Annotated in this window: 54 protein-coding genes, 1 tRNA gene, 1 other RNA gene and 2 pseudogenes (1 of these 58 only partly in view); 40 read left to right on the top strand and 18 right to left on the bottom strand. The window is 34.1% G+C overall.

Going from position 1 to position 57,671, the window contains the following annotated elements; translation table 11 throughout:
• Positions 1-553, bottom strand: partial view of an AAA family ATPase gene (locus AB3210_RS04540; RefSeq protein ID WP_052264738.1) — the 5' end (the start) only. It extends 1,526 nt beyond the left edge of the window; 553 of the gene's 2,079 nt are visible here — the first part of the coding sequence; the start codon lies at positions 551-553; its stop codon lies off the left edge, out of view.
• 286 nt (positions 554-839) lie between these two features.
• Here AB3210_RS04540 and AB3210_RS04535 point away from each other — a divergent pair, with 286 nt between their 5' ends.
• Together AB3210_RS04535 and gatC are read left to right on the top strand one after the other, a co-directional pair.
• Positions 840-1,760 (top strand): ribose-phosphate diphosphokinase, encoded by a 921-nt coding sequence (locus AB3210_RS04535; RefSeq protein ID WP_052264737.1) that lies wholly within the window; start codon positions 840-842, stop codon positions 1,758-1,760.
• On the top strand, positions 1,750-2,103 hold the full coding sequence (gene gatC, locus AB3210_RS04530) for an Asp-tRNA(Asn)/Glu-tRNA(Gln) amidotransferase subunit GatC (RefSeq protein WP_052264736.1): 354 nt from the start codon (positions 1,750-1,752) through the stop codon (positions 2,101-2,103). Before AB3210_RS04535 ends, gatC begins: the two co-directional genes overlap by 11 nt.
• Positions 2,104-2,141: 38 nt before the next feature.
• On the opposite strand, the gene AB3210_RS04525 is transcribed toward gatC, so the two are convergent.
• The 6 genes from AB3210_RS04525 to AB3210_RS04500 form a co-directional block, all read right to left on the bottom strand.
• Positions 2,142-3,398, bottom strand: coding sequence for a Tol-Pal system protein TolB (locus AB3210_RS04525; protein ID WP_012481764.1), 1,257 nt, complete (start codon positions 3,396-3,398; stop codon positions 2,142-2,144).
• 446 nt (positions 3,399-3,844) lie between these two features.
• Positions 3,845-5,479 carry a ribonuclease J gene (locus tag AB3210_RS04520; RefSeq protein WP_052264735.1) on the bottom strand — a complete coding sequence of 545 codons (1,635 nt, stop codon included), beginning with the start codon at positions 5,477-5,479 and terminating at the stop codon, positions 3,845-3,847.
• A gap of 169 nt (positions 5,480-5,648) precedes the next feature.
• A complete protein-coding gene (gene dnaJ, locus AB3210_RS04515; RefSeq protein ID WP_012481762.1) occupies positions 5,649-6,767 on the bottom strand; it encodes a molecular chaperone DnaJ in 1,119 nt (372 codons plus the stop codon).
• 82 nt (positions 6,768-6,849) lie between these two features.
• Positions 6,850-6,927, bottom strand: a tRNA-Arg gene (locus AB3210_RS04510).
• A gap of 262 nt (positions 6,928-7,189) precedes the next feature.
• Positions 7,190-7,702 (bottom strand): hypothetical protein, encoded by a 513-nt coding sequence (locus AB3210_RS04505; protein ID WP_007302651.1) that lies wholly within the window; start codon positions 7,700-7,702, stop codon positions 7,190-7,192.
• 77 nt (positions 7,703-7,779) lie between these two features.
• Positions 7,780-10,839: a phosphoribosylformylglycinamidine synthase subunit PurL gene (locus AB3210_RS04500; protein ID WP_007302652.1), complete on the bottom strand. Its 3,060-nt coding sequence runs from the start codon at positions 10,837-10,839 to the stop codon at positions 7,780-7,782.
• Between the two features lie 108 nt (positions 10,840-10,947).
• Here AB3210_RS04500 and AB3210_RS04495 point away from each other — a divergent pair, with 108 nt between their 5' ends.
• The 3 genes from AB3210_RS04495 (at position 10,948) to fumC (ending at position 16,948) form a co-directional block, all read left to right on the top strand.
• Positions 10,948-13,746 (top strand): PD-(D/E)XK nuclease family protein, encoded by a 2,799-nt coding sequence (locus tag AB3210_RS04495; RefSeq protein WP_179943890.1) that lies wholly within the window; start codon positions 10,948-10,950, stop codon positions 13,744-13,746.
• Between the two features lie 214 nt (positions 13,747-13,960).
• Positions 13,961-15,367 (top strand): ankyrin repeat domain-containing protein, encoded by a 1,407-nt coding sequence (locus tag AB3210_RS04490; protein ID WP_052264743.1) that lies wholly within the window; start codon positions 13,961-13,963, stop codon positions 15,365-15,367.
• A 192-nt stretch (positions 15,368-15,559) separates the two neighbouring features.
• Positions 15,560-16,948: a class II fumarate hydratase gene (gene fumC, locus AB3210_RS04485; protein ID WP_007302656.1), complete on the top strand. Its 1,389-nt coding sequence runs from the start codon at positions 15,560-15,562 to the stop codon at positions 16,946-16,948.
• 24 nt (positions 16,949-16,972) lie between these two features.
• Here the strand turns inward: fumC and AB3210_RS04480 are convergent, their stop codons facing one another.
• On the bottom strand, positions 16,973-17,734 hold the full coding sequence (locus AB3210_RS04480; protein ID WP_019236381.1) for a hypothetical protein: 762 nt from the start codon (positions 17,732-17,734) through the stop codon (positions 16,973-16,975).
• A gap of 462 nt (positions 17,735-18,196) precedes the next feature.
• On the opposite strand from AB3210_RS04480, the gene AB3210_RS04475 reads away from it, so the two are divergent.
• From AB3210_RS04475 to AB3210_RS04465, 3 genes are read left to right on the top strand one after another with little or no spacing between them, the layout of a single operon-like run.
• Positions 18,197-18,673: a transposase gene (locus tag AB3210_RS04475; protein WP_019236989.1), complete on the top strand. Its 477-nt coding sequence runs from the start codon at positions 18,197-18,199 to the stop codon at positions 18,671-18,673.
• On the top strand, positions 18,639-18,821 hold the full coding sequence (locus AB3210_RS04470; RefSeq protein WP_038227351.1) for a hypothetical protein: 183 nt from the start codon (positions 18,639-18,641) through the stop codon (positions 18,819-18,821). Before AB3210_RS04475 ends, AB3210_RS04470 begins: the two co-directional genes overlap by 35 nt.
• Positions 18,781-19,137: a transposase gene (locus AB3210_RS04465; RefSeq protein ID WP_007301972.1), complete on the top strand. Its 357-nt coding sequence runs from the start codon at positions 18,781-18,783 to the stop codon at positions 19,135-19,137. The genes AB3210_RS04470 and AB3210_RS04465 overlap by 41 nt, the downstream gene beginning before the upstream one ends.
• 128 nt (positions 19,138-19,265) lie before the next feature.
• Here the strand turns inward: AB3210_RS04465 and AB3210_RS04460 are convergent, their stop codons facing one another.
• On the bottom strand, positions 19,266-20,450 hold the full coding sequence (locus AB3210_RS04460; RefSeq protein WP_019236380.1) for a hypothetical protein: 1,185 nt from the start codon (positions 20,448-20,450) through the stop codon (positions 19,266-19,268).
• 143 nt (positions 20,451-20,593) lie between these two features.
• Here AB3210_RS04460 and AB3210_RS04455 point away from each other — a divergent pair, with 143 nt between their 5' ends.
• The 10 genes from AB3210_RS04455 to AB3210_RS04410 all read left to right on the top strand — a co-directional run bounded on the left by AB3210_RS04455 (position 20,594) and on the right by AB3210_RS04410 (position 27,686).
• The gene (locus AB3210_RS04455) at positions 20,594-21,235 is read left to right on the top strand and encodes an HAD family hydrolase (RefSeq protein ID WP_007302658.1); all 642 of its coding nucleotides are present in this window, start codon (positions 20,594-20,596) and stop codon (positions 21,233-21,235) included.
• Complete coding sequence (locus tag AB3210_RS04450; protein ID WP_052264982.1) at positions 21,235-21,708, top strand: RDD family protein; 474 nt, start codon at positions 21,235-21,237, stop codon at positions 21,706-21,708. Before AB3210_RS04455 ends, AB3210_RS04450 begins: the two co-directional genes overlap by 1 nt.
• A gap of 53 nt (positions 21,709-21,761) precedes the next feature.
• On the top strand, positions 21,762-22,238 hold the full coding sequence (gene bfr / locus AB3210_RS04445; RefSeq protein WP_007302660.1) for a bacterioferritin: 477 nt from the start codon (positions 21,762-21,764) through the stop codon (positions 22,236-22,238).
• A gap of 1 nt (position 22,239) precedes the next feature.
• Positions 22,240-22,851 carry an SURF1 family protein gene (locus AB3210_RS04440; protein ID WP_052264983.1) on the top strand — a complete coding sequence of 204 codons (612 nt, stop codon included), beginning with the start codon at positions 22,240-22,242 and terminating at the stop codon, positions 22,849-22,851.
• A 9-nt stretch (positions 22,852-22,860) separates the two neighbouring features.
• A complete protein-coding gene (locus AB3210_RS04435) occupies positions 22,861-23,859 on the top strand; it encodes a recombinase zinc beta ribbon domain-containing protein (protein ID WP_179943897.1) in 999 nt (332 codons plus the stop codon).
• An 87-nt stretch (positions 23,860-23,946) separates the two neighbouring features.
• Positions 23,947-24,183: a WPE palindromic element domain-containing protein gene (locus AB3210_RS04430; RefSeq protein ID WP_230440369.1), complete on the top strand. Its 237-nt coding sequence runs from the start codon at positions 23,947-23,949 to the stop codon at positions 24,181-24,183.
• The gene (eno, locus tag AB3210_RS04425; RefSeq protein WP_052264984.1) at positions 24,180-25,454 is read left to right on the top strand and encodes a phosphopyruvate hydratase; all 1,275 of its coding nucleotides are present in this window, start codon (positions 24,180-24,182) and stop codon (positions 25,452-25,454) included. Before AB3210_RS04430 ends, eno begins: the two co-directional genes overlap by 4 nt.
• Positions 25,442-26,455 carry an Obg family GTPase CgtA gene (cgtA, locus tag AB3210_RS04420; protein ID WP_052264985.1) on the top strand — a complete coding sequence of 338 codons (1,014 nt, stop codon included), beginning with the start codon at positions 25,442-25,444 and terminating at the stop codon, positions 26,453-26,455. Before eno ends, cgtA begins: the two co-directional genes overlap by 13 nt.
• Positions 26,456-26,903: 448 nt before the next feature.
• Positions 26,904-27,243: a transfer-messenger RNA gene (gene ssrA, locus AB3210_RS04415) on the top strand.
• 14 nt (positions 27,244-27,257) lie between these two features.
• Positions 27,258-27,686: a ClpXP protease specificity-enhancing factor SspB gene (locus tag AB3210_RS04410; protein WP_007302665.1), complete on the top strand. Its 429-nt coding sequence runs from the start codon at positions 27,258-27,260 to the stop codon at positions 27,684-27,686.
• Positions 27,687-27,909: 223 nt separating this feature from the next.
• Here the strand turns inward: AB3210_RS04410 and AB3210_RS04405 are convergent, their stop codons facing one another.
• Genes AB3210_RS04405 through AB3210_RS04395 form a run of 3 tightly spaced genes read right to left on the bottom strand, consistent with a single transcriptional unit; the run spans position 27,910 to position 28,850 of the window.
• A complete protein-coding gene (locus AB3210_RS04405; protein WP_007301972.1) occupies positions 27,910-28,266 on the bottom strand; it encodes a transposase in 357 nt (118 codons plus the stop codon).
• Positions 28,226-28,408, bottom strand: coding sequence for a hypothetical protein (locus AB3210_RS04400; protein WP_038227351.1), 183 nt, complete (start codon positions 28,406-28,408; stop codon positions 28,226-28,228). The genes AB3210_RS04405 and AB3210_RS04400 overlap by 41 nt, the downstream gene beginning before the upstream one ends.
• A complete protein-coding gene (locus AB3210_RS04395; RefSeq protein ID WP_019236989.1) occupies positions 28,374-28,850 on the bottom strand; it encodes a transposase in 477 nt (158 codons plus the stop codon). The genes AB3210_RS04400 and AB3210_RS04395 overlap by 35 nt, the downstream gene beginning before the upstream one ends.
• 408 nt (positions 28,851-29,258) lie before the next feature.
• Between AB3210_RS04395 and AB3210_RS04390 the strand changes: the two genes are divergently transcribed.
• From AB3210_RS04390 to AB3210_RS04360, 7 genes and pseudogenes are all read left to right on the top strand, one after another.
• A complete protein-coding gene (locus AB3210_RS04390) occupies positions 29,259-29,537 on the top strand; it encodes a YggT family protein (RefSeq protein ID WP_082241856.1) in 279 nt (92 codons plus the stop codon).
• Positions 29,538-31,649, top strand: a complete 2,112-nt coding sequence (locus tag AB3210_RS04385) for a DNA translocase FtsK (RefSeq protein WP_012481755.1) — start codon at positions 29,538-29,540, stop codon at positions 31,647-31,649.
• A gap of 181 nt (positions 31,650-31,830) precedes the next feature.
• The gene (locus AB3210_RS04380; protein WP_007302667.1) at positions 31,831-32,388 is read left to right on the top strand and encodes a hypothetical protein; all 558 of its coding nucleotides are present in this window, start codon (positions 31,831-31,833) and stop codon (positions 32,386-32,388) included.
• Positions 32,389-32,564: 176 nt separating this feature from the next.
• On the top strand, positions 32,565-33,191 hold the full coding sequence (locus AB3210_RS04375; protein ID WP_052264768.1) for a TRP75-related protein: 627 nt from the start codon (positions 32,565-32,567) through the stop codon (positions 33,189-33,191).
• A gap of 16 nt (positions 33,192-33,207) precedes the next feature.
• Positions 33,208-34,488, top strand: a complete 1,281-nt coding sequence (gene ispG / locus AB3210_RS04370; RefSeq protein WP_007302669.1) for a flavodoxin-dependent (E)-4-hydroxy-3-methylbut-2-enyl-diphosphate synthase — start codon at positions 33,208-33,210, stop codon at positions 34,486-34,488.
• Positions 34,489-34,787: 299 nt separating this feature from the next.
• Positions 34,788-35,954 (top strand): ankyrin repeat domain-containing protein, encoded by a 1,167-nt coding sequence (locus tag AB3210_RS04365; RefSeq protein WP_373051521.1) that lies wholly within the window; start codon positions 34,788-34,790, stop codon positions 35,952-35,954.
• A 27-nt stretch (positions 35,955-35,981) separates the two neighbouring features.
• Positions 35,982-36,459 (top strand): annotated as a pseudogene (locus AB3210_RS04360) (hypothetical protein).
• On the opposite strand, the gene AB3210_RS04355 reads toward AB3210_RS04360, so the two are convergent.
• The gene (locus tag AB3210_RS04355; protein ID WP_007302671.1) at positions 36,449-36,826 is read right to left on the bottom strand and encodes a TraR/DksA family transcriptional regulator; all 378 of its coding nucleotides are present in this window, start codon (positions 36,824-36,826) and stop codon (positions 36,449-36,451) included. The pseudogene AB3210_RS04360 and the gene AB3210_RS04355 overlap by 11 nt on opposite strands.
• A gap of 108 nt (positions 36,827-36,934) precedes the next feature.
• Here AB3210_RS04355 and AB3210_RS04350 point away from each other — a divergent pair, with 108 nt between their 5' ends.
• Together AB3210_RS04350 and AB3210_RS04345 are read left to right on the top strand one after the other, a co-directional pair.
• The gene (locus AB3210_RS04350) at positions 36,935-37,582 is read left to right on the top strand and encodes a heme exporter protein CcmB (RefSeq protein WP_007302672.1); all 648 of its coding nucleotides are present in this window, start codon (positions 36,935-36,937) and stop codon (positions 37,580-37,582) included.
• A 77-nt stretch (positions 37,583-37,659) separates the two neighbouring features.
• Positions 37,660-38,488 (top strand): annotated as a pseudogene (locus tag AB3210_RS04345) (IS630 family transposase).
• Positions 38,489-38,670: 182 nt separating this feature from the next.
• On the opposite strand, the gene AB3210_RS04340 reads toward AB3210_RS04345, so the two are convergent.
• Positions 38,671-39,381, bottom strand: a complete 711-nt coding sequence (locus AB3210_RS04340; protein WP_007302673.1) for a class II aldolase/adducin family protein — start codon at positions 39,379-39,381, stop codon at positions 38,671-38,673.
• A gap of 235 nt (positions 39,382-39,616) precedes the next feature.
• Between AB3210_RS04340 and AB3210_RS04335 the strand changes: the two genes are divergently transcribed.
• Positions 39,617-40,201, top strand: a complete 585-nt coding sequence (locus tag AB3210_RS04335; RefSeq protein WP_179943889.1) for a hypothetical protein — start codon at positions 39,617-39,619, stop codon at positions 40,199-40,201.
• Here AB3210_RS04335 and tsaB read toward each other — a convergent pair.
• The 3 genes from tsaB to ubiG all read right to left on the bottom strand — a co-directional run bounded on the left by tsaB (position 40,171) and on the right by ubiG (position 43,180).
• Positions 40,171-40,776 carry a tRNA (adenosine(37)-N6)-threonylcarbamoyltransferase complex dimerization subunit type 1 TsaB gene (gene tsaB / locus AB3210_RS04330; RefSeq protein WP_007302675.1) on the bottom strand — a complete coding sequence of 202 codons (606 nt, stop codon included), beginning with the start codon at positions 40,774-40,776 and terminating at the stop codon, positions 40,171-40,173. The two genes, AB3210_RS04335 and tsaB, sit on opposite strands and share 31 nt — an antisense overlap.
• Complete coding sequence (locus AB3210_RS04325) at positions 40,776-41,906, bottom strand: cation:dicarboxylate symporter family transporter (protein ID WP_007302676.1); 1,131 nt, start codon at positions 41,904-41,906, stop codon at positions 40,776-40,778. Before AB3210_RS04325 ends, tsaB begins: the two co-directional genes overlap by 1 nt.
• A gap of 107 nt (positions 41,907-42,013) precedes the next feature.
• Positions 42,014-43,180, bottom strand: a complete 1,167-nt coding sequence (ubiG, locus tag AB3210_RS04320; RefSeq protein WP_052264730.1) for a bifunctional 2-polyprenyl-6-hydroxyphenol methylase/3-demethylubiquinol 3-O-methyltransferase UbiG — start codon at positions 43,178-43,180, stop codon at positions 42,014-42,016.
• Between the two features lie 145 nt (positions 43,181-43,325).
• On the opposite strand from ubiG, the gene dnaG reads away from it, so the two are divergent.
• The 6 genes from dnaG (at position 43,326) to AB3210_RS04290 (ending at position 50,351) form a co-directional block, all read left to right on the top strand.
• On the top strand, positions 43,326-45,059 hold the full coding sequence (gene dnaG, locus AB3210_RS04315) for a DNA primase (RefSeq protein WP_019236374.1): 1,734 nt from the start codon (positions 43,326-43,328) through the stop codon (positions 45,057-45,059).
• Between the two features lie 98 nt (positions 45,060-45,157).
• Positions 45,158-46,456, top strand: a complete 1,299-nt coding sequence (locus AB3210_RS04310; protein ID WP_007302679.1) for a Na+/H+ antiporter NhaC family protein — start codon at positions 45,158-45,160, stop codon at positions 46,454-46,456.
• A 143-nt stretch (positions 46,457-46,599) separates the two neighbouring features.
• The gene (locus AB3210_RS04305) at positions 46,600-48,360 is read left to right on the top strand and encodes a DnaJ domain-containing protein (RefSeq protein ID WP_319606735.1); all 1,761 of its coding nucleotides are present in this window, start codon (positions 46,600-46,602) and stop codon (positions 48,358-48,360) included.
• Positions 48,361-48,597: 237 nt separating this feature from the next.
• Positions 48,598-48,945, top strand: coding sequence for a ferredoxin family 2Fe-2S iron-sulfur cluster binding protein (locus AB3210_RS04300; RefSeq protein WP_007302681.1), 348 nt, complete (start codon positions 48,598-48,600; stop codon positions 48,943-48,945).
• A 7-nt stretch (positions 48,946-48,952) separates the two neighbouring features.
• Positions 48,953-49,966 (top strand): hypothetical protein, encoded by a 1,014-nt coding sequence (locus AB3210_RS04295; protein WP_007302682.1) that lies wholly within the window; start codon positions 48,953-48,955, stop codon positions 49,964-49,966.
• The gene (locus AB3210_RS04290) at positions 49,950-50,351 is read left to right on the top strand and encodes a cytochrome c-type biogenesis protein CcmH (RefSeq protein WP_012481753.1); all 402 of its coding nucleotides are present in this window, start codon (positions 49,950-49,952) and stop codon (positions 50,349-50,351) included. The genes AB3210_RS04295 and AB3210_RS04290 overlap by 17 nt, the downstream gene beginning before the upstream one ends.
• A 59-nt stretch (positions 50,352-50,410) precedes the next feature.
• Here the strand turns inward: AB3210_RS04290 and AB3210_RS04285 are convergent, their stop codons facing one another.
• Positions 50,411-53,680, bottom strand: coding sequence for a UvrD-helicase domain-containing protein (locus tag AB3210_RS04285; RefSeq protein WP_052264731.1), 3,270 nt, complete (start codon positions 53,678-53,680; stop codon positions 50,411-50,413).
• Between the two features lie 74 nt (positions 53,681-53,754).
• Between AB3210_RS04285 and AB3210_RS04280 the strand changes: the two genes are divergently transcribed.
• The 6 genes from AB3210_RS04280 to AB3210_RS04255 all read left to right on the top strand — a co-directional run bounded on the left by AB3210_RS04280 (position 53,755) and on the right by AB3210_RS04255 (position 57,623).
• Positions 53,755-54,621 (top strand): 4-(cytidine 5'-diphospho)-2-C-methyl-D-erythritol kinase, encoded by an 867-nt coding sequence (locus tag AB3210_RS04280; RefSeq protein WP_007302685.1) that lies wholly within the window; start codon positions 53,755-53,757, stop codon positions 54,619-54,621.
• 3 nt (positions 54,622-54,624) lie between these two features.
• Positions 54,625-54,972 (top strand): Mth938-like domain-containing protein, encoded by a 348-nt coding sequence (locus AB3210_RS04275; RefSeq protein WP_007302686.1) that lies wholly within the window; start codon positions 54,625-54,627, stop codon positions 54,970-54,972.
• A complete protein-coding gene (locus AB3210_RS04270) occupies positions 54,966-55,775 on the top strand; it encodes a metal ABC transporter permease (protein ID WP_052264732.1) in 810 nt (269 codons plus the stop codon). The genes AB3210_RS04275 and AB3210_RS04270 overlap by 7 nt, the downstream gene beginning before the upstream one ends.
• Before the next feature lie 114 nt (positions 55,776-55,889).
• Positions 55,890-56,072, top strand: coding sequence for a hypothetical protein (locus AB3210_RS04265; protein ID WP_007302688.1), 183 nt, complete (start codon positions 55,890-55,892; stop codon positions 56,070-56,072).
• 5 nt (positions 56,073-56,077) lie between these two features.
• A complete protein-coding gene (holA, locus tag AB3210_RS04260; RefSeq protein WP_007302689.1) occupies positions 56,078-57,097 on the top strand; it encodes a DNA polymerase III subunit delta in 1,020 nt (339 codons plus the stop codon).
• 142 nt (positions 57,098-57,239) lie between these two features.
• Entirely contained in the window at positions 57,240-57,623 is a 384-nt protein-coding gene (locus AB3210_RS04255; RefSeq protein ID WP_012481752.1) for a transposase, read from the top strand.
• The last annotated feature ends 48 nt before the right edge of the window (positions 57,624-57,671 follow it).

Here is a 57,671-nt window from a genome sequence, read left to right as displayed (position 1 = left end):
AGTTACTTTGTGTGAGTTTATTTATCAAACTATCTATTGTTCCAAAATTTTTTATACCTTTAACATTAAATTTTTTAAGATCAGCTAAAGCTTTTTCTCCTTTATCACCAATGTTGTTCAAAGCTACATCAAGTGAAGTAAGGTTTGTAAGATTACCATTAGCTAAAGCTTTTGCTCCTTCATCACCAATACTGTTCGAACTTAAATCAAGTTGAGTAAGGTTTGCAAGATTACCATTAGCTAAAGCTTTTGCTCCTTCATCACCAATACTGTTCGAACTTAAATCAAGTTGAGTAAGGTTTGCAAGATTACCATTAGCTAAAGCTTTTGCTCCTTCATCACCAATACTGTTCGAACTTAAATCAAGTTGAGTAAGGTTTGCAAGATTACCATTAGCTAAAGCTTTTGCTCCTTCATCACCAATATAACAGCTTTTTAAACTAAGCTTTGTAATATGAGAATTAATCTCTAAAAAGCTTACTAATTCACTTACGGTTATTATTTTAAAGTCCAATTTTAGACAGCCGTTTTTAACAAGTTCATTAAAATTCATTTCGTTTCTCCATTAAATATATAAATATTTTAGTCTATATTTTAATAATTGTCAAATTTTTAATAAATCAAATGAAAAATTATAGAAGATGCTCAGTATCATAAAAAATTTACTTTATTTTTAAGTAGAAAAACAGTACGTACCTTTGTGAGAACAAGTTGCATGATAAGGAAACTGGTGAAATGTTTCGAGTAACTTTTCCGTTTCTATGAGCTACTTGGCAGCAAGAATAAAGTTTTAATCATTCCATGGTTTCTGTATAATTTTCAAAACTTAATTGGTATATATGAAGGTAATAATAGGTAGCGCTAGTAAACAATTAGGAGATTCAATAGCAAGTGGGCTAAATGCTCAGCTATTCCCCAATCAGGTGTCAAGATTTGCCGATGGTGAGGTAAATGTAGAAGTAGCAAATGATCTACGTAATCAAGAAGTATATATAGTACAATCTCTTTCTTCCCCTGTAAATGATAACCTTATGGAGCTTCTGCTTACAATTGATGCAGCAAAGAGATCTGGAGCCAAGAGAATAACAGCTATTATTCCTTATTACGGATACAGTAGGCAGGACAGGGTTATTAAAAACAATAATATGCAATCTGCTTTAAGTGCTAAATTAACTGCAAATCTTATTCAAACAGCTGGTGCAAACAGTGTTGCTGCTATTGATTTGCATTCAAGTCAAATTGAAGGTTTTTTTGATATACCAGTTACTAATCTAAGCTGTTTTGAAGTATTTGTTAACTCTATATACAAGGAAAACTTGGCAATAGTTGCGCCTGATGTTGGAGCAATTGGCAGAGCTCGTGCTTTTGCAAAGATTTTAGAGGAAAAACACAAGTTGGATAATAATATTATTATAGTAGATAAATATAGAGAAAAAGCAGGTACATCTCAGGTAATGAATGTAATCGGAGAAGTTGCAAACAAAAATTGTGTCATTGTTGATGATATAGTTGACTCTGGCGGAACATTATGTAATGCAGCCCTTGCTTTAAAAGACCGAGGAGCAAAGTCTGTAGTTTCATGCATTACACATGGCGTACTTTCAGGAAATGCAGTTGAGAAAATCTCTTCCTCTTCTCTGGATAAATTAGTAATTACGGACACCGTATTTCACAAATTTGAAAAAAATGATAAGATAGAGGTTGTTTCAATTGCAAATATTTTAATTTGCTTTATGCAAGGAGGTAAAAGTGCCAGCTAGATCAACAGAAGATGTTATCACTTCGTTAATAGAATTTGCAAATAAGAGAAAAATAACAATTACTAAGGAAGAAATGCTTAAAACTGCACAGCTTGTGAGGATTAAGTTATCCGATGATGAGATTAAATACTACTCAAAAGAACTGACAATGCTGGATTGGATACATGATACTTTGTTGAAAGTTAATACTGAAGGTGTTTCTCCTATGCGTTATGGAACTATAGATAAGGATGTCCATGTACGCGATGATATTATAAATTCTCAAAACATTAAAGAAGAAATATTATCCAATACAAAATCAGAGCATGGGTATTTCGTAGTACCGAAGGTTATAAACGATTAAGATAAAGCAAGATTTATAACGATTTTATAGATCTACTTTCAGAAATAAGACCAATCTGGTAAAGAAGCATTCGTTGGAGTAAAAACCATTTTTTGATTTTTCTTTACTAAATCTACTAAATATAATTTAGAGTTGCTTGGTGATTCTGCGTTAGTAAAGATAATTTCTCTGCCATTTGGTAGCCATGCCGGAGATTCAATTTTATGTCCCTCTGAAAGCAAGCGCTCTTCTTTGCCATCTGGCTTCATAACTCCTATGTAAAATTTTCCTGACTGAATTTTTGTAAAAGCTATCAGATCTCCTTTTGGCGACCAAACAGGTGTAGCATATCTTCCATTTCCAAAACTAATTCTCTTGGGTTTTTTGCTTTTTTTAGTGAAATCTATGATATATAGTTGCTGACTTCCACTTATATCAGAACTAAAAACCATGTACTTTTGATCTGGAGACAAAGAGGGAGAAGTACTTATAGCTGAACCTTTAGTAATTTTTTTTGTTCGTTTACTGCTTAAGTCTAGAGATAATATATTTGTTTCACCACTCAATGAGTGGGAAATAAAAAGAGATTTACCATCAGGAGAAAATCTTGGTGCAGAAATAACTCCTTCAAATGCGCTGATTATTGATTCAGTGTTATCTTTTAAATTTTTTAATATTATATAACTTTTACCATTTGTGTATGATATATAAACAATACCCTTTCCATTTGGTGAAAATCTTGGTGTTGACACAAATTTCTCACCATTTGTTAAGTACTTTATATTACTTCCATCTTGATTCATCACAGCAATTTTACGGACGGATTTGTAATTGCTATCTTTTTCTTCAGCGATATATGTAATTTTTGTATTGAAATGCCCTTTCTCACCAATCAATCTATCATGTATCAGATCTGAAACAAGATGACTAATTTTCCTCCAGTCTTTTGCTAGAAAAACAACCGACTGAGTAAGCAATTCTCTGTTTGTAAAGCTGTCAGATAAACGAAAAGATAGCTCTAAATTTCTGTTTGATACTTCACTTAAACTTATTGTGACTACAGTATCGCTTTTCCAAGACTCAACTTTCGCGTCACGTTTCACATTAAATAAGCCACAATTAGATAGATTTGTTTCAATTACTTTTGTGATGCTTTCACTTAGCTCATTTTCCACTTCTGTCTTGCATGCACATTTAGATACAACAAGATCAATATTACCAATATTGCTTTTTTTTATATCAACATATAAAACAGCTTTTGTGGAATAAGGAATAAATAACGAAATAAATAACACCAGTTGAACGAATAGCTTCATTAGATTTCTTGCATTACCTCCTTTCATCTCAGCAAATAGCTTACTTTTGAAGTTAAACTGCATGACAGTAGAGTAAATCAATTTCTGCAGTACTTGACACTGGAATCCAGAAATTTGACTGCAAGTAAGTGCACTGAGGTGGCAAGCATAAAAGTAGCTGTTTTATTCTAAAATAAACGTCTTTGACAAGGTTGCATGAAAAACTGGATTCCAGTGTCAGAGCACTGGGATGACACTCTACTGGTGGAGATTGCTCTAAAACTACAATGTTTGCCTGGGCGTTGAGATGGCACCCTTCTGGTAGATTCAAATCACAATGTTTGTATAGTTGTGTGATCTGACACTGATTTTTTTTTACGGATTCCAGTATTGCATGCTGAAATAACATCAAAGAATACATTGTTAACTTCTTACTCAAATAATGGTTAATAAAAAGAGGTATACTTCTATACCTGTTCTATTTGGACTTCAATTATAGGTCTTTTTAGTAAATATTCCTTTAAGATACTAAATATTGAACTTTCAATCTTATTTCTTATTTTTTTTATCGGCTGTGAGTCAAATGCTGACTCAACCTTCTTTATGATCTTTTGCATAATGGCTGCATCTTTTTGCGCTTCGAAAACACCAGGTGCAAATACTTTTGGCTTAGCAAGCAGTTTATTTTTCTTGTTTACAACTGCTGTCACTACGATAGCTCCGGCATCTCTCATTCTCTCACGCATTTTTATAACGCTGCATTCTGGATGACGGAGTAACATACCATCAATACCAAAGTAGTCGACATCAATGGAGCTAACTTTTTCCCCATTTTCCAAATTAACAATATCACCTGGTGCAATCATTATTGCTTTTTTCACACCGCACTCTTTAGCAAACTTTACATGTGCATCCGTATGAATATACTCACCATGAACCGGAATAGACATCTTAGGTTTTATCAAAGAATACATTTCCCTTAGCTCTGCTTTTACTGGATGCCCGGAAGCATGAACATTCTCTGTTTTTTCAGTAATAACTTCCACTCCCATCTCAATAAAGGCATTGAGCGTGTTATGTGCACGAGTTTCATTGCCAGGAATGATTTTTGATGAAAAGATCATGGTATCACCTTGCTGCATTTTAAATGCTTGATGACTCTTAGAGGCAAGTCTTGCGGTAGCTGCCAGTGGCTCACCTTGACAACCTGTGCAAAGTAGCACCAGCTTTTCCCTTGGAAAATTTACTGCCTCCTTTGCTTCTAGAAACTCAGGAGAATCAGTTAAATAACCACTATCCTGAGCAACTTTCACTATTCTCCATAAAGATCTGCCAAGTAAAACCACTTTTCTATTTAGTGCTTTTGCAGCTTGGCTTATTGTTTGAATTCGCGCCACATTCGAGGCAAATAGCGAGACAGCAACCAATTTTTTAGACCGCTTTATTATATTGTAAATATTATCATAAATTTCACTTTCTGATTCAGGGTCGTGTTTGCTCAGTATGTTTGTTGAATCACAAATTGCTGCAAGTAGATCACCTTTATCGCCAATTTCTTTTAAACGCTCTATATTAGAAATTAATCCAACAACAGGTTTTGGATCAAATTTCCAGTCCCCAGTATGAAGTGCACTACCTGCTTCAGTGCTAATTAATATTGAATTTGCCTCAGGAATTGAGTGAGTTACATTTATAAACTCAACGGTAAAAGGACCCAAATTTATGCTGCCATTTATGTCTACCTCTTTCACAGGTACCACACCTTCCAATCGAAACTCCTTTAGTTTCTCCTTGAGAAAATTAACTGTAAACTTTGTTGTATATATGGGACATTGCAAATCTTCCCACAGATGAGGCACTGCACCACAGTGATCTTCATGTGCATGTGTAATTATTATTCCAAGCAAATCTTTTTTTCTTTGAGCAATAAAATCTACATCAGCAATGAGTAGCTCAACACCTGGCATAGTTTCATCTGCAAAACCGATACCAAGGTCGATCATAATCCACTTGCCTTGATAATGATATAGGCTAACGTTCATCCCAATTCTTCCTACTCCTCCAAGAGGAAGAAATAAAAACTCATTTTTGTTTATGTTCATTAATTTTAAATTATTAAAATGCGAGGATAGCAAAACTTCGACCTTAAATAAAGGAATTTATCACTTTTGCATAACTTAAAAAAATCTTTTCACTAAAAGAGAAGGCTTTCAAATTGGTAAAAAGAATTAAGTGTAGACAGCTACCTCTTTATATCATTTAGCAAATTTCTCACTTTTTTTTTACTTTTCCAAAGAATCCTTCAGATTTCTGCTCTACACTTTCATGTTCCTCTTCCTCAAGCGCTTTTAATAGCTCAATCTGCTTTTGGGTTAAATTCTTTGGATTTAAAGTCTCAACTATTACCTGTACGTATAAATCACCACGAGCATGTGAGTTCATATATGGCATACCCTTTTCCCTACAACGTAGTTTGGTACCAGTTTGAGTGCCTTCAGGGACCTTTACTTTTATTTTAGCTCCATCAATTGATTGAATATCGATTTCACCACCAAGTACTGCTAGTGTCATTCTTATAGGCACTTTACAGTGTAAATCTGCTCTATTGCGAGTGAAGATCTGATGAGTAGCTATTTTCACACATACGTATAAATCTCCGCTTTTTCCACCTCTTGCTCCAGCTTCTCCTTTACCACTGACCCTTACCTTAGCTCCTTCTTCTATGCCTTTTGGAATTGAAACGGAGATATTTACTTCATCTCTTTTACGCCCACTTCCACCGCATTTCTTACATTTATTTTGTATTATTTCTCCTTCCCCATAGCATGTAGTACACGTTCTTTCAATGGTAAAAAAGCCCTGTTGAGTTCTAATTCTACCGCTTCCCTGGCATGTGTTGCACTGAACTGGTTTGATTGCTCCTTCGCTACCTGTGCCTTGGCATGTATTACATTTTATATTTGTCACATAATGTATAGGTGCTTGTATTCCTTTAAATGCATCTTCCAAGGTAATTTTAAGGTCGTAGCGCAGATCTGCTCCAGATACTCCTGTTGTACTTCTTTTTGTTCTTGACCTACTTGTACTGCCGCCGAATCCTCCACCAAAAAAATCGTTAAATATATCACTAAAATCCCCTCCAGCTTGGCTGAAATCAAATCCACCGGAAGCACCATCGTGACCATAACGATCATAACCTGCTCTTTTTTCAGAGTCAGATAGAACTTCATATGCAGCTGTTACTTCTTTAAATTTTTCCTCTGCTTCCTTATTACCAGGATTTCTGTCAGGATGATATTTTAATGCTAGTTTTTTATATGCTTTTTTTATCTCGTCAGTACTAGCATTTCTGCTCACTTCTAGCAGGTCATAGTAGTCTTTTTTGTTCATATATAATAGCTCAGTATTTTACCTTTAAAGATAGGTATTACATATATGAATTTCAAGTATGACCTCTATTTCCTATAAAATATGGTGCACCCTGAGCGACTTGAACGCCCGACCTTTTGATCCGTAGTCAAATGCTCTAATCCAACTGAGCTAAGGGTGCTTGCACAAAGCTGACTTTAACAGATTTTATAGCTTATTTCAATTGGTTTAGCTAAAAATAAAACTCTTATCATGTATGAAACCTGTAAGAAATTGTACTAGCTCTCTTAAAGGATAACTTAAGTTAACAGTTTCCAATTACTTTGATTTTAGAACCGCTATCCGAATAAGAGCTTTTCACATTATACTGCCAAGCTGCTAACAAATAGCGGAATGACGGTTATAGTTAAATCTAAACTATTTTGGCTATATCAGAAGACGGGTTATGCAGAAACCTTAAAATACTTCTTGCTTGCCAAGGAGAATAAATACATTCCTACAAACAAGCAGATACTCAATATCGATGCATAGGAAAACTTGAAAATTAAATCTTTAATATATATTGATAAGCATTTACCTGCAGAAATTTTGTATAGTAGTCCAACACAAATAATCGTACTATCAATGACCGATGCTATAATTAAAGTGATGAAATTTGCCATATGAAAATTCAATTTCGACTTTAATTCTTCAAAAACAACTATGCTTGAGAGAAGAGAGATTAAAATTGGAGTATATAGAACCAGTATCATAAAACCAAAATTTTGCAATTTAAAAAGACAGCATATCACTGTACACACTATTAAGCTGTAAGTAGCTTTGCTTCTACCATAAAACTCAACCATTGAGTTTACAACTAAAGTAGCTCCCACAAATAAGGCAGCACATATCATTAATTTATTTGAAGTGTTAAGTAAAGAAAGACTGATAAGCAAGAGTATTGATAAAATGGACATAATCACCTACCCAAATTTAATAATATGCATTTATTTTAATCAGACATTACACATAATGAAAAATTTGTCTAGCGTAATCAAAAGTTATTTAAACTAGTACCTAAGTCTTTCAAATCTATTCTTATAATATCCTTTATATTGAGAGCTTTCTCCTCTGTCACTTTTCCAATACATGAAAAAACTATACCTTTAAACAATTCTTCAAACTTCCGCTGATTTTGCGGGGCAATGGTTACTAATATTCTACTTTGCGATTCAGAAAACATTATTATCTTGTTTATTATGTCTGTATTTTGTGTTTTTCCTATTGGTACTAGTGAAAGATCAATTTCAGCACCAAGGTCTCCTGCAATTAGCGATTTTGCCAAAGCAATAATTAAGCCGCCTAAGTTTGGTGCAATTGCAGAGACAATTATGCCATCTTTTATTGCCTGGTTGTAACGTTCATACAACTTCCTAGCGCTCTTTGCATTAACTTTTGGCACGTTGTTATTATCTATTCCACTATATAACTGATATTCAGATCTACCAAGCTCATCGTAGGTTGTACCAAGCACATATATCAAGTCCCCTGGCATTTTCACATCAAGCGATACCGCATTTTCAATATTGTCTATAATTCCAATTGCTGAAATGAGTAGTGAAGGTGGTGCAGATATCATCACTTTCTCGCCATTTTCATCATATCCCTTGAAGTCATTGAACATACTGTCTTTTCCGGATATGAATGGTGTTTTAAATGCAGTTGCAAAGTCGTAACAAGCCTCTGCAGCTCTCTTTAGTTGCCACAATCTTTCTGGATTATAAGCATCACACCAGCAAAAATTATCGAGCAACGCTAGATGATTTATATTTCCTCCTGCAGCTACGTAGTTGCGTATGGCAGTGTCAATCGCACATGCTGCCATGTGATAAGTGTCAATTTCTCCATAACTTGAGCCAAATCCCTGCGATTTTACAACACCTTTGTTTGAAGAAAGGACTGGCCTCGAGACAACAGCTTCGCTGCACACTCTTCCCTTGCCTTGCAGTGGTTTCAGTATTGACGATCCTTGAACCTCATGGTCATATTGCACCACTATAAACTCTTTGCTGCGTATGTTTGGTCTGCTTAGCATTTCTTTTAGTTCAAAGGTGTCATGCAAGTAGCTGAGACTGGAATCCATTTCACGCTCAGCTCTACCATCGTATGGGTTTTGGCGTAAAATGTTTGCAGGCTTTACCTGCTGGATCCCAGTGTCAAGCACTGGGATGACAGGAAAGGATACAGCAGACTCCTTAGACCACGGTTTCGTCTGTAAATGCACTTTGGGATTACCGTCATGCAGAAATTCAGTTTCGATGTCCATTATTACTTCTCCTGGGGGACATTTAACAACGGCTTTGCCACTTTTGTTGAATTCTCCAATTACACAGACCTCCACATCATGTGTTTTCATGATTTGCTTAAACGCAGGAAGATTTTCTTCTGGCACTGCTAAGGTCATTCTCTCTTGTGATTCTGATATCCATATTTCCCACGGAGCCATACCATCGTTTTTAAGGAGAACCTTGCTCAAATCAACTTCAAATCCGTCTTTTCCCATTTCACCAATGGACGATGATAGACCGCCTGCTCCATTATCCGTTATTGCATTATAAAGACCAAGATCTCTTGCTTTTACGACGGCGTTGGATAATTTTTTTTGTGTTATAGGATCACCAATTTGCACAATTGTTGAAGGGCTGTTTCCCGACAATGCCTCTGAAGAAAAAGTTGCACCGTGAATTCCGTCCCTTCCAACTCTTCCACCAATAATTACGATTTTATCACCGTTTTTGGGTTCTTTTATGTGTGAAGGTGCATTATTTATATTCCGTGGAATAATTCCGATGCTTCCAACAAAAACTAATGGCTTTCCACAGAATCTATCGTCAAAGTATACCGATCCAAGTTGCGTTGGAATACCTGAGCAATTACCAGCAACATTAACACCGTGAATCACTTCTTTCATTATATATTTTGGTGGTAAGATTTTATCAGTACGCTCTTTATCTCTATAAAGTTTGCCTTTTGATTCTTTGGCAAAGCAAAAGTAATAAGTATTCATGATAGGTTCTGCACCTTTGCCAAAACCGACTATATCTCGATTAACTCCAAGCACTCCAGTCATTGCTCCACCGAACGGATCGAGAGCTGAAGGACTATTGTGAGTTTCAACTTTATCTACAATCAAGTAATCGTCATCAAAAATTATTCCTCCTGCGTTGTCGGAGAAAACTGACACGCATATGTTAGAATTTATCTCACGCGTTGCACGCTTAATATAATGAGCATATAGACCATCTTTTATTTCATCAATAGGGGAGCAAAAAATATTGTGTTTACAATGTTCAGACCAAGTCTGTGCCAGAGACTCAAGTTCAATATCATATGGATTTCTACCGAGTTTTTTAAAGTAATCCTTTATAGCTTTCATTGCTGCCAGCGAGAGCCCTAAAGTGCCATTACCATCGATTCCATCTCTGCTGATTTTTTCAAGCTCTTGGTCACTTACATTGAGTTTGACAGATTTTGCTCCATTATTACCTGGTGTCATCCCAGTGCTTGACACTGGAATCCATTCTTTTTTTTCCTGGTCACGCGCTGTAATGACACCAACTGGGGTATTTTGTTTACTGTAATACTTCCAATGGCAATTGCCGTTTTCTTTATGGAAAAGTGTGCAATATTCAGTAATAGGATTGAATTCCTGTTTTATGTCATCTTCGGTTGGAAAACCTCCTTGACTTAGAATCAATTTTGAACTTCTTGCCTTGATAGAAACACTTTCATCAATGTGGCGTTTGCTCATTAGATATTCTCTAACAATTTGTTTTGCCGTGTTTCCTACGTTATCGGTCATGCCAGGTAAAAAGCTTATCTCCAAGCCCCACTTTGCTTGTGATTCTATGAAGTTATATTGAACTTCTTCAAGGTTTTCATTGTAGGAATAATAACGGCAGTCTTGTATGGCTTTATTATAAAATAGCCCACAAATTTCTTCATGTAATTTTGATGGTAATTCTTTGCTTATGTAAATCAAGTAAACATTAACTACCCTTCTGCGGCTAACTTGTTCACATTTATTAAAAACTTCTATTCTGATGTTTGCCATGTAATATTGTGAAAGACTTTAATATATCATAGCATAAGAAACTGCGAGCACATTTATATTTTAAATAATTTCTATACAATAAAAGTGTTGTATTAATTGTTACTGTTAGTGGGAAGAGTTTTTACTGTTAATGTGAATGAGTCCCTTTTTGATGTGCTGGTTCAGCACATATTTTCTGAATATGAAAGAGAAAAAATTCCCGAGATAAAGATCATACTTCCCTGCAAGAGGGATGTTATAGCATTGCTGAGTGCATTCAAGAATTACAGAACTATAATTTTGCCAGAGATAGTTTCACTAGAAAACATTGATGAAGAAGATTTAATATTAAATCTTGATAGAGTTAAAGTTATCAACCCAACAAAAAGAACACTGCTACTCATTCAATTTATATTGGAGTGGAATAAAAAAAACAATGATAATTTTCCAATCGATCTGGTTTACAGTTTGCCGTCATTGCTTCAATATACCCAAATAGAGGGTGATTATCAACTTGATGAGCACTCAAAAAAAGTAGGGAATTTCATAAATTTACTTATCAAAACTTGGAGTAAAACTTTAAAAGGTTTGGGAGTAATAGATATACTAAAGCATAAGAATGACTACATAAACAATATGATAAACTTCCTGCAGAAAGATCAGCATATGATCTTTATTGGAATTGGAAAGGGTGAAATCTACAAGTTATTGATTAAGGCTATATATGACCTGCCATTTGGAAAGATAATTCTACCTAACCTGAATTTGAAAATGAACGAAAAAGATTGGAAATCACTTGATAAAAAACACTATCAACATTGCCTGAAAGATTTACTCGATTATTTAAAAGTGGATAGAAGGGATGTTAGTTTTCTGTCAGAAGCGTGTTCTGGTGTCATCCCAGTGTCAAGCACTGGGATGACAGAAGAAAGGGCTGGGATAACAGGAAGTCCTGAGGAATATCTTGATTATATCTTCGATACAACTGCTGATCTAAGTGAAGTTGGTGGCGGATCAATTGAAAATATTGAAGTCATCACTTGTGATTCAAGGGAGGAAGAAGCACAAGTGACGTCACTAATTATAAAGAATGAAGGTTATGAAAACGCTTCTTTGTTTGTCTTTGATAAATTACTTGCAGATCGTATGGCGTGTACCATATCGGAAAACTATTCTTATGTGACGCTTCTGCTTTATAGTATTGAGATTTTGAACTCAAAATGGAACGGTGTGGCATTGCTTTCTCTTCTTAAACATAGGCTAGTGACTTTTGGTTACGCTCAAGAAGAGTACACTCGTATTTTATCTGAGTTTGAGATAGAAGTATTGCGTAGCTTTAATACAAATGGTCTTAAGGATATTATTAACGCTATTAATACTTGTAAAAAGCTAAGACATAAAGAAGATATATTAATTATTATCAGTAAGTTAAAGATTATATTTAATCCTTTACTGTATCTTGTAAATTATCCCATTTTTGATGTGGCATCAGCTCATTTGCAGTGTGTTAATGTCCTTTCTAATATCAATTTTTTAGAGCTAAATGGTGAAATAGGTAATTTTACTCGTGATTTCTTAAATGCATGTGAAGATGTAGCAATAAAATGCTCCTTAGAGTTATATAGCCAAATCCTGATATTATTTTTAAAAAGGAAGTTTTTTTCTCCAGAAAATAACTTAGATAAATTCAGCTTATATCACAATAAGGTTGTAGTACTTGCTGGATTTAATGATATACCAAATTTTCAGAATCCGTTTTTGAGTGCACTGAATAGAGAAAAATTTAACCTTCCTTCTGTGCAAGAAGAGCAAGGGTACTTTTTGTATACTTTGCGCAATTTATTTGGTGCCGGCAAGGTTTATATTACGAGGCTAGTGAGTGATAGAAAATCAATTCTATTGCGCCGTTTGGAAGTTCTGTTACAAGAACCAAAATATCCTTATCGCAATTGGCTAAGAATATTAAATACACCTGAGTGCATTGTTCCATGTACTCAGCCTATGCCAAAACCTAAAACTGAAGTGAGGCAAGCAAAAATGCAAGTGATGTCTTGCAGTGCGGTAGAAAAACTGATTCGTAACCCTTATTCATTTTATGTTGAATACATACTGAACCTTAGACAGTTGAAAGACTTAAATTTTAAGCCATCGATATTGGAGTTTGGCACTATGGTACACAATATTCTTGCAAGATATTTACGCAACGAAAAGTCGCTGATGAATATTGCACGAGAAATATTCTCGTCTAATCGATTCCACTTTTCAAATATGTGGTGGGTAAGGTTGCAGAGGATAATTCAATCTTTTGTTGAGCTTGATAGGACTGGAAACAATCAAGTTGAGTTGGAGAAGAGCTTTTCCTATCCGATATTTCATATTCCAGCGCGTGACACACAACTGCGCGGATGCTGTACAACTTCCACTAAGAATAAGGGTGTCATCCCAGTGCTTGACTACTTGGATCCAAAAAATTTGATTGCAAATGAACACACCAGACAATTGTGTAATAAGAGCTGGTCAGATACTCGAATGACAGAAGAAATTTTATTGACAGCAAGATGTGATAGAGTTGAGTATCTACCAGGTGGGCAAGTAGCAATTATAGACTATAAACTTGGTTCACCACCTTCCAATGAGGAAGTTATGTCAGGATTTTTCCCGCAATTAATTTTACAAGCTTTAGCAGTGGAATACACAACAAAAAAAGAAGTCTCGGAGCTTGCTTATTGGAAACTTGATTATGATAAAATAAAGGTTATTGCTTTGAAAGATTATAGACAAAAAATGCATGAATTTCAGAATATTCTACCAGATTTCTTATCTAATTATTTAAGAGATACTACTCCCTTCATTGCCTCTCCTTATTTTGATAAATTCCTGAGATTTAACATCTACAAACAACTAGAAAGGATAGGGGAGTGGTTATAAATTATATCTCCTCTCATCCAGATCAAAATAGCTGGTTGTACAGCTGGTTTACTAAGTGCAGTAGGAGAATTACTAGATTGTGATATAGACTCATCTTTGCTAGACTCAAACAACCATAAAAAAACACTAAAAAGTGATTCAATCAATTTTAGCCATTAAAACTTGAATAGTGGCTAAAATAGCTTTAGATTGTATATTTATTTTAGAGGGGTATATGCCATCACAAAAACAGCTAAATGCGCAGCTAATTGATGCTGCTAAAAAAGGACAGCTAGATTTTGTTCAGCAAGCTATACAGGGTGGAGCAATTATTAATACAATAGATGATGATTATGGGAGAACTGCTTTAATATGGGCTGCTGACAATGGTCAACTAGAGATATTACAATACTTGATAGAAGAGGGAGCAAATGTTAATGCAGAATCTCCGGGAAACATAACTGCTCTAATTCATGCTGCTGCCCATGGTCATCTTGAGGTAGTACAACTTCTAATAGCAAATGGAGCTGATTTAAATGTGAAACGTAAAGGTCAATTCTCTGCCCTAACATATGCTATTGTAAATGGCCATACGGAGATAGCAAAGCTTCTAACTAGATATCATTTAATAGCTAATCTTGATATGTCAATACCTCGCTTGCCTCTTCCTACTTGTATACCAGAGTTATCATCTTATTGGTATGACTGTAAGGATGAGCTCAATAAAATGAAGGAAGAAGATAGTGAATTATATAATTTTCTTGTAAGTAAGAGAATTAATGAACAGGTAAGAATTTGGACAGAGAGTGAGACAATACGAAATATTGCACAAGATAGATTAAATATAGAATACTCAATCTATGCTAAAGATTTAACAGGTAAAATAGAATTAGTGATATTTTTTCTTAACAACAGGGAAATAATCAATTCTTTATCGTGGTATTATAAGGTAAGAATTCAAACAATTGATCAGGTAAAAAGGCTACTTGATCGTTTCACAAGAGAACATGTAGAGCTTGAAGTAGAAATTGTTCCAGCACAATTAAACTTTAATACTCAAGAGTTACAACCCCCTAAACTAAAAACATTATCATTTGCACAAATGATTAACAATCATGCAGGATTATTTTCAGCTGCCAAAAATGGTCAATTAGAAACAGTAAGATACCTGATAGAAAAACAGAAAGAAGATATTAATTCAACAGATCACTATGGAAGAACTGCTCTAATGTGGGCTGCTGGAAGTGGCTATTTAGAGGTAGTAAAGTACCTGATAGAAACAGCAAAAGCAAATGTTAATGTGAAAGATGGCTATGAAAACACTGCTCTGAATTATGCTACTAGAAACGGGCATTTAGATGTAAAAGAATATCTGAAAAGTCATATACAAAAAGAGCTACGGAAGAAATACGTCTGCATTGGTGTTAGTGGTATAGTAGGTTATGTTGCAGGTATGACAATATCATGTTCTGCGGGAGCAGTGATTACAGTTTGTGCAGCATCAGCGACCGTTAGTCTAGCGTTAGGTGCAATGTTGGGTTATATGATTGTAGAAGTAAAAAAAGAGAAAGCAAACAAAGGTATAGCTTCTGCGCTTAAAGATGTTTTCACTATTCAAGCTCTAAGTAGAATAGCCTTATAGAGAGTGAAAGTAGGTTTATTGCTTAAGGTTGCATGATTGCCTTAATAACAATAAAAAAATAATAGAAGCAAAAGATATGGCTTGAAAATTTTCTAAGGTCTTCACTAAAAATGTCTCAACTTGACACTGAAATACAATTTGATTTAATTAATTCATATATGTAGGTAACGTCAAGCACTAGAAGGAGGAAATATGGATAAAAAAATTAGGATAGAATCAGATAGCTTAGGAGAAGTAAAAGTACCAAGTGAACGTTACTGGGGAGCTCAGACTCAGCGTTCTTTGGAAAATTTCAAAATTGGTACAGAGAAAATGCCAGAGCCCCTGATTAAAGCGCTAGCAATAGTAAAACTTGCAGCAGCACGTGTTAACATGAAACAGGGTAGCATAGATAATAGAGTAGGGGATGCAATCTGCACAGCGGCACAGGAGGTAATAGACGGTAAATTTAATAATCAATTTCCGCTTGTTGTTTGGCAAACCGGTTCTGGAACGCAGACCAATATGAATGTGAATGAAGTGATCAGCAATCGTGCAATAGAAATTTTGGGCGGTGATTTAGGTAGTAAGTCTCCAGTGCATCCAAATGATCATGTAAACTGTGGTCAGTCATCAAATGACACTTTTCCAACAGCAATGCATATAGCAGTAGCAGAGCAAATAAACCGCTTGCTTATTCCCAATCTTGAAGAATTATATAAAGCGCTAAATAATAAGGTTCATGAATTTAAAGATATAATAAAAGTAGGGCGTACTCATCTGCAAGATGCAACTCCTCTAACACTTGGGCAGGAATTTTCTGGCTATGCAGTTCAGATTAAAAAGGGAATAGAGAGAGTAAAGTCAACTCTAAGCAATGTATATGAACTTGCACAAGGTGGTACCGCGGTTGGCACGGGAATCAATACTAAAAAGGGTTTTGCTGAGGATTTTGCTAAAGAAGTGGCAAAAATCACTAATTTTCCATTTATTTCAGCAAAAAATAAGTTTGAAGCACTAGCAGCAAATGATGCTTTAGTTGAGCTCAGTGGAGCACTCAATACAGTAGCAGTAAGCTTGATGAAAATTGCAAATGATATAAGGCTACTTGGTTCTGGTCCAAGATGCGGGATTGGAGAAATAATGTTACCAGAAAATGAGCCTGGCTCTTCAATCATGCCGGGTAAGGTGAATCCAACTCAATGCGAAGCAGTGACTATGGTATGTGCTCAAGTTATGGGAAATCATGTTGCCGTGACAATTGGTGGCTCAAATGGTCACTTTGAATTGAACGTGTTTAAGCCGGTGATAATTTACAATGTTTTGCAGTCTATAAGACTTTTAGCTGATACAAGTTTAAATTTTGCAGAGAAATGCGTAGTTGATATTAAAGCAAACGAAGAAAGAATAAAGGATTTACTAAATCAGTCGTTAATGCTAGTTACTATATTAAATACGCATATAGGATATGACAATGCAGCAAAAATAGCGAAGCTTGCTTATAAAGAAAATATCACTCTAAAGGAAGCAGCAGCAAAACTTCAACTGCTCACTGAGGAGGAGTTTGAAAGGATAGTGAAACCAGAGGAGATGGTAGGTTAAACTACCACCTTTTTTTGTCCCTAGTTAATTGTGGTAATATGTATGGAACTTTGCTGGTTGCTCTACATATACCTCTTCTAAATCACTTAGAGCGTGGTCATTGTGATTAAAGCCATATCTCTTAACCATCTCATCTAGCGTAACAGAGCTTAGAGAGAAACTGAACTCTGGCAATGGATTCACATTTGAGGATTGCAGACTAGTTACTCCATTTATCAAATAGTTATAATACTCTGGGGATAATTGCTCACCTTCTAGGCTATCTGATATATGCTCATTCGACGTTAAACTACTACTAACTGTCGAATTTTCTGTTACAGTATTGCAGAATTGATTATCGAATTCAGCAAAACCCAGAAATGGAATTACTGTTTGGCTACATGATTGATTCTCTTTGTCAGAAGAAAGTTCTAGTCTAGTATCAAATGTATGTTCAACAACTGTTTCCTCGAACGCAGGAGATATAAGAGAGAAATGTGCTGCTGGCAAATCATCTCTGTTTTGTACTAACGGTTCATTGGAGTTTTCAGTACTTAAGTTGCTTGAACTCTCTTTATTGCTTAAGTAAAAATTCTTTAGGACAAGCTTAGCTTTGACAGTTGATTTTGTCTCTAAATTTACTTTATAATCTTCTTTTTGTTGGGGATTCAGTTGATTAAATAGAATTTTAAATAAAGTCGATGTGGGATTAATACAATCGAGTGTATTGAAAGCAAACTCTTGAGGTAACTGATTAAAGATAGAAGGTGCTTCTTCCTTGTCTAGTGCATTTAGTATGCCGGACATAGCTTTAGAGCCTTGAGGCTTTGCTTTAACATGCTCTATATATTCATTTTATGGTTAGTGCTAAGGTTATTAAATGCCTTTCTAAGTTTATTTGTTTGGTGAGAGTTAATTAACTTGTTTAAATTTTTCACCACTTCGTTGCTTATACTACCATGCATTTCTTTACCACCATCAAAGTTAATATATTAATATTATATGAGATTTAATGATAAAATCAATATAAAATTTTTAAAAATTAATTATTTTTATTATAAAAACAGGAATTCTATTAATTTTTTTCCTGATTTGTGTCTGTTTTGCTTTCTATAGCTAACCCAAATTAGGTTTACCGGAACAAATTTTATAAATAATTTAAGTTAGCGCGTGAAGCTGGAATGGCTTTGTTGCACCACTCAAGGAAAGAACAGGCAGTTACTGATGGAATTTGTTATAAAATAGATATTTAGCCGACAAAGGAAAAATATGCCAATAAGAATGAAAGTCAGTAACTGCAATGAATATAACAAATTTCTTCAAGAAAGGGGAAATGTTTTTCATTATATCAACGATGCCATTGAAAATTGGTACGAAAATAGTCCAAAAGTAGCAGGTGGCAACAATGTCTACAGCGACAAAGTAGTGATTCTAATTCACATAATAACCTATCTATTCAGGATTGGTCTTAGGCAAACAGTGGGATTTATAGAGAAATATCTTGAGCAAATAGGGAAAATTTTGCAAATTATCAGCTATTCGCAGGCTTCAAGAAGGTTTAAAAAGCTTAATATCAAAATCAACGACTGCAGAGTTGATAAGAACGATATGGAAGATATTGAAATTGCTATAGATAGTACAGGTATCAGCATCTACAATAATATTCCAGGCCATAGTAAGGCAAATGGTACAGATAGAAAGTATCGCCGCTATGAGCAAACAAGATGTAATGCTAGAGATAGGTAGTAAAAAAGTTATAGCTGCAAAATACAGTAGTGGAGTTTATTCCGACCACTATGGAGCCTGTGATCTTATTGAAAGAGTGGATACCAAGTATAACATAAGCACGATATATGCAGATAGATCGAAAGAAGTTATACAAACTGTGCGATGAGCTTGACATAAAGACAAGGATTCCTCCGCAAAATAATGCAGTAGAGCATCCAAAGTTGGATTATATGAATGAGAGAAATTCTACAATCAAGCTCATAAAGTCATATGATGAAGATGGTATGAAGAGGTGGAAAAAAGAGATAAATTATTGGAAGAGATCTTATATAGAAAGTTTTTTCTCGCGACTGAAGCAAATATTTGGATTTAGTTTTAGGAATAAATCTGAGATTAATCGTGAGAAGGAACTGCTACTCAAGTGTTATTTGCTTAACAAATTTACTGAAATAGGCATGGCTAAGTTTGATATAGCTTCATGAATTTATTATACATTACCCACTATCCGAAGAGCTGTGCAACAAAGCCCACTGGAATCCAGATTTTTAGCTATGGTCAAGCCATAGGATGACAAATTAGACCCCAGACTATGCAAGAAATCTAAGGCGAATTATCTTTCATGGTCTGTCTTTGTTTGTTCTACTTTCGTGACAGGAGTTACCAATGGATTATCAATTTGCTTTAAACCTTCACTTGCGCTTTGGTCTTGATTTGAAAGGAGCTTATTTTGTTGTTGCCCTTCATCATTTGAAGTGCTTTTTTGAGTAGTTCCTTTTATATCCTCTACACTCTTTTTATCTTCACCAAAAAGTTTTTTGAATATTTTCTTCAGAAAACGTACCAAAAAGCCTTCTTCTTTTTGATTTTCTTTCGGTTGAGCTATATTTTTCTTTTCACTCAACTGAGATTTTTTATTATTAGATTTTTTTTCTGTAGCATTCCTATCCACTGAGACTTGTTTTAACGAAATTTTAGGCTTTTTATCGCTCGGTTTATCTTTTATAGGATCTTTGCTTACTGAAGGTTGTAACTTAGTTACTGTATCTGTTTGAACAGAAATCTTTTCTTGTTGAAAGTTTCTATCTTCTGAAACAGATCTTCCAGAAGTATTTATTTCGCTAACTGAGTCACGAATTTTGTCTGTTTGCACAGAAATCTTTTCTTGTTTATTTTGATCAGAAATTTTGCCTTCTAATGTAGTTTGAGATTTTTTATTACTTTCAAACTCTGCAACTTTTTTACTTGTAAAAACGTCTTTTCCTTCGAATTTTTGTTTAAATCCAGCAATCTTTTTAAAATCTTCAGCTATTTTTTTGGCTGCACGATCCATTCGACCTTCAAGATTATGAATCAATTTTTTAATAATCTTCACTTCATCTTTACGCCCTTTTTGAGCTTTAAGCTCCCGGTGCAATTCAACAATAATTTTTACTTTATCTTCCAATGAAGAATTTTCTGGAAAAACATCTTTAAGTTCCCGATTCAATTCGACGATCTTTTCAAAATCTTTAGCTACTTTTTTAGCTGCACGGTTCATTCGATCTCTAAGACTACGATTTAATTTTGCAATAGTCTTGATTTTATCTCCCAGTGAAGAATTATCTGCTGCAGAAATATCTTTTAACCTTTTCCCGGGATTTTCTTTGGTTACTTGCCTTTTGTAAGCTTTAAGTTCCTGGCGGAAATCATTGATAATCTTCACTTTATCTTCCAGCGACGTACCTTCTGGAAAAGCACCAGCAAAGACATCCTTGAATTTCTTCTCAATATCTTGTGTATCTTTAAGCTGTGTCATACCCAACTAAATAAAAGCTTATACTAAAATCAGTATATTAGTTAATTATGTAAAAATGGTTAAGACACAAGGAGCACCTCATTTATGCTTTTTTCATCAAAATATCATTTACTTATTAACTTAAAATACGTCACAATATAAAAATGAAAAATAGCCCGTTAGCAGTAGTATTCGATTGGGATAATACCTTAGTTGACACTCAAGATAATATTTCTAATGCTATTAAGCATACTTTAGATTTGATGGGATCTGGCAGTAAAGTTGTTGATAGAAATTCTCATGAATCAAGAAAGAGCTACATGGTCAATTTGTTTGGTGATCAGTGGAAAAAAGCGAACCAGATATATCAAAAATACCTAGATAGTGCACTGTTACAAAATATTACTCTGAACGAGGGAGTAGAGGGAATGCTCCAGACGCTGAAAAGCCACAATATTTACCTAGCGATAGTTAGCAATAAGAAAAATACTAATTTACGTCAAGAAGTTGCCTACTTTAAACTAGATTCTTACTTTGAAAGAATAGTTGGATCATGTGATACTGCAGAAGATAAACCATCTGCAACTCCACTGCTATTTGCACTAGAGGAGAGTACGCTACCTGTAAATAGAGAAAATGTGTTTTTTGTTGGTGACAGCATCACAGACATTCTATGTGCACAAAATGCAAATTGCTTACCTATTGTATACGGACAATCAATAAGAGGTTATGAAGATTTGTTATATTTTCAACATTTTAATAAACTTACAGAATTCATAGTAAAGTATTTGAAAGATAGGTGGTAATGACAGAGATCGCTAGTGTACACAGGCGCTTTTGCGCATATTTAATAGATGTAGCAATTTTATTAATTCCAACCTTACTAATTGTGTTGTCATTAGGGGATTTTCCATTAATTTTACACCTGTCATACATGTGTATAAATTGTGGCTACTTTACATATTTTATATCTTCAACAGCTCAAGCAACTCCTGGTCAACAGTTAATGAATATATATACTATCACTTTAGATAGTTCTAAAATAGGTTTGAGCTTAGCATTTGATCGCACTATCTCTCAGTTTTTTCTTCCTATGCTAAATAATTTAATTATCACCTTTATCAAACTTTTTCAAACATCAGTAAATGCTTTAAGTACACTAGAAGTGATTATAGTGATGCTTACCTTCAGTTGGTATTTAGTTGCTTGCTTCTCTCAGAGGAAACAGGCATTTCATGATGTGCTATTTGATACGATTGTTGTGAGAAAAATAAATTGATGTGACCTTGATTGTTATGTAGATTACATTGGTATATTAGCTAAAGAAAGGTTATGAATAAAGAAATAGTAGAACATTTAAATAAATTACTTACAAATGAGCTGACTTCTGTACGCCAGTATCTTTTGCATTTTGCGATTCTTAAAGATAGCGGAATTAATAAACTTGCAGAAAAGATGAAAAACGAGCTTAATGAAGAACTTGAGCATGCAAATAGGCTAGCAGAAAGAATTTTACTGCTTAAGGGCATGCCAAATTTTCAAGATACAAATAAAATCTCAAAGTATGAAGGAAAGTTCACAAAAGATACAATGCAGAAAATCTTAGAAGATAATTCTAACTTAGAAGAAGAAGGTATCAAGGGCATCAAAGAGGCAATTTCCGTTGCTGAAAAAGAAAAGGATTTCGTGAGTGTAATGTTATTAGAAGGACTACTGAAAAATGAGGAAGAGCACTTACATTGGATCAAAGAACAGATTGACCTTATTGAGCTTATGGGTATTGAAAATTACTTGAGAACACAAATATAGAGTGTTAAGAAAAACAGTATTTATTTTCATTATACCTTTTTTACTTCTTTTTTCACTCGGGTTATGGCAGTTATTTAGATTGAGCTGGAAGAATAATATTATCAAAAATATGGATCTTCCAGTTATTCATCTACTGCCTAGTGATAATCTTTCAAAGTTTAACTACAGAAACGTTAAAATCGACGGAATTTTAAGTGATATAGAACTATATGTTTTCGCAGGTCAACGTGGCTATCATGTGCTGTCTCCTATGTTGCTTATCAATGGACATTACATGTTAATAAATAAAGGAATAGTCAGAGAAAAAAAAGAAGAAAAAGCAAAAATTGAAAAAGTAGCTGCTGATGGCGTTTTGTATTGTGATGGTAGCAAAAATTGGTTTATCAAAAATGATATTGCTTCAAATACATGGTTTACCTTAAGTACAGAAGAAATCTCCAATGATCTAGGTATTAAGCTAGAGAAATGTATATTGTGGCAAGACAATTTTGGTGGCAAATTGACTATACAGCCAATAAAGCATCTTGAATACGCAATTACTTGGTTTGCACTTTCCTTGATTTGGCTCATTATGTGCGTATTTTACTATAGGCAAAATATATATAAGTCGTAGAGATACAGTGTGGAAAAAGAAAAGCTACAAATAGAAAAAATGCAACAAAGTGGAAGAAAATACTTATTACAAGGGTTAGTGATATGTCAGTGTTGCAAATCCGTTTATTATGGAATGAGTAATGCTAAGGGAGGAAGAAGTTACTATCGTTGTCCTGGAAAACGTTTTGGTGAATGTAACAGCAAATCAATACGCGCAGATATACTAGAAGGGGTAGTATGGGAAGAAGTGAAGATGTTAAGAGGGCATATAACGAAGGAAAAGTGTGATTTATCAGAGGTAGATTGGGAGACTAAATTTAATATAATTAGAAAGTTAGTTCAGCGTATTGAAATTGATGATGATAATGTACATATGGTGTTTCGATTAAAAGAACTCGCTCTCGAAAGACAAAAAGAAGATATTCAACCTTGTACCAGAATTATAAAGAATGTAGTGCTATCAAATGCAATAGGAATGCATAAAGTTAGCAATGCCCTGGCTGCAATATCAGTTGCAGTGAAACTTGGAATTAGTGATGAAGAGATTAAAAAAGGTCTTTTGGAATTTAAAGGAGTAGCAAGGAGATTTTCTTTAATTGCCGATATTAAAGGTGTTAAGTTAATTGAGGACTATGCTCATCATCCAAATGAAATACAGGCAACCCTGTCAGCAGCACGTTTGACCACTAAAGGAAAGGTAACAGGAATTATCGAGCCGCTTCGTTTTGCTCGTATTCGTAATTTTTTTGATGAGTTCGTACGAATTTTCATGATGTTTGATTATGTAATTCTCACTCCTGTCCATCCTCCAGAAGATAAGCCTATTCCTGGCTGTGGAATTGATGATATACAAAAAACCTTGATCAGTAATGGGTTTAATGATGTGAAGATTATGAATGATGCTTTACTCATTTCACATTTTATTAGTAATTCGACAAGTTCAGGAGATGTAGTATTATTTATTGGTGCTGGTAGTAATATAGCTAAACTAGCGAAAGAAACTGCAAAGCTGCTGCTAGTAAAATAAACTTAAGCATTGGTGATTTATATGATAAAATTGTGTAGTAAAACTGGATCCCAGTGTCTAGGCAAACAACTGTACAGACATTGCGATATGGGGATAGCTTCCATTAAGAATGGTGTCATCCCAGTGCCCAGACACTGGGATCCAGAAGACTTAACTTTAAATAAGTGGCTGTATAATAAAAACTGGATTCCAGTGTCAAGCACTGACCATCCGCTACTCAAATTACCTGTATATTGCAATGTTCGTACACTGAAATGTTACAGCGCTGGGGTGACATTTCCCGAACGTGAACACAATTGTGAATCTAGTGGAGGTTTAGCATGATGAAAAAGACGATCAGCAGTGTATTTGCAAGAGAAATTTTAGATAGCAGGGGTTACCCAACAATTGAGGTAGAAATAGAACTATGTGATGGAGCAACAGGTAGAGCCGCTGTCCCTTCTGGGGCTTCGACCGGTAAACTAGAAGCATTGGAGCTGAGAGATCAAGATGAAAAAAGGTATTGTGGTAAAGGAGTGCTGAAAGCTGTTCAATCTGTGAGTGGAGTGATAGCAAATAAAATCATTGGCATGGATGCAGCAAACCAGAGTGCAATTGATAAAGTTTTAATTGAACTAGATGGAACAAAAAATAAATCTAAACTTGGAGCAAATGCAACTTTGGGTGTGTCTCTTGCTGTTGCAAAAGCAGCAGCAAACAGCTTTAAAATGCCGTTATATAAGTATTTGGGAGTAGGGGAAGAGCAGATGCCAGTTCCGCTAATTAACGTCATTAATGGTGGAGTACATGCAGATAATAAACTCGATTTTCAAGAATTTATGATTCTTCCGGTTGGTGCTGAAACTTTCAGTGAAGCAATCAGAATATCTGCAGAGGTATTTCATAACTTGCGCAGCATTCTTAAGAAAAAAGGTTATAGCACAAACGTAGGAGATGAAGGTGGTTTTGCACCAAACATTGGAAGCACTGAAGAAGCTCTTAATTTGATAATTCAGGCTGTTGAATCTGCCGGTTATTCGATGAAAAATCACTTTGCACTGGGTCTTGATGTTGCTGCATCTACTTTTTATGAAGATGGAGTTTATAAATTTGAAAACAGAGAACTCACTTCAGAGGAATTGGTTCAGTATTATTTTGACCTTGTAGGCAAATATCCAATAATTTCTATAGAAGATGCAATGAATGAAGACGACTATGAAGGTTGGAAATTACTTACTGTAAAACTTGGGAATAAAGTTCAATTGGTTGGAGATGATTTATTTGTTACAAATTGTGAACTAATAAGTAAAGGAATAGAGGAAAAAATGGCAAATTCTGTACTAATTAAACCAAATCAAATAGGAACGCTTACGGAAACTTTTGCTGCTATTGAAATGGCAAAATCAAATGGCTATAGGGCTATTATTTCGCATCGCTCAGGTGAAACAGAAGATACAACGATATCCCACATAGCGGTTGCATCGAATTGTGGACAAATCAAGACTGGCTCGCTGTCGCGTTCTGATAGGCTTGCAAAGTATAATGAATTAATGAGAATAGAAAGTTCATTAGGAGAAAATGCTAAATATTATTGTGGGTTAGCATGGACTTCATAGACGAAGTTAAATTATATTTAAAAGCAGGTGATGGTGGCGATGGCTGCGCGAGTTTTCGTCGAGAAAAATTCGTTGAATTTGGTGGCCCAAACGGTGGTAATGGGGGCAAGGGAGGAGACATAATTTTCATCAGTGATGCAAATCTCAACACTTTGCTTAATTTTCGTTGTCGAAGACATATTAAAGCAAGTAGTGGAAAAAGTGGTACGAGTAGAGATAGATCTGGCACGGCAGGAAAAGATATTATACTTAAAGTTCCAGTTGGTACACAAATAATCGATGAAGAAAGTGAGGAAGTGATAGTAGATCTTGATAAACCCGACATGGAATTTCAAGTAGTACAAGGTGGAAAAGGTGGACTTGGAAATACTAACTTTAAATCTTCCACCAATAGGGCACCAAGGCATTTTACTCATGGTCAGCCTGGTGAGGAAAGAAACATAGTATTGAAGCTAAAAGTTTTATCTGATGTTGGCATTATTGGTATGCCAAATGTAGGTAAATCTAAATTTTTAACCCGCTGCTCGAATTCTGATACGAAAGTAGGCGATTATGAATTTACTACTATAAGACCACATTTAGGTGTAGCAAAAGTGGATTATAGCGAAATTGTAATAGCAGATATTCCTGGAATAATCGCTGATGCTCATCTTGGAGTTGGGCTCGGACACAAATTTTTAAAGCACATAGAAAGGTGCAAAATTTTACTGCATTTAATTGATGTAACTCACGATGAAATTATTTCAGCTTATAATTGTACGCATAATGAACTGAAGCTTTACAATAGCGATCTTGTTGAAAAAGAGGAAATTGTAGTGTTAAATAAATGTGACTTATTGGAAGAAACAGAAATTCTTGAGAAGAAGAATCATTTAGCCAATTATCTTGATAGAGAAGTACTGTGCTTATCAATCGACGATGATTTACAGCCCATCTTAAGATTATTAAATGAAAAAGTGAAAATTAAGGAAATTAATGTATATGATCCTTTTAAGATGTGAATTTTTTATTTGACAATCAAAGTCTGGATTCCAGTGGGTAATTTTCCACAGTTGTCTGCATTTTTTGTTCCACAACTTATCTTTTTTTCGGCTTGTGCCATTTCTCACACTGTCTCTTGCCTTCTTGAACTCAGAAATTCAATAGCTACAAAAGCATTTGAGTAGTTTTTTGTTAAGAATTAGGCATAGAATCCCCCATATTTATTAATAAAGAACAGAAAAAATGTAACGTACATACGACAGAGATTAAGCATATGTGTGCACCCATGTGCGCTGAAGAAGATACGCTACATTCTTTACTTAGTTTGATTATTTGATAGAAAAGTCTGCAGACGAAGATAGATTTTGAGCTCTAAAAATACCTCTACTGTGAGTATACTAAGATTAGATAAATAGGCGAAGTAATTTTTATATTAGTTTTTTAGTTGCCAATCAATTTGGAGTTCAATAACTTGACATTTATTCAATACTACTGTATAATAAGCATGTGTATTTTTTATACACTATGGCAATAAAATTACCTTGTAATAGGTGTATTGGACCCGAGGGCAGTACTCGGCGCCTCCACCATATTTTTTGATTGATACGGGGGCGAGTAAGGATCGACATGCATAGTAAAGATGGTAGCTTTGCTCGGTTAGATACCACCGCTAAGAGTTCACAATTTAGATGCAAACGATAACTTTGCTGCTGAAGACAATGTTGCATTAGCTGCTTAATTTAGGCACTATAACTTCATTGCTATAAGCACGGTTTAGGGAACGCCGGGTAACAGAAGTTCCCCCAAACATGTAAGGGTTATATGGATAAAACAGATTATCAGAAGTCGCTTAGTTATGCTAAATTTCAAGTTATCAAAAAGGCTTTGAATACTATATTAGATAATGTTTTTACTCCTCACTTAGAAATAGTATTTTTTACGCGCTTTAATGGTGTTGTCATGCCAGACTACTTGAAAGAATCATACCCTACTCAAATGCTTATTATATTACAGCATCAATTTTTTGGTCTAAAAGTTCTTGAAGATAAGTTTAGCGTCAGTTTGAGCTTTCGTGGAAAACAAGAACAAGTCACTGTACCGTTTTTTGCTATTAGTGAGTTTCATGATAAAATTTCAGGAGATACTTTAGTATTTAGCGTTGATTCTGATAAAGAATATGAAAGTGAGAAATGTGCTGAAAAGTCATCAAATGGTAGTATTATATCTATAGATCAACTTTACGATAAGTAGTTACTTCATTTTATAAATAAAAAATATTGTATCTGTTCAGGATATCGACAAGACCATAGAGTAAAAGTGAGTTTATAACAAATGGTATCATTTGAGTAGCTGACATTAGCTTTCACATCAAAAACGTTATAAAGCGCTTTCATGTTTACCAACTTAGTGCCAATCTGGATCCCAGTGGGCTTTGTTGCACAGCTCTTCGGATAGTGGGTAATGTATAATAAATTCATGAAGCTATATCAAACTTAGCCATGCCTATTTCAGTAAATTTGTTAAGCAAATAACACTTGAGTAGCAGTTCCTTCTCACGATTAATCTCAGATTTATTCCTAAAACTAAATCCAAATATTTGCTTCAGTCGCGAGAAAAAACTTTCTATATAAGATCTCTTCCAATAATTTATCTCTTTTTTCCACCTCTTCATACCATCTTCATCATATGACTTTATGAGCTTGATTGTAGAATTTCTCTCATTCATATAATCCAACTTTGGATGCTCTACTGCATTATTTTGCGGAGGAATCCTTGTCTTTATGTCAAGCTCATCGCACAGTTTGTATAACTTCTTTCGATCTATCTGCATATATCGTGCTTATGTTATACTTGGTATCCACTCTTTCAATAAGATCACAGGCTCCATAGTGGTCGGAATAAACTCCACTACTGTATTTTGCAGCTATAACTTTTTTACTACCTATCTCTAGCATTACATCTTGTTTGCTCATAGCGGCGATACTTTCTATCTGTACCATTTGCCTTACTATGGCCTGGAATATTATTGTAGATGCTGATACCTGTACTATCTATAGCAATTTCAATATCTTCCATATCGTTCTTATCAACTCTGCAGTCGTTGATTTTGATATTAAGCTTTTTAAACCTTCTTGAAGCCTGCGAATAGCTGATAATTTGCAAAATTTTCCCTATTTGCTCAAGATATTTCTCTATAAATCCCACTGTTTGCCTAAGACCAATCCTGAATAGATAGGTTATTATGTGAATTAGAATCACTACTTTGTCGCTGTAGACATTGTTGCCACCTGCTACTTTTGGACTATTTTCGTACCAATTTTCAATGGCATCGTTGATATAATGAAAAACATTTCCCCTTTCTTGAAGAAATTTGTTATATTCATTGCAGTTACTGACTTTCATTCTTATTGGCATATTTTTCCTTTGTCGGCTAAATATCTATTTTATAACAAATTCCATCAGTAACTGCCTGTTCTTTCCTTGAGTGGTGCAACAAAGCCATCCCAGTGTCTGGGCACTGGGATGACAACAAAGGGGCTACTTGAACAGAGGCTATTTAGGTAACAAGAGGTGACAAGAAAAGAAGCGCTGGTTTCATACGTACCTGAACACTTATCCTGCATGTAATAAACATGATCAAAAAGCTATTCATACAGTACACATCTCTCCGTTAATTTATCAATAAGTTTTTTATCCACGTGGAATCAAAGGGTATAATATCTTATAGCTTATTGTTTACACCTATTTCAGCATAAAAATTATTGTGGGGCTTGATTTTATACATATCACTACACATAATAGGTTTTAGTGTAAATTAGTAATATGCATCCAATCATATACTTACTTAACCTGTTACTTGATCTTTACAGCTTCGTTCTAATATGCTCAATTGCTCTCGATTTGTTGATTAAATTGAATGTAGTTAACATGTATAATGAGATTGTAAGCAGCATAATGCAAACTTTAAACAGACTTACCCATCCTCCACTAAAGGTTATCAGAAGGTATATACAACCATTCAATGGATTAGATTTATCCGTGATGATATTGATAATAGCAATTCACTTTGTAAAATATACAATTACTTATTACTTTAAGTAGATGTTAAAAAAACAGCTAAAATCAGCGATATACTTGTCACTATTAATGTATATATATATATCGGTTTTTAGCTATAATTATAAAGATCCATCCTTAAATACAGCTACAAATCAGGAAGTAACAAATTTGGGCGGAGTAGTAGGTTCATATTTAGCTGATATATTGGTTCAATTTCTTGGACTCGCTAGTATTACAATAGCTACAACCATAGTTTACTTTTTAATTTTCAGAGCATCATTGCTGAAAATTATCTACCTAACGTTAATCAATGTAGCAATATATGCTATATTGTCGCAACTTTCGCTTGGCATTACTGCTAGATACATGCACGGTGGAATAGTCGGTAATGCTCTAATTGACCACTGCCCGTTTTACATATTCACAGTAGTAGCATCAATAGGTATTGTAGGATTGATTGGTTGGAAGAGAACGGTTTATTCTTTGCTTTTCCTATGTAAAAAAATATTTTCCCTTTTTACAAAGGTTCTGTTTTTCAGGTTACGTAAAACTACTGATTATTCAATAGCACCATTAGTAGTAGAGGAAAAATATATAACCACTAAACAACAACCGAAAGAAAGAAAGAAAAAAGCTGCCGAAGAAATTGTTAAACCACCTTCTAGCGAGTTTGAGTTTCCAAGCATTCACTTACTTTCCAAAGCAGAAGAATCTTTGCAGAGAAAACAGTTGAATGCATTAGAGAGCAATAAGAATTTATCTCTGCTCGAACAGGTTCTGAGTGATTTTGGCGTGCAAGGAAAAATTATAAGTGTATGTTATGGACCGGTTGTGACTTTATACAAACTTGAACCACAAGCAGGTACAAAATCTGCAAGAGTGATTGGTCTTGCAGATGATATTGCACGTTCAATGAGTGCACTTTCTGCACGTATTTCAATAATTCGTGGACAAAATGCCATGGGAATAGAATTGCCAAACAAGGAGCGAGAGATTGTAATGCTGCGTGATTTACTTGAATCGCCAGAATACCAAAATGCAAACTTAAATCTTCCAATTGCGCTTGGCAAGGAAATAAGCGGAAAACCAGTTATTGCAGATCTGACTAAAATGCCCCACTTGCTTGTTGCCGGAACTACAGGGTCAGGTAAGTCGGTTGCAATTAACACGATGATTCTGTCGCTTGTTTATCGACTAAGTCCTGATGAATGCAAGATGATAATGATCGACCCCAAAATGCTCGAGCTTTCAATATATGATGCAATACCGCATCTAATAACGCCAGTGGTAACAGAGCCAAAAAAAGCTGTTATTGCTCTTAAGTGGATAGTGAAAGAGATGGAAAATCGCTATCGCATGATGTCATATTTAAATGTGCGCAATGTAATAAACTATAATCAAAAAATTACAGAAGCGATGAATAGCGGAATAGAGTTGGAGCGCGTTGTACAGATTGGCTTTAACTCAACAACGGGTAAACCTTTATTTGAAAAAATACCACTTAAAATGGAGACATTTCCGTATATTGTGGTGATCGTAGATGAAATGGCAGATTTAATGCTTGTTGCTGGCAAAGATATAGAATGCTCTATTCAACGTTTAGCTCAGATGGCTCGTGCTGCAGGAATACACATCATAATGGCAACACAACGCCCATCTGTAGATGTGATAACAGGTGTGATAAAAGCAAACTTTCCAACGAGAATTAGTTTTGCTGTTACTTCTAAGATAGATAGCCGTACAATACTTGGTGAACAAGGGGCCGAACAGTTACTCGGTATGGGTGATATGCTTTATATGGCCTCTGGTGGTAAGATTATTCGAGTGCACGGTCCATTTGTAAGTGATGATGAGGTGCAAAATATAGTTGATCATCTGAAAACGCAAGGTGAGCCAAACTACATGGAGGAAATCACTCAAGAAGATGAAAATTCTTTCGCGGAATCAGAAGGTGAAACAGAAGATGAAGAGAACGATCTATACAAGCAAGCAGTGGCCATCATTCAGAGAGATCAAAAGGTTTCAACTAGTTACATTCAAAGGCAACTTAGAATAGGCTATAACAGAGCTGCAAATATTGTTGAAAGAATGGAGAAAGAAGGTATTGTCAGTGCTCCGAGTTACTCAGGAAAGAGAGAGATATTGGTAGAATAACCCTTAACTTAAACCAAAGAAAGTTATTTTAAGATCAATAGATCTCTTGCATAACTGGAATTCAAAAGTTCCAGCGCATGACCAGATATTTCTTATTGGATCCCAGTTGTATAGTGTTTAATACTAAATTAACTACTAAAAACGTACAATAGTAATATATTAATTAGCTAGGGGGTTAAAAATGGGTATAACCAAATTTGTATTCGGTTTTGATAAATCGGATGTAACAGCATTGCAGGAAAGTCAAAATATTGATGCTAAAAAGTTTCAAGAAGTATTTAGCGCATTAAAAGAATGGCAAGAAGCTCAAAAGATAGATGCTAAACAGTTTGAAGAGGTATTTAGTGCATTAAAAGAGTGGCAAGAAGCTCAAAAGATAGATGTTGAGCAGTTTGAAAAAGTTTTTGGTGCATTAGAAGACAAGATTGGTACTGAGCAGTTTCAAGCTATGCAAGAGCACTTAAGCGGCTTGCAAGAAAAATTTACAGGCTTAGAAGAAAAAGTAGAAACATTTGCAGACATGGTAGGGGGACAAGAACAAGCAATACTAACTTGTGCCATAGTCAGTGCTGTTGCTGCAATAGCTGTAACTAGTTTTGTTGCATTCTGTATCTATCAGGGAGTTAAGCTTGATAAAGAGAAGAAAAACGACTTGTCTCAAGATATGCCAAGCGGAAAGTTTAATAATGTGAATGATACCGAAAAACTGAAGAATAACTTACAGCAAGGAAGAGTGTAATGCTCTTCTTGAAAGGGTGTTACGTAAAATTTGTAACACCTTAAATTTCCTTTAGATTATGTAGGTTTTGGTAGTAAATTTTTTAGAAAGATGTTTGTATTATAAAGTTGGTAGAGATTCTGATTTACTTGAAGTTTGTTAATTGGTATCTTTTAAAGCACAATATTCACTATAGTATGCTTAAGATCTTTTCTAAAGTTTTATTTATATTAATACTTTTGGTTTCTAGTTTCTTTACTGTACATAATGTTGAAGCGAAGTCTAAGGTAAAGTTCAGTAAGAGGTACATACCTCCTGGTAACCCTGGTGGTGCAAACTTTCATGCAGACGAGGATTTTGCTGAGTCATATAAACTGTATGAGAAGCGTAGGGAGCTCCTCAAGAAAAAAAAGTTACAAGATCTAGCTATGAATAAAGAAGATCTAATCAAAAAATTAAAAGAAAAAAAAATTGCTAGCCTTGATAACGAGCCAAACAACGTGGGAGCTTGCATAGTTGAAGATGGGGAGGATGCTATGATCAATCAGCATGGTATTAATCTTGCACGTTTAAAGGGTGCTGTATTTATAGATCAAGAGCCAGTTTCTCAGTATGAAAGTAAGCAGCATAAAAGTGAACAACAAAAAGGGAAAAAAGTTACTTCAACACGAGAAAAAAAAGTTTCCCCTATAAATGTTACTATAAAAGAAAGTCCATCAAGAAGAACGTGCTCTCATGATTCTATTACTGATCTAAATAGAACAACACAGCATAGTTTAAATGGTTCAAGTTCATTTGGCAGTGTAGTTGACACAGTAAAATAGTGTCACGATTAATAATATGCTAGATAGAGACCTGACATTGAGTGATGATGCATATGAGTCATCGCCGGTTTCCAGGCATAAAACTCATACTGTAAAAGTTGGACAAGTGAAGATAGGTGGAAATAATCCTATAGTTGTTCAATCCATGGCACTTGGTGCACATATAGATTCTGACAACATAAAAAGTAGTGCTCAGAAATATGCAAAAGAAGTAATAGAACTAGCGCATGCAGGTTCAGAATTGGTGCGAATTGCTTTGAACTCAGAGGAAGTAGCAAAAGCAATACCTTATATAGTAGAGGAAATAAATAAAGAAGGCTTTGATGGTAAGATATTAGTAGGCTGTGGACAATATGAGCTCTACAGGCTGATTCAGGATTATCCAGACAACATTAAAATTCTGGGTAAAATTAGGATAAATCCAGGTAATATAGGCTTTGGTGATAAACGTGATGAAAAATTCGAAAAAATTATAGAGTATGCAATAACGCATGATCTTCCTGTCAGAATTGGAGTAAATTGGGGTAGTCTTGATAAGTACCTTTCACAAAAATTAATGGATGAAAACTCCTTATCTAGTAATCCAAAAACTTCTGATGTTATATTACGTAAGACGCTTGTAATGTCTGCTCTTGGTAGTGCAAAAAAAGCTGAAAAGATTGGCCTTAATGCAGAGAAAATAATCATTTCATGTAAAGTCAGTAGAGTGCAGGATTTAATTTTAGTTTATACGGCACTTGCAAAATCTTCCAATTATGCGCTGCATTTGGGTTTAACCGAAGCTGGTATGGGTAACAAAGGCGTAGTAAATACCACAGCAGGGCTTACTTATTTATTGCAAAATGGTATTGGAGACACTATCCGGGCTTCTTTAACTCAGCGCCCTGGTGAATCACGCACTAATGAGGTGGTAGTATGTCAGGAAATACTGCAGTCTATAGGTTTGTGCTACTTTAACCCTCAGGTGAGTTCATGTCCTGGTTGTGGACGCACAAGTAGCGATCGTTTTCGTATATTAACTGAGGAAGTAAATGGCTACATAAAAACTCATATGCCGGTATGGAAGAAAAAGAATCCTGGTGTAGAGTATATGAAAGTTGCTGTTATGGGATGCATAGTAAATGGTCCTGGAGAGAGCAAACATGCAAATCTGGGGATCAGCCTGCCTGGGTATGGAGAAAAACCTGTTTCAGCAGTCTACAAAGACGGCAAATATTTCAAAACTTTACAAGGTGATAATATTTTTGAAGAATTTAAGGAAATTATTAGTGATTATGTGGAGAAGCATTACACATAAGCCTTTCACAAGTTTGTACTTAGACTACATTCTGTTTAGTGAACGTCAAATGAGACAATAAAGAACGTAAATTTAAAAAATAGATAATAGGGTTTCTTCTGCCTTTTTTCTATTTGAGAAATTTTTTAATATTGAGATTGACTCTAAGTAGTATAGAGATGTTATTCCAGTATCAAGGACTGAAGTTTCCTGATCTACAATATTTGTACAGTTATGAAATAGACGTAATTTGACATAAAAAGCTTTACTTTTTGAAATTTTGGGTTACGTTTAATTTAACATATTTCAGTGGGGAATTTATTGTAGGTAGAAAGGAAGCTTTAAAAATATTAGGTTTTCAATCAAGCGATGCGCCCAGTGAACAAGAAATTAAATCAGCGTATAGAAAATTAGCCTTGAAATATCATCCTGATAAACATTCAGGTAAAAATGAGGTTGTGAAGAAACAAAATGAAGAAAAATTTAAGCAGCTAGGTTCTGCATATGAATTTCTTACTAAGGAAAGCATAGAAGAGGTTACAAATCTAACTGACGAAAATTTAAATGAAATTAATTCGCCTGGAGATTTGAGGTTTTACTTAAGTAGGGCTCTATATAATCAGGATATAAAGTTTCTTGAAAAGCTTTTTTCCAAATTCAAAAGCAGTAAAGATGGAAGATTTGGTGATTACATCAATGAAAAACTTATTTATATTTACTTTCCATTATCTATTGCTTTAATGCAAGCTAAAGATTCAAGAAATTATAGTATTTTGAAACTTCTTTTAGAAAATGGTGCTGATCCTAATATAAAGCTATTACATAATGAAGCTTCGTTATACTATTGTAGGGTTATCGATGACAGCAGAATTGTAGAGTTATTGTTACAATATGGTGCTGATCCTAATATGTTAGATAAAAATGGTAAAAATCCGTTGTTTAAAGCGTTTTTGTGTGATGATGATCATACTATGGAAATACTTTTGAAATATGGTGCTAATCCTAATATGTTAGATAAAAATGGTCGAGTTCCATTATATCAAGCAATCAATTGTGACAACGATAAACGCGAAAAATATGTAGAGTTGCTTCTAAAGTATGGTGCTGATCCTAATCAGAAGGTTAATGGCTCCAGAGTTATAGAGTGTGCTCCATATTTCACTAATAATGGTGTAATGAATTTGATTAAAACGCTTACTCTGCCATACGGTAACAATGATAAAGTTAAAAGGTTGATGGCTGAGTACGGTGGAGTTGATAGACGTTATCTACGTGATCAAACGATACTGACTTGTTGTTGCTTAACAGTAGCTTCTGCTACTTTTTTTAGTATAGCTTCTCCTTGGTGTTATATACCAACAGCAATATTTGCACTTGCCGCGTGTTTTTTCATTAAAAATGCTGTACATGCTGCATTTTTTGCAAAAGAACCTTCTACTGAGTTTACCGAAGCTAGAGCTTGTCCAGAGATTAGTAAAAGGCTATAATATCTAAAGTTTTAGTGCTGGGTAAAGATGAGAAAAAAGCATCCAGCAGACCTAAGTCAAAGGGAATGGACAAGAATAGAAAGCTACTCCAGAGTATCATACAGGAAAGGAGGAAGGTCGTCAAAGTATAGCAAAAGAGAAATATTAGAAGCAATTTTCTATGTATTGTGTATAGGTGTAAATGGCGGTATTTACTATGTGATGGGATACCAAGGAGAAAATTTAAAAAATCATATAAAGGAAGAATATGGTATGGATATTGAGATTGTCAAAAGGCCTTCATGTAGGTTCTAAGTCAACAAAGACACACCGCCTTAGCTACTACCAATGAGGGGTTTAAAGTGCAGCCAAGAAGGTGGGTTGTAGAAAGGACTTTTGCTTTAGGAATAGAAGACTATCGAAAGAATAAGATTTATTCACTGAAAATTTCATATATCTGGCTATGAGTAGAGTTATGTTAAGGAGAGAAATATGCTTGAATTTGCGAACAAGTTCTAATCATTAATGTTATACACGTTCTTTTCTTTTTCTATTCTCTCTTGTTCTTCAATACAATACATAGCAAGCGGATTAGCTTTAAGTCTTTCGACTCCTATTTCTTCTCCCGTTCCATCGCAGTAACCATAAATGCCTAATTTTATTTTTTCCAACGCCTCCTTAATTTTTTCTTTTCTATCTTTTCGGCGCTTAATTAATTCTCCATTTTCACTATCAGAATAAATACTACTATCTTCTAGATCTTGTTTCTCCAGTTCAGAGAGTATTGATTGTAACTTTAAGCTAAAGTATTCCAGTTGTTTTACGTTCATATATTCTTCATTTTCTGAAGGAACGTAATCTTCCGGTAACTTTATTTTTATTAATTTTTCCATAGCATTATCAATAAAATATATTAAAACTTATATAACTTGTAAACACAAAAAATTATACTACCCTCAAAGTAAACACTATAATTTATAATAAACATTTAAAATCCTGGTATGATTAGTTTGGTAAAAAAATTAGTAATAAATGATAATAATCTTACTTATATAGTATGTATTTTTATTATAATGTTAAGTTTATCTTCATATACACTTGAAAACAACAGTAAACAAGAAGTCATATTAACATTAACATGGATATGTGCTACATTTGTTTTGCAGATCTCTACAAATAATTTATTTACATCTGATTATCATGATGGAATATTAGAGCAAATCTTTTTACAGCCACTCTCTTCTAGGCTGATAGTTGCTTATAAAATCTTCGCTCACTGGTTGTTATTTGGGTTACCGATTTCAGTGATTTCTTTCATGTTCAGCTTTGCAATTCTAGGCAATAATATTGAACATTCAATAGCAGTTGGAGTGTCTTTATTATTTAATACGCTGATAATCATTAATATTTCAGCTACTGGAAATGCATTGATGATTGGTCGAAATAACTTAGCATCAGGAGTGTCGCAAATTCTTGTTTTGCCAATGATAATGCCAACTTTTGTATATTTCAAATTGCTAACTCAATTTGAAAATTTATCCTTGAATATTTATACACTACTAATCACCATCTTAGTTTTTGTCATTTTAATTGTTAACAGCACTATAACTACTCACATAGCATTAAAATTTGCTGTGGAGCAGGATTGAAAAAACTTACTAGTTATAGCACTTCTCATAATAGTCCAAAAAAGGTAAGATATGGATTTATAGTAGTGATGGTAAGCATGCCAGTAGCAAATAGTTATGACTTAAGGAAAAAGGTAATGGAAGCATTGGATGAAGGAGAGAGTGGAGAAACTGTTGCCAAGAGATTTAAGATCGGAAAAACAACTTTATATGAGTGGAAGAAAAAACGTGAGAAAACGGGAGATTTTCAATCAAAAAAGCTTGGAAGCGTGGCATAAAATTACCGACTGGAATGCATTTGCCGAATTTGCAAATGAGCAAGGTGGCAAAACTCAGTCAGAGATGCTGGGGCAATATTAGTAGACAAACAATTCATCGAGCACTTAAAAATATAGGATTCACAAGAAAAAAAAGACCTACGGATATAAAGAAAGAAATGAAGAAAAGCGAGCTCAATTTTCAAAGGTTATAGCAACAAAAGAACCTAAAGAATTAGTGTATATAGATGAGTCTGGCATTGATAACACTGAACCTATGGGTATTGCCAGAAAGGACAGCGGTTTTATGCCCTAAAATCTGGAAAGAAAACTCAACGAATTAGCATGGTTGCAGCCTTAAGTGGAAGAAAAATAATTGCTCCGTTAACCTTTAAAGGCCACTGCAATATGGATATCTTTAATAAATGGTTTGAGCAGTTTCTGACACCGATTTTGGAACCTGGACAAACTGTTATCCTTGATAATGCTACTTTTCATAAGTCTAATAAGATTTGCTAAAGGAGTTGGTGCAGAAATTTTATATCTTCCTCCATATTCTCCAGATTTCAACAAAATTGAGCATTATTGGTTTGCTATAAAAAACAGAACCAGAAAAAACATTCCTTTATTCAAATCTTTTCGTCATGCTGTCGATTCTTCTTTCTTATGACCTTTTTGGACTATTATGGGAAGGGCTATATTTACTTGTATCTGCTTAGTTAAGGGTGTTAACTTAAGTAGAGATGGAGACATTAGACTTCTTGCATGAATTACAGCGTGTGAAACCATTATTGGATTTCAGACTGGCTGGTTATGCAAGAAATCTAATATCTATCGAAGAGTCAGAAACTTTTATAACTTACCTTTAATCAACCTAACCCATGCGTGCCAATCTCTCTCACCAAGATTGCTTTCGAAAGACAGAAGATCCTTTACGGCTTTTGAGCAAATTTCTTCACTTGGAATTGACAACTCCCTATTCATTGCTAGCATCAGGCATTGAGTTTTACAAGCTTGTTCTAAGTGATACGTATAAAACATTGCTTCTTGTATAGTCTGACCACATGTTATAGATCCATGATTGCGCATTAACATCACAAAATTTTCTTTCAAATCAGCTATTAATCTTTTTCCTTCTGTATCATCAAGTGCCAGGGAATTATAATCATGGTAAGATACCTTATTATAAAAGTGCAGCGCCCACTGACTTATTGGGAGTAATCCATCCTTGAGAGAAGAAACTGCTACAATAGAAGGTGTATGTAGATGAAAAATTGCTTGAATATCTTTCCTTGCTTGATAAATGAAGCCATGGATTACATAGCCAGTTTTATTATATTGATATTCTTTGCCTTCAATTATATTCCCATCAAACGATACTTTCATCAATGAACTTTCATCTACTTCATAAAAACGTATACCAAACGGATAAACATAAAATGACTTTTTATCTTCAGAACGTACAGAGAGATGAGTATACGTATGATCATCTAATTTAAGATAAGATAAAATTTGATAGGCGTTAACTAGGTCTCTTTTCAACTCACTATTTGTTAATAACATAGCTCTTGACTAAAATTTTCTAAAGATTTATACGTAAAAAAAAGTTTATTACAAACTAAAAGGTGAACCTACGTTAAAATACTAAGCACTTTTACTTGCCTTAGGTGATTAGAGTTTACATTTCTAGATTACATAGTATTTTAACTATAAAAGCGACTTTTTATGTAATGTTTCATATGTTTTAAAGCCTTGTTTTTATGTTATTATAATTGTAGGTTTTAATATTAAAAATAATATGATAAACGTTGAGATAAAAAAACAGCTAACAAAATTTTTCATATATATCACTGTTCTTCCAGGAAGTGGTAAACTTTCTACAGCAATAGTATTATCTAGTATGATAAATGCAGTAATTGTAAGTGGACTTGAATATAATCAAACTTCCAAAGAAGCTCGAGATAGAATATATAACACTACACATGTTATGTTTCAGGCAATAGAAGCCTATCCTATTGACTCAAAAAATTATATATTTGTTGATGAATTAATTAAAAATAATGATTACAACATAAGAATATATAACTCAGTAGTAGAACTTAGTAAAAAAATGAGCACAAAAATCCTCCCTATAGTACTTAGGTGCAATCCATTGATATTACAAGAGCGTACTATATCAAAAAAGCAAAGAAAAAATAGGAAGGTTACTAATATAAATAGTATTAAATTTAGGGAGGAAGATTTATTTGTACCACAAAATGCTATAGAGGTAGAAAATTCAAATATGAGTATAAAAGAAGTAGCAGAAGAAATAGTAAGTCAGATGTACAAACTTGGCCAAATTAATAGTGTTTACGCAATAGGCAACGATTTCATATACTGAGGCTCATTTAAATATAGAGCCTCAACTCCATTTAATTTTTGTTTATTTTTTAGTCTATAACGGACTAATAGCCCTGCATGGCTAGCATCCAACTTTGGTAAACTGCAATCCATATATGTAATGCAGTGCGTTTCAGGCTGGAGTTCACTTACTACAGCAGGATTTGATAGCGGTAACAAATTGAAATCAAATAACTGCGTATAAAACTTTTGATCATCTTCGATTATAGCTTTAATATTTTTTTTGCTATTTGTACAAAGTAGCGATATTGCATATGCTTGAGCTTCCAGGGCACTAACCCCATATAACGGCTTATTTGTAGCAAGATTTATACCTTGTGCAGTTGATATACCAACTCTGATTCCAGTAAAACTTCCTGGTCCAACTATCACTGCTAAATGGTCTATTTTATCGTAGCTGTAATTATGCTTATCAAACAAAGTATTCAGTATTTGAAAAAATGATTCTGCATGACTATTGTTTGCAGAATTGCGTTCTACAAAACAATTACCATCGTAATCAATTACTGCTATTGAACTACCAGCACCTACAGTATTAATTGCTAGAATGGACATCACTTAAGCTTATCATAGAGCTTTGTAAACATCATAGTGAACGCACCGTTACCCATAACATTTGCTGAAGTTATTATTGGGTCAAACACTATATACAATGCTGTAATTAATGAAAGCATCTCTGGGGAGAATTTAAGATACTTCTCAAGAACGGGCAACATTACCATAATACCTCCCGCTGGAACTGCAACAATAGCAAATTTAAATAACAGAAAGTAGAGAAGGAAAGTCACATAGTCTGTTGCAGACAATGCACCACCAAAAGTCATTATCATTGATAGTATTATAATAAAAAAGCAATCACCTACTAAATGAAAGCTAGCGGTTATTGGCACAACAGACGATGCTATATCATGCTGCTTTACATTTTTTTTGCTTCCTTCAAGAGTAAGCGGCATAGCTGCATTACTAGACATTGTGCTCATTGCAGTAATAAATGCTGGTATCATATTACCTATACTAGCTATCCAGCTTGTGATCTTGAACGAATTTGCTGCTCCATATAAGAGAAAAACATAAAGGTAGGTTGCAGATGATATAATAATAAAAATTATTGAGTAATCCTTAAATATTATGGGTAAAACCTGATCATGTTCCATTTTTAAAGCAAGACCAAGTACAAACATTGGAATAATTGGCGTCAAAAATGTCTTCAAAATAAAGAGAGTTAAATCTAACATTTTGTTCGAGAGCTCTTTGCTTTTTTTTGGTAATATTGTGGACACTAATATGCTTAACACAAATCCACAAGCAAGGGCATAAAAATTAGAAAGCAATGCAGGTATCCTAAATGACCATAAAGGAACAATTGTTTCTTCATATGTTATATCTTGTATTGAATAAGTGTTTTGTGTGATGAAATGCCCAACAGAATAAGCTATTAAACTTGAAGCTAGATTCGACAAGAAAATCGTTATAATAAGTAACAATATAAACTTTATAGCCGACTGCTTAAGATTGTTAACACTACTAAAGATTAATGCAAAAACAATAAAAGGCATTATAAATAGTAAGATCTCTTTTATACTAAGGCTTATTGAATACAAGAAGGTTTTCACTTCCATTGGAACTAGATGACCAAAGAATACAACCGAAGTGATAACAGCAAGTAAGGTTAGTAATTGTAACATATTCTAATATAGCGATACCCTATGGAAATACATATGATAAATTAGCTGCTAAGTAAAGTAAAACTGCCTAGAATATTTGCATTACCTTCTAGTACTTGAATGAGATTTCAAATTACAACGTTTCCACAAAGTATATAATTAACATCCACACCTTTGGTCAAGTTCCATTCACGCTTTATTACATTATATTCCATACCAGTCATATCTTGTAGTGTTACATTGTTCTCTCTTAGATGATTTGCAATTTCTGATGGCTTGAGAAATTTATTCCAATTATGTGTGCCTTTTGGCAGCCAGTTTAATATGTACTCTGCGCCGACTATTGCAAGACAGAAGGATTTAATAGTTCTATTTATCGTCGATATAAAAATTAGCCCTTCTGGCTTCAACAGCTCTATTGCTTTTTTCATGAAAAACTCTAAATTATCGACATGTTCAACCACTTCCATCAACAAAACCACGTCATACTTCTTGTCATTGCTTAGCTCTTCAATGCTAGTGTGTGTGTATTCTATATTTAACCCTACTTTCTTCGCATGCAACTGTGCCACTTTTATGTTTTCCTCACATACATCTATTCCTGCAACGCTAATACCAATACGCGCCATTGACTCTGACAAAATGCCACCACCACAACCAACATCGAGCAATGATAGTTCTTTTAAATCGCATTTTTTTAATTCTTTTATTTTCTCAACGATGTATGATACTCTCACAGGATTCATCATGTGCAATGGCTTGAATTTGCCATTCTCATTCCACCATTCACCTGCTATTTTAGCGAATTTTGATATTTCATCTTCGTTATAAGTTTTTGTGGTTTTTTTCTTGCTAATATTGCTAAGTTTATCAAGGCGTTCTTTATGTCTACTTTCTTTTGAAAATTCTGTTTCGAGGAATTGTTTGACTATGTCTTTTGCTAATCCACTCGCAGTAAACCCTGCACCAAGACAAAGTATATTCGCGTTGCCATGCTCGCGAGCTAATTTTGCGATCTCAACACTATTACATAAAGCAGCGTAGATTCCTTCAAAACGATTTGCCACAGTACTCATGCCCAAACCTGTACCGCAAATTAATATTCCATAATTTGCTTTTTTGTTTGTTATATCTTCTACAACTTCAGCAGCATAGTCAGGGTAGTCTACACTCTTTTGTTCAGCAGTGCAGCCACGGTCTATCACTGTATAATCTAAAGTTTCCAAGTAAGCCTTTATTTCTGATTTTAGTTCATAACCTGCGTGGTCTGAAGCAACTGATATCACATCTGACATATAAGAAATTGCAACTTAAGGGTATTTATATGGGTAATTTATTTTGAGCTTTTTGTCAAGCTCTCCTGATCTTTCTGAATAAATTTCGAGTCAGATATGCATAAATTCTATATAATTTTTATCCTACCACTACTCATTCGGTAAAATGGATCATATAGATATTATAAAGTCAAAATTATTGTTGTCCGACATAGTAGGAAAAAAAGTTAGGTTAATAAAAAGAGGAGATAGTTTTGTTGGACTCTGCCCATTTCATAACGAAAAAACTCCATCTTTTTCGGTCAGCAATGTTAAGGGCTTATATTACTGTTTCGGTTGCTCAGCTCATGGTGATGCGTTTGAATTTATTTCACAAACTGAGGGCTTAAGTTTTAAGGAAGCGTTGGAAAATTTGGCATCTGTTGCAGGTGTTGAGTTACCCAAAAACCTCAGCTTTGCTAAAGAAAATGACAAACTGTTTTCAGCACTGAATTTAGCTGCAAGTTGGTTCGCGCAGAAAAATCGAGGTGTTATGGCTTATTTAAGGCAGCGCAAGATCTCACTCAAAATCATAGATAAATTTAGAATAGGTTATGCACCAAGTTCTGGCTTGAAGGAATATTTGAACTCCTCTGGTATTAAAGACGAGATTTTGATCGATGTTGGGTTAATAAATAAGAATTCTCGTGATTATTTCTATGATCGGCTGATATTTCCTATACACAACATCACGGGCAAAGTTATTGGTTTTGGCGGACGTGCGCTGAACTCTGAGCAACAGCCGAAGTATCTAAACAGCCCAGAGAGTCAGCTCTTTAAGAAAAGAGAAAATTTATATGGATTAAACTTTGCTTTGAGTGAAATACGCAAAAAACAGCATCTATTTGTTGTTGAAGGATATATGGATGTAATAGCACTACATCAAGCGGGAATTAGCAATACAGTTGCTCCGCTTGGTACCGCAATTTCTGCAGAGCAGATAAAAAATCTATGGAAATTTGCTAAAGAAATTTCCATCTGTATGGATGGCGATAGTGCCGGACGTCATGCTGCTATTCGAATTGCAGAACTTGTTCTACCGATACTGGAGCCTGGATACACATTGAAGTTCGTAACTTTGCCAAACAATAAGGACCCATACGATATATGCAATGAGCTAGAATATAAGACAGAAGACGTACTCTCTGCTTTTAACCACTCAACAGAACTGCACTCTGAATATTTATGGCATCACATAATTGGTAGCAATTTGCAAAATTATGAAAAATTTGCTCCGGAAAAATATTCAATTCTTGAGCACAAGTTCATGAAATATGTCAATGCTATCGGTAACAGCAGTATTAGAAGGTATTATAGAGATTATTTTTACAATAAGGTCAGTGAATTAAGAAGAAACTTTAAAAAGCTGATTTTTAATAGCAAAGCAACAAAAGGTGAGTATCTTTACAATAAATCTCCAGAGCTAATTGAAGCAGAGCAAAATCAGGCCATAATTTTGCGTATAGCCGTAGAATTTCCTGAAATCTTGAACCGTCCTATATTTTTTGAGCAATTTTCTCATTTCGAATTTACTAATGAGATGAAAAAATTACAACAGTGCGTAATTAATATGGTAACTAATGAGAGCAACTTTAATAAAGAAATTCTGCTACAGGAGTCTAGTGTTATAAAGTTTATATTTGAAAAAACTAGCGTACTAAATAGTCAATTAAGTGAGAAGAGATCGGCAGAAACTGTCTGGAATAACATAGTATTACGGAAAGAATTAAATGTATTACAAGAAGAAAAAATTAAAGCAAGGCTGGGCGGTAATTTTGACTTAGAGGAAAGGCTAATAGAACAAATAAAGCAAATAGAGGATAGTATACAAGAAATGCAAATGGAATTTATTCAAAAGTAGATGGCTTAAGATGTTCAAAATTATTAGAAAAACACTGTATTAGTATTTGCTTAAAATAGCTTATTCTAGTATATTTCTGGTTTGTTCAACTACGATAAGTGTTTTCATTTCTTCCTCTTATTATCTTTCTAGCCTTATACCTTGGAAGTGGTATTTATTTTTCTTTTATCGGACTTGGTAATCCTCTTCATCAAATTTCACCGTTAGTTTGCTTATTACCAGCATTATTTTTTGCTGTTCTATTCAATAAAAACAAAATTCAACATAGTATTGATACTCTTATAAAAGGTATGGGTAATAAAACTACTCTTACCGTATGTTTGATTTTTCTATTTGCTGGAGCATTTTCTACTGTTACTGAATCGCTTGGTAGTATAAATGTTATTACTAACTTAACTATTCGATTTCTTCCAGCAAGATTATTACTTCCTGGAATGTTTTTACTTTCTACTTTTATTTCAAGTGCAATCGGCACATCAATCGGAGTTATTGCACTTATAACACCAATAGCTGTTAATTTAGCACAAAATGGAGCTTTTGATTGTGCAGTGGGTGTTGGAGCTGTGATAGGTGGGTCTATGTTTGGCAGCAACCTTTCAATGATATCTGACACTACTATTGCTGCTACTTCTTCACAAGGAGCTTCAGTAAAGGATAAAATAAAACTCACTTTCAAGACAGGATCTGTTACAGGTCTTATAATACTTATTTATCTAGTAATAATTTCAAATAGTACAGAAGTTGTTTCTATCTCAAGTCTGAATTATTTATCCATAGTCAAAATTATCCCTTATATATCTTTAATAATTATGGGTTTATTTGAAATAAACACTCTAGTAACATTAGCTATTAATATGGTTATTGCTGGGATATTAGGAATAGCTTTTTTTGATTATTCTCTTATTGAATATTCTCGTGACATATATAGGGGTTTTTATAAGATGAATGAAGTAATGATATTTATTCTCTTCAGTAGTGGATTAAGCCACTTAATGTACGAATACAGTCAGAAAAAGATAGATATATTCACCGATAAGGTGAATATGACAAAAACTCAAGCTGAATTTATGATTGCGGGAATATCATCTCTGTTTACTATTTTAGTTTCCAGCAATGTTGTTGCTATTTTATTAACTAGTAATATTGCGAAAAGACTTGCACAAAGATATAACATTGCACCACACCGTAGTGCGTATTTATTAGAAATATTTACTTCTATCACAAAAAGTATCTTACCTTATGGTTCTCACGTATTACTAGCAAGCAGCATTGCCTCTCTGTCACCTATCATCGTACTAACAAAAGTATATTATTGTTTTGTTTTTGCAGCAGTTGCAATAAGTGAAATAGTGATTAATGGCAGACGTCATGCGGTTGTAGCTCCTCAATTACCATAAACAACTCTTTAAATTTTCACTCAATTTGTTGATAAATTAACAAATATTATAATCTTTGCTAAAATACTTATATAGTACCAATTCTTTTAAAGACATAGTATTACTAATGTTATAAAAAATGTATCAAAATAGTGGAGAAAAAAATGCCTGATTATTATGAAATATTAGGAGTAAAAAGAGATGCTACTCATGGTGAGATAAAAAAAGCATATCGCAAATTAGCATTGAAGCTTCATCCAGATAAATTGCTTGAGGAAGTGAAAGAGCTAGATAGGCTAGAAGGAAAGAAGAAGGACGGAAGGCTACTATCACAGTCGGAAGAAGATCAACGGGCTCAACTTGAAGAGAAATTGACAAAGTTCAAGGAAATATCAGTAGCACGCAAAGTGTTATCTGACCCAACAAAAAAAAGCCAGTACGATAGAGGAAAGTATGAGTATGGGGATTGTAGTGATGAACTGGAGTTGTTGCGGGAAGAGATGAGTAAACTTAAACAAGAAGAGAAAAGAGAAAAATTTTTTAATGAAATATATATTATGTATTGTTCGAAAAGTCAAAAATTAATCGAAGAGAAAATAGAAAGGCTAAAGAAGAGTTTAAAAGAAATAGGCAAGATGGGCAAAGCTAAAGAGACTGAAGAACCAACTGAATCCGAATATGTAAGAACTATTCTGGGATTGTTGTTACATATCCAGTCAAATAAGTATGAAGAGTGTGATGATATAATAAAGAAAGTTACAATTGATGCTGGTGACATTACATTTCTAGTGCAAATTGCTATTATGTACGATCGTGTGGCATTTTTCAAGCTCTTTGAAGGAAGGATAGAAATATCACGAAATGAAATCTTAAGCTATGCTTATGAATACCAATCTGAAGAGTTTTTGGATTATTTTTTTAATAAGTACTTAGATAAATTAGATATCAACTATAAAGATAAAGAAGGAAATACAGCTTTACATCATACATTAAAATGGTTGGATTTGGGTAAATCGAAATACCAAGGTTTTGTCAAGTCACTTCTTAGTAAAGGTGCAAGGCTTGATGTTAAAAATAGCAAAGATGAAACTCCATTTGATCTCTTGGTCAATTATGCTACATACTTCTCTCGTAAGGAAAAAGTAGTAGAAAAATTAAATAATCTTTCGGTGGTGCTTAGTGGTTGTAAAACCGATGAGCTAAAGAAGCTAGAAGGTACTTCTGCGTTGAATGAACTAGTAGATACTATTGTTAGATATAAGCATAAAAAAGCTCTAGATCTTCTAGTTGAAAATAACATAAAGATTTCAAGTACTATTTTAGAAGGTATTGTTAAACACAATTGGAAAAAAGAGATTTTTGATTGCTTTTTACATAGAAAGAAATATAATTTTCAGGATGAAAATGGGAATACACCTCTACATCATGCTTTAAGAAACTTACAGCCCTATACGTCAATGCTTCGCAAAGTTGAATCACTTGTGAGTGCAGGTGCGAGATTTGATGTTAACAATGACCAAGGTGAAACTCCGTTTGATCTCTTGGTTGAATATGTTGAGAAGGGGTTTTATGGTCAAGCGTCAAGGTTAAGTTATGCTTGGAAGTTGTTTAACAAATGTGAAAATAAAGATGTACTAAGAGAGCTAAAATATAAAGATGGTACTCCTGCATTAGATAAACTAAATGAGCTTCGTATTAAGTGTCGTAATACTTCTATCATAGTTGCTTCTACGTTAGCAGTAGTAGGAGTTGCTTTAGAAGTAGCTATTGCAGTCTACTCAGGAATGTTAGCGTTAGGGATAGGAATTGGAGTTTGTTGTCTTGTTGTTGCTGCAATCACATACCATTGTAATAGTCCTGCAAATTTATTGAAAGATAGCAATGCTGAAGTTGCAATTAATCAAATGGCATTAGTAAAATTATAACTTAAGATCAGAAGAAATGGCAGATCAAGTTTAATAATGTTAATTCAGTAATATATTTAGTAAAATCTAAAACTAAGAAAATTCTATACTTGCAACTCTGTGAGATGCTGGTGGTATCTATCTTACTTTCTTGATAGGAATACAGATTACAAGAGATAGGCGATGGAATTTCAAAGAGTTTGCAAATAATAGTTATTATTTGTAGAATATAGAAAAGTTAATAGAGATTTTAATAGTATGCCATCCGTTACTTTTATTTTACCTGATGGAAGTAAGAAAAGCTATGAAGCTGCAGAAGGAGAAACTCTGCTTAATTTAGCCCACAGAAGTGATCCAGATCTGCTTGAAGGTGCATGTGAAGGCTCTCTTGCTTGTTCTACATGCCATGTGATTGTTGATTCAAAATTTTATGATGTTGTAGAAACACATAACCCTATATCTGATGAGGAAAATGATATGCTGGACCTAGCTTTCGGTTTAACAGAGACATCGAGGCTTGGATGCCAAATAAAAATCACAAAAGATATTGACGGTTTGTGCGTAACCGTGCCCAGAGGTACAAGAAATATATCATTAGATAAATAAGAGGATAATGCGTAAAATTTTTATCTATATTCTCATCTCCTTACCTTTGTTTATTCCTCTAGCTTATAGTGGTTTTTGGTATTTTTCTGCATTTAAGGTAAAAAGTCTTTTAACTGATTACATTAATGACGAAAAAGTTGATATTTCACATGATTTTAAGGGGTTTCCTTTTAACCTAGTTTTTCGTGTAACGAATCCAAAATTTTCTAATGAGCAATTAACTGTTTCATCTGAAGCTTTAATGATAAAAAACAGATTATTTGATAAGTCAGTATATATCTATATACCAAGCAATAAAGTAAACATTGCTGTCCGTAGTGATGAGAAAAAGAATATAAAGTGTCACACACACGTGAGTAGCCACTTTGTTGTTAAACTAAATGATTTACTATCTTCATTAAAATTCAACAGAAATAGCACTGTAATAGACTATATAGATACATTTCGTTACGAAGATTATGGATTAAAATGTGATGTTTTAGAAAATCAGCAAAGTGTTATAACTGAAGTGAATGATAAAAGTAATTACATTCAATTTCACTTTGATAAAGAACTGAATGAAAATACTAAACTAGAATTTGATTTTTATACTTACCGTTATAAACATACTGCAAGTCCTGAAAATTACCTTAGTGTCGACGCTAAATTAGATTATGAATTTGTAAACCATATTTCAGCTTCTAAGATTAATTTCAACATAGAAAAATTTTTGATTGAGAGTAATAACTTTTCTATTGCTGCGAATGGTGGAGTAAGTAATTACAATTTAGTTACATCTTCATTTGAAGATAAAATCAATGTAGCCATATCAAATTATAAAGAATTAATTTCGTTTGTGACTAATGATTCAAAGACTGCAGATAAATTGGAAAAATCAATATCTTCCTTATCAGAAAAAATCACTAATAACGACATTCAATTTTCAATAAAGTACGACAATAATGTAGGTTCAGGCTTTATTGGAAAATTATCCACTACTGATTTTATCACTCAATTCACCAAGAATGAGAATAGTAATTAGCTTACTTTTTACATTGATATTCCATTTAAGCATAAATGCTTTTACTTTGGATGATAAACTAAGAGACGAAAGCATGGAAGAGCGAGCAAGTAGCTTATTTGCAGTAATAAAGTGTCCAGTATGCTCTGGTGAATTATTATCCGAATCTGAGTCTCAAGTTGCATATGGTGTGCGTAAGACAATTCGCAAGAAGATCAGTGATGGATATACTAACGAGCAAATAGTTTCAGAGTTAAAAAATTCTTATGGAGATTCAATTATCATTGTACCACCTGTAAAATCTAGTACCTACATTTTATGGTTTACTCCTTTTATAATTCTTCTTATTGGATGTTTTCTAGTACGAAAATCAGTTCAGAAAATAGATAAAGTAGTAAAAAGATAACTATAGAGTAAAAGTGAGTTTACAACAAATGCAAGTAGCTACTATACGAACATTTGAGTTTAGATCAAAGATTGTAAGGTTAAATCTTCCATCCAAATAACCACGCACTCTACCTGCTTATCTGGGTAGACTTCTTGCACTAAGGTTTTATAGATCAACATTTGCTTTTTTATTTCATTTGATGAGGAAATAGAAACGTTATGGTGTGATTTATAGTCAATTATGATTGCTTTGTCTTCTGTTATGCACAGTCTGTCTAGCCGCACTAATACTGGTTTTCCGTCAATTGTTCCACTAAGTGGAATTTCTGATTTGCCCTCCAAGTCGAACAGGTAATCATATTTTTCATTAAAGGTTAATATTTTGCTGTAAATTTCATCCTTATCTTCACTAGTGTTTATGCTATCAAGATATTTCCTAACCCAATTTTTTCTCCTGTCTTTCTCTATCTTGGGCATATATTGCAATATACTGTGAATTATTAAGCCTCTTGCATAGCTGTCTGTCGTCCCAATGCTCCTTTTTGTCATTCCAGCATTCTCATCTGTCATCCCAGTGCTTGACACTGGCTTTTTTTCTCCAGGTTCCAGCGTTACGTGCTGCAATGACATTGATAGGTTTGATGGAGGTGAAATCACTGGAACATCAAAATAATCACGTTTTTTATAAATAGAAGGGTAGTTTGCATTCATGCATAGCACTTCAACTTTTTCTTTAAATATCGGCTGTAAGTATAGTTTTTTCCTCTCATATAATGCTCCATATTGAATAACTAGATCATACCAAGAGCCCTTTTGCACTGGCTCTTTGCCTAAAATGTATAACTCATCTTCAGCACGCGTAAGTGCCACGTACAGCAAACGCAAATATTCGTTATAATCCTCTAGTTTTTTCTCTCTTTTTACTTGATTACAATAAGCATTACTATTTTTGCCACACCAAAATGGTGCTTCCGTTGCATCAAACAAAATATTTTCGCTGTTTCTTGGTACCGTATTTGTGTCAACTAAAAACACTATTGGAGCTTGTAGACCTTTTGATTTATGAATTGTCATTATTCGTACAGCATTGAGTTTTGATTGCATATCGTTTTTAATCTCAGGATTATTTTCTTTGATCCACTGAACAAATGCTTGAAGAGATGGGTGCTCAAATTGCAATACGAGGTTCATAAATTCGTCTAGAATCTCGAAGCACTCAAGACCTAGCCTTGCAGCAAATTTCTTCCTGCCTGTGCGCAATATATGAGTGAATAGTGTAAGGGGGGATTTTGTCTGAGATAAATTAATTAGATAGTTTAATTCATTAGAGATAATCTCCTGATAATCTTGAAGTTTTTCCCACAACGACTGTTCTTTACGATCGTATGCAATATTGAATAAATCATCCTCAGTGAAGTTAAATAGCGGTGATTTTAAAACATTTGCAAGAGCAAGATCATTTGCCTGGAGGAGCAAAAATTCAGCTAAAGCTATTAAGTCCTGCACAGCTATGTAATCCATAATTCTAAAATAATCTCGGCCTATAACTGGTACATTTACTTTTTTTAGTTCACTTATTATGTAATCAACTAACACATTTCGCTGCCGTACCAAAATCATAATATCCCTTGGTTCTATATGACGATCTTTGGCGACTAAAATCCGCCCTTCGTTTAACCAATTGTGAATTCTTTGGGCTATTGCCTGAGCAAGTAATCGATCCTTTACTACATAATCTTTCCTCTGTGTTAAATGAATTTGTAAGGCTTGCTGCTCTTCCTCTTCATATCCTGGCAGTAACGGCCAAATTTCAATGTATCCTTGATCGTTTTCTCTATATGGAATATGTTTTATCTTGTTATCATTGAAAGATATTTCTTCACGAAAATTGTTAAATATTCTGTCTACAAGCATCAAAACTTCTGGAGTTGAGCGAAATGACTTTTCAAGTTGACATGATACCCAATCTCTGCCACCGGTTTTCGTGTGAAAATATTGCTGCATGTAATTAAATAGATGGGGATTTGCTCCTTGAAATCTGTAAATGGATTGTTTTACATCCCCAACAACGAATAAAGTTCTCTTTTCGTCACCACCGGTAAAAAATTCATTGCAGAGATTTGTTATAATTTTCCATTGACTGATACTATTGTCTTGCGCCTCATCAACAAGAATGTGGTCTATTTTTTGATCTAGATTAAACAATATCCAATCTTTATAGCCTGGATTGCTAAGGAGATTTGTTGCTAAATTGATGATATCATCATAATCAAGCAGTGCATTCTTTGATTTTTCACTATTATATAGATCAACATATACTTTAAATATACTAAGTAAACTACTGGTTCTTCCGAATATTTGATAAGAATTTATGTCCTTTACATGGGTAAACAATGCATTTTGAATGCTTTCTATCATTTGCTCTACGTCTTCAAATTTTTCCAAAGCACCCTTTGTTATAATGGATGATATGCTCTTTTTTTCGTACGATTCTGATTTGAGAAATACTTTAGCTAAGTTCTCTATCTTGTTGTCATCCAAGTAGCTGACACTGGGATCCATATTTCTTTTTTTTTGGGTCCCAGTGTCAAGCACTGGGATGACAACATTTGGTACGGACGATTTTCTGCTATTACACCAATCATAAAGTATCGCACTGTAACTCTGATCTCTTTTGCTGCCCTCACTTAATATTTTAGCTAATCTTTTTATCTGCTCAATCGTTTCACTCTGTAAATCGTGAATCTTATCTGGGGCACTTAGTTTATCTTTGATATACCCTAAATTATTTTCTAGAGCTGATCTCTTTATACATAAGGTATAGAGCAAATCACTCAGCTTGTTTTCATCAAATTCAGCTGCAATGATATTTATATCGTCCTGCACAGTTTCATTATGAAGCGTTTTTTCAAATATGATGGAATGCAATTCTTTACATTCGCTCAACGTACAATTTGGAGCGATACCAGCTTCTGTAGGAAAGCTGGAGATTAATTTGTAACAAAAGGCGTGTATAGTTTGAATATTAAGACCAAGATTTTCCAGTTCAGAAAAAAGCCTTCTTGCTCTTGTTAAATAATCTTTATTTTCTCTGGTTACACACTGGGCTAATTGTTCTAAATCTGCGACCAATATACCCTCTGGATATATTGCCCACTTACTAAGTGTACTGTAAATGCGATCCTCCATTTCATTTGCTGCAGCATTGGTGAATGTTAAGCAGAGAATATTTCTCTTATTCTCTAATAGAAGTCTTAATACTCTGTCTATTAAGATCTTTGTTTTACCTGTACCAGCTGATGCACTTACCCATACAGAGAAGTTAGGATTTATGGCATTTGATCTCATTAGGAGTGTATAAAGTTTGACTGAAGTGGCATTTCAAGTATAGTAAATAAGATAGTGTTAGTGAAGATATACAGATGGAAAGTTTTTGTGTAAAGGCTCCTGCAAAGATCAATCTTTTTTTACATATTATAAATAGAGAAGAAAGAGGGTATCATTTAATTGAAAGTTTGGTTGTCTTTGCTAAACTTTCTAATTTTTTAGAGATAAAAGTAGGAGAAAAAAACTTTAGATATGATAACTCTACAGTTGAATTTGTAAATTCTGAGTTTAGAATAAATTATCGATATAATACTATAACGAGAGCAGTGAGTCTACTGCTTAGGCATGCTCCTGTACGCACTAAAGTCACTGTGAAGGTTGTAAAAAATGTACCAATTGCTGCGGGATTTGGTAGTGGTTCCTCAGATGCTGGAGCTGTGATACGCATGCTGGGAGAGCTTTGGAACATTGATAGGCAATTTTTAAATGATATAGCTTTAAGCGTTGGTGCTGATGTACCTGCAAGTATAGATAGTAAGCCAGTTTTTGTCAGAGGTGTTGGTGAGGAATTATGCCCCATTAAACAATGCTCTTTACCCACAAGTCTGGTACTTGTGAAACCGAAAAAAAAGTTTTTGAATACATCAGAAGTATTTTCCAAGTATAAAGAGGATTTCTCTCAGCCAATTAAGTGGAGTGATAACACTGAGGAGAATTTGTTAGAGCTTCTTAAAGAGACAAAAAATGACCTGCAAGAAGCAGCAATAAGTCTTGTACCTGAAATTCAGAATGTAATATCAACACTAGAGTCACAAGAAGGCTCTATACTTTCTCGTATGTCAGGTAGTGGTGTAGGGTGTTTTGGAATGTTTGATAGTGAAGAAAGTGCAAAAGCTGCAGCGGCAAATATCAAAAAGGAATATCCAGAATGGTGGGTGTGCGACACGGAATTAATGGTTTGATTTATGCCCTTAATTTCCAAGAAGAAAAATCTTATAGATGGTTACAGGGAAGAAAGATTTTGGGTAAATAATCAAGAATATCATGGCTCAATTATAATTTTTCCTGAAAAGGTGATTGAATTGAAAGAAAGTGATATAAATAACAAGGAGTATTTTAAATCTTTTTTAACAGAGGAAATAGAGATTTTGATAATAGGTACTGGTAAGATACGCGATTGTTCAATGAAGTCTTATCTTATGGAGCAAAAGAATTTAAATTTTGAATTTATGACGACGGGTTCTGCATGCAGAACCCATAACGTTTTAATATCTGAAGATAGATTTGTTGTCAGTTATCTGATAGCATGTTAGAGATATTTACACAGAGTTTTTTTATAAACAGTCTAATTGCGGTAATTATGATTAGCCTAGTCACAGGAGCTCTAGGGTCATTTATGATATGGCAAAGGTTATCGTATTTGGGTGATAGTTTGTCCCATTCTTCATTGCTTGGTATTGCACTTGCTTTGATCTTTAATATCAGCCCATCGGTAAGTATAATGCTCATTGCAATTATGTTTGCTATACTACTTTCTCTTAATTTTAATAAATTATACTCTGCTGATACGATATTGAACATAGTTACCAATGTAGTTTTATCATCGAGTTTAATACTTATGTCTTTTCTTCCATCAGGTAATAATAGTATTATTAGCTCACTTTTTGGTGACATATTAATGATTGACCAAAGTAATATAATATCAATTTTTCTAACCTCCGTAATAGTTACTTTGATATTAATATTTAGATGGCGCTATTGGCTGATGATTTCGATTAATCAAGATTTGGCAACAGTTGAGAAAGTAAATGTTAATTTTGTTAGGCTAGAATTTTTGATTATACTCGCTATCTTTATTGCAATTTCTGCTCAATTAATAGGAATATTACTCATTGCTGCATTTTTGTTAATACCTGCTGCATCAGCAAGACTCATTTCAAAAACTCCAATGCAAATGATTATTGTTGCAACAGTTTTTTCTGTGATTTCTGGAGTATCAGGTTTGATATTATCTGCAAGTTTTGACTTATTAACTGGACCTGCAATTATACTTATCGCAGCTGTGTATTTAATCATTGCTTATTTTATAAGATTGGTGTTAAGTAGATTGACTTAATTTTGGTCTCGGAAGTTCATAATTCATTAACAAATGAGTGTAACTATCTGAGCGTAAAGTAGTTTTTGCTACGTTGTTTTTATGTGCTAATTGTTAATTTGTGGAGTGAAAGATATGGCCGAAGGATTTTTTTCTAGATATATAGGACAGCCTATAAAAAATTTTTATAATTATGTTACGGGAAAGAAAGAAGTGTCTGATGATATGCAGAATACAGCAAATCAAGAAAGCTCAGAATTGTTGGAAACTGATGTGCAATCAAATGATGTACCACCAAATAGTGATAATATAATATAGATGGCATGAGAATCACGCCATCTAAAGTTAAAAAATTCCTTGAGAAACCCGATACTTTAAGTGGTGTATTAATTCATGGGAGTGACAATAGTAAGGTCGATATTTTTGTACAGGAAATAATTGCCAACTTGAATGAGTATTCAGTTCAGGTGATGGATTTTGCAGTAGTGAATAAGTCGCCTGGCTTGTTATTTTCCGAGTTGGCAAACATTTCGATGTTTACTAAAAAAAGGTTAGTTAAGCTGATAAATGTCAGTGGAAGTATATCTAAAGAGTTAAGAAACATATTGGATCATAATATAGGCGATCATTATATAGTAATGATAGCAAATGATCTTCCATATAGTTCTACAACTAAAAGTTATATGGAAAGCTCAAAAATTTTCGGTGTCATTACCTGCTATAAGGACAGCGGTAGTAATCTTTGTGATATTATATCAAGTTACTTGAAACAAAATGATATAGAGTGCACAAGTGAGATAATCTACCACTTGCAGTCTTATTTTAATCATAGCAAACTGCCTATATATTCAGAGCTTGAAAAATTAGTTTTATATCTAGGAAAAAGAAAAGATCTTAAACTTGCTGATATAGATCTATGCTTTTCAACCTCCGGCAATGATTATGTTACACTTGATAATCTGTGCTCTGCAATAGTGAGTAAAGACATGGGACAATTCATCAAAATTTCCGATGTATTGATATTACAAGAGAATTTTTCACCGATAGCATTAATCCGTATTATATCAAATTATTTTCTACGGCTAGAAAGCGTTTTGCTGTTAATACAAAATGGAATGAATGAACAAGCTGCAATTGACCAGCTGAGTCCTCCATTGTTCTTCAAACAATTGCAGAGTTTTAAATCTCATTTGAAAAGTTTGCAACTTTCAGAACTTAAGAAGATCTTAGAAAATTTGATGAGCTTGGAAGTGACTTGTAAAAGAACTGACTTGGACCATAAAATGATCTTTCAGCATGAGATTAACTATTGGTGTTATTCGTTCAGCAGAGTAGTAAAATAAGGTAGACGAGAAAAAACAACTAAATGTTGTCATGAAAGTAGCTGACACTGGGATGGCTTTGTTGCATCACTCAAGTAAAAAGAGCTAGCAGTTACTGACAAAATTCACTATAAGACAAGCATTTAACCTACGAAAGAAAAATATGTCACAAAAAATGAGAGTCAGTAACTGCCATGAATATAACAAATTTCTCCAAGAGAGGGGAAATATTTTTCATTTTATTAATGAAGCAATTGAGAATTGGTACGAAAAAGGTCCAAAAATGGCTGGTGGCAACTATATTTATAGCGATAAAGTTGTGATTTTAGTGCATATAGTCGCTAATCTCTTTAGAATTGGCTTAAGACAAACGGTAGGGTTTATAGAAGGGTATTTGCAGCAAATAGGAAAAAATTTGCAGATTATCAGCTATTCACAAGCTTCAAGGAGGTTTAGAAAACTCAATATTAAGATCAGTGACTGTAGAGTTAACAAAAATGATACGGAAGGTATTGAAATTGCCATAGATAGTACAAGTATCAGATAATACCCCTGGTCACAGTAAGGAAAATAGCGAAGTATCGCAGTTATAAAC

Origin of the sequence: Wolbachia endosymbiont (group B) of Scrobipalpa ocellatella (assembly GCF_964188425.1) — a bacterium.
Taxonomy (GTDB): Bacteria; Pseudomonadota; Alphaproteobacteria; order Rickettsiales; family Anaplasmataceae; genus Wolbachia.
Note: the sequence above shows the minus strand (reverse complement) of the source record. Positions and strands in the feature narration are given on the sequence as shown.

Bases quoted from the DNA above. Each gene is read 5' to 3' on its own strand.
- AB3210_RS04535 (WP_052264737.1), top strand. From the start codon at position 840: ATGAAGGTAATAATAGGTAGCGCTAGTAAACAATTAGGAGATTCAATA.
- AB3210_RS04525 (WP_012481764.1), bottom strand. From the start codon at position 3,398: ATGAAGCTATTCGTTCAACTGGTGTTATTTATTTCGTTATTTATTCCT.
- AB3210_RS04520 (WP_052264735.1), bottom strand. From the start codon at position 5,479: ATGAACATAAACAAAAATGAGTTTTTATTTCTTCCTCTTGGAGGAGTA.
- dnaJ (WP_012481762.1), bottom strand. From the start codon at position 6,767: ATGAACAAAAAAGACTACTATGACCTGCTAGAAGTGAGCAGAAATGCT.
- AB3210_RS04505 (WP_007302651.1), bottom strand. From the start codon at position 7,702: ATGTCCATTTTATCAATACTCTTGCTTATCAGTCTTTCTTTACTTAAC.
- AB3210_RS04500 (WP_007302652.1), bottom strand. From the start codon at position 10,839: ATGGCAAACATCAGAATAGAAGTTTTTAATAAATGTGAACAAGTTAGC.
- AB3210_RS04490 (WP_052264743.1), top strand. From the start codon at position 13,961: ATGCCATCACAAAAACAGCTAAATGCGCAGCTAATTGATGCTGCTAAA.
- fumC (WP_007302656.1), top strand. From the start codon at position 15,560: ATGGATAAAAAAATTAGGATAGAATCAGATAGCTTAGGAGAAGTAAAA.
- AB3210_RS04480 (WP_019236381.1), bottom strand. From the start codon at position 17,734: ATGTCCGGCATACTAAATGCACTAGACAAGGAAGAAGCACCTTCTATC.
- AB3210_RS04475 (WP_019236989.1), top strand. From the start codon at position 18,197: ATGCCAATAAGAATGAAAGTCAGTAACTGCAATGAATATAACAAATTT.
- AB3210_RS04470 (WP_038227351.1), top strand. From the start codon at position 18,639: ATGAGCAAACAAGATGTAATGCTAGAGATAGGTAGTAAAAAAGTTATA.
- AB3210_RS04465 (WP_007301972.1), top strand. From the start codon at position 18,781: ATGCAGATAGATCGAAAGAAGTTATACAAACTGTGCGATGAGCTTGAC.
- AB3210_RS04460 (WP_019236380.1), bottom strand. From the start codon at position 20,450: ATGACACAGCTTAAAGATACACAAGATATTGAGAAGAAATTCAAGGAT.
- AB3210_RS04455 (WP_007302658.1), top strand. From the start codon at position 20,594: ATGAAAAATAGCCCGTTAGCAGTAGTATTCGATTGGGATAATACCTTA.
- AB3210_RS04450 (WP_052264982.1), top strand. From the start codon at position 21,235: ATGACAGAGATCGCTAGTGTACACAGGCGCTTTTGCGCATATTTAATA.
- bfr (WP_007302660.1), top strand. From the start codon at position 21,762: ATGAATAAAGAAATAGTAGAACATTTAAATAAATTACTTACAAATGAG.
- AB3210_RS04430 (WP_230440369.1), top strand. From the start codon at position 23,947: ATGGGGATAGCTTCCATTAAGAATGGTGTCATCCCAGTGCCCAGACAC.
- eno (WP_052264984.1), top strand. From the start codon at position 24,180: ATGATGAAAAAGACGATCAGCAGTGTATTTGCAAGAGAAATTTTAGAT.
- cgtA (WP_052264985.1), top strand. From the start codon at position 25,442: ATGGACTTCATAGACGAAGTTAAATTATATTTAAAAGCAGGTGATGGT.
- AB3210_RS04410 (WP_007302665.1), top strand. From the start codon at position 27,258: ATGGATAAAACAGATTATCAGAAGTCGCTTAGTTATGCTAAATTTCAA.
- AB3210_RS04405 (WP_007301972.1), bottom strand. From the start codon at position 28,266: ATGCAGATAGATCGAAAGAAGTTATACAAACTGTGCGATGAGCTTGAC.
- AB3210_RS04400 (WP_038227351.1), bottom strand. From the start codon at position 28,408: ATGAGCAAACAAGATGTAATGCTAGAGATAGGTAGTAAAAAAGTTATA.
- AB3210_RS04395 (WP_019236989.1), bottom strand. From the start codon at position 28,850: ATGCCAATAAGAATGAAAGTCAGTAACTGCAATGAATATAACAAATTT.
- AB3210_RS04390 (WP_082241856.1), top strand. From the start codon at position 29,259: ATGCATCCAATCATATACTTACTTAACCTGTTACTTGATCTTTACAGC.
- AB3210_RS04385 (WP_012481755.1), top strand. From the start codon at position 29,538: ATGTTAAAAAAACAGCTAAAATCAGCGATATACTTGTCACTATTAATG.
- AB3210_RS04380 (WP_007302667.1), top strand. From the start codon at position 31,831: ATGGGTATAACCAAATTTGTATTCGGTTTTGATAAATCGGATGTAACA.
- AB3210_RS04375 (WP_052264768.1), top strand. From the start codon at position 32,565: ATGCTTAAGATCTTTTCTAAAGTTTTATTTATATTAATACTTTTGGTT.
- ispG (WP_007302669.1), top strand. From the start codon at position 33,208: ATGCTAGATAGAGACCTGACATTGAGTGATGATGCATATGAGTCATCG.
- AB3210_RS04355 (WP_007302671.1), bottom strand. From the start codon at position 36,826: ATGGAAAAATTAATAAAAATAAAGTTACCGGAAGATTACGTTCCTTCA.
- AB3210_RS04350 (WP_007302672.1), top strand. From the start codon at position 36,935: ATGATTAGTTTGGTAAAAAAATTAGTAATAAATGATAATAATCTTACT.
- AB3210_RS04340 (WP_007302673.1), bottom strand. From the start codon at position 39,381: ATGTTATTAACAAATAGTGAGTTGAAAAGAGACCTAGTTAACGCCTAT.
- AB3210_RS04335 (WP_179943889.1), top strand. From the start codon at position 39,617: ATGATAAACGTTGAGATAAAAAAACAGCTAACAAAATTTTTCATATAT.
- tsaB (WP_007302675.1), bottom strand. From the start codon at position 40,776: ATGTCCATTCTAGCAATTAATACTGTAGGTGCTGGTAGTTCAATAGCA.
- AB3210_RS04325 (WP_007302676.1), bottom strand. From the start codon at position 41,906: ATGTTACAATTACTAACCTTACTTGCTGTTATCACTTCGGTTGTATTC.
- ubiG (WP_052264730.1), bottom strand. From the start codon at position 43,180: ATGTCAGATGTGATATCAGTTGCTTCAGACCACGCAGGTTATGAACTA.
- dnaG (WP_019236374.1), top strand. From the start codon at position 43,326: ATGGATCATATAGATATTATAAAGTCAAAATTATTGTTGTCCGACATA.
- AB3210_RS04305 (WP_319606735.1), top strand. From the start codon at position 46,600: ATGCCTGATTATTATGAAATATTAGGAGTAAAAAGAGATGCTACTCAT.
- AB3210_RS04300 (WP_007302681.1), top strand. From the start codon at position 48,598: ATGCCATCCGTTACTTTTATTTTACCTGATGGAAGTAAGAAAAGCTAT.
- AB3210_RS04295 (WP_007302682.1), top strand. From the start codon at position 48,953: ATGCGTAAAATTTTTATCTATATTCTCATCTCCTTACCTTTGTTTATT.
- AB3210_RS04290 (WP_012481753.1), top strand. From the start codon at position 49,950: ATGAGAATAGTAATTAGCTTACTTTTTACATTGATATTCCATTTAAGC.
- AB3210_RS04285 (WP_052264731.1), bottom strand. From the start codon at position 53,680: ATGAGATCAAATGCCATAAATCCTAACTTCTCTGTATGGGTAAGTGCA.
- AB3210_RS04280 (WP_007302685.1), top strand. From the start codon at position 53,755: ATGGAAAGTTTTTGTGTAAAGGCTCCTGCAAAGATCAATCTTTTTTTA.
- AB3210_RS04275 (WP_007302686.1), top strand. From the start codon at position 54,625: ATGCCCTTAATTTCCAAGAAGAAAAATCTTATAGATGGTTACAGGGAA.
- AB3210_RS04270 (WP_052264732.1), top strand. From the start codon at position 54,966: ATGTTAGAGATATTTACACAGAGTTTTTTTATAAACAGTCTAATTGCG.
- AB3210_RS04265 (WP_007302688.1), top strand. From the start codon at position 55,890: ATGGCCGAAGGATTTTTTTCTAGATATATAGGACAGCCTATAAAAAAT.
- holA (WP_007302689.1), top strand. From the start codon at position 56,078: ATGAGAATCACGCCATCTAAAGTTAAAAAATTCCTTGAGAAACCCGAT.
- AB3210_RS04255 (WP_012481752.1), top strand. From the start codon at position 57,240: ATGTCACAAAAAATGAGAGTCAGTAACTGCCATGAATATAACAAATTT.